This window comes from Streptomyces sp. NPDC048584 (assembly GCF_043199595.1).
Lineage (GTDB): Bacteria > Actinomycetota > Actinomycetes > Streptomycetales > Streptomycetaceae > Streptomyces > Streptomyces edwardsiae.
Map to the genome: position 1 here is coordinate 863,233 of NZ_JBICWF010000001.1, position 57,671 is coordinate 920,903.

The 57,671-nt window shown below is 72.0% G+C and carries 45 protein-coding genes and 1 pseudogene (2 of these 46 only partly in view); 16 read left to right on the forward strand and 30 right to left on the reverse strand.

All coding sequences use genetic code 11. The annotated features are described in order from the left end of the window. Positions 1-993, reverse strand: the 5' end (the start) of a protein-coding gene (locus tag ACGFR9_RS03635; RefSeq protein ID WP_393202551.1) for a flotillin family protein. It extends 1,053 nt beyond the left edge of the window; the window shows 993 of its 2,046 coding nt (coding positions 1-993); its start codon is at positions 991-993; its stop codon lies off the left edge, out of view. Between the two features lie 390 nt (positions 994-1,383). Between ACGFR9_RS03635 and ACGFR9_RS03640 the strand changes: the two genes are divergently transcribed. Next, on the forward strand, positions 1,384-2,445 hold the full coding sequence (locus ACGFR9_RS03640) for a PucR family transcriptional regulator (protein ID WP_393202553.1): 1,062 nt from the start codon (positions 1,384-1,386) through the stop codon (positions 2,443-2,445). Positions 2,446-2,460: 15 nt separating this feature from the next. Here ACGFR9_RS03640 and ACGFR9_RS03645 read toward each other — a convergent pair whose 3' ends face one another. Further along, positions 2,461-2,895, reverse strand: a complete 435-nt coding sequence (locus tag ACGFR9_RS03645) for a DUF6299 family protein (RefSeq protein WP_393202555.1) — start codon at positions 2,893-2,895, stop codon at positions 2,461-2,463. Positions 2,896-3,129: 234 nt separating this feature from the next. On the opposite strand from ACGFR9_RS03645, the gene ACGFR9_RS03650 reads away from it, so the two are divergent. Further along, positions 3,130-3,324: a DUF5999 family protein gene (locus tag ACGFR9_RS03650; RefSeq protein ID WP_393202557.1), complete on the forward strand. Its 195-nt coding sequence runs from the start codon at positions 3,130-3,132 to the stop codon at positions 3,322-3,324. 52 nt (positions 3,325-3,376) lie between these two features. On the opposite strand, the gene ACGFR9_RS03655 is transcribed toward ACGFR9_RS03650, so the two are convergent. Both ACGFR9_RS03655 and ACGFR9_RS03660 read right to left on the reverse strand, forming a co-directional pair. Beyond that, entirely contained in the window at positions 3,377-3,775 is a 399-nt protein-coding gene (locus tag ACGFR9_RS03655) for a RidA family protein (RefSeq protein WP_393202559.1), read from the reverse strand. Then, positions 3,772-4,899 carry an acyl-CoA dehydrogenase family protein gene (locus ACGFR9_RS03660; RefSeq protein ID WP_393202561.1) on the reverse strand — a complete coding sequence of 376 codons (1,128 nt, stop codon included), beginning with the start codon at positions 4,897-4,899 and terminating at the stop codon, positions 3,772-3,774. Before ACGFR9_RS03660 ends, ACGFR9_RS03655 begins: the two co-directional genes overlap by 4 nt. 118 nt (positions 4,900-5,017) lie before the next feature. Here ACGFR9_RS03660 and ACGFR9_RS03665 point away from each other — a divergent pair, with 118 nt between their 5' ends. Further along, positions 5,018-6,628: an AMP-binding protein gene (locus tag ACGFR9_RS03665; protein ID WP_393202563.1), complete on the forward strand. Its 1,611-nt coding sequence runs from the start codon at positions 5,018-5,020 to the stop codon at positions 6,626-6,628. 37 nt (positions 6,629-6,665) lie between these two features. Beyond that, positions 6,666-7,487 carry a PaaX family transcriptional regulator C-terminal domain-containing protein gene (locus ACGFR9_RS03670; RefSeq protein ID WP_393202565.1) on the forward strand — a complete coding sequence of 274 codons (822 nt, stop codon included), beginning with the start codon at positions 6,666-6,668 and terminating at the stop codon, positions 7,485-7,487. 6 nt (positions 7,488-7,493) lie between these two features. On the opposite strand, the gene ACGFR9_RS03675 is transcribed toward ACGFR9_RS03670, so the two are convergent. Both ACGFR9_RS03675 and ACGFR9_RS03680 read right to left on the reverse strand, forming a co-directional pair. Next, positions 7,494-9,893, reverse strand: coding sequence for a bifunctional salicylyl-CoA 5-hydroxylase/oxidoreductase (locus tag ACGFR9_RS03675; protein WP_393202567.1), 2,400 nt, complete (start codon positions 9,891-9,893; stop codon positions 7,494-7,496). Between the two features lie 3 nt (positions 9,894-9,896). Continuing rightward, positions 9,897-10,724, reverse strand: a complete 828-nt coding sequence (locus ACGFR9_RS03680; protein ID WP_393202569.1) for an enoyl-CoA hydratase family protein — start codon at positions 10,722-10,724, stop codon at positions 9,897-9,899. Positions 10,725-11,013: 289 nt separating this feature from the next. Between ACGFR9_RS03680 and ACGFR9_RS03685 the strand changes: the two genes are divergently transcribed. After that, positions 11,014-11,460 carry an ATP-binding protein gene (locus ACGFR9_RS03685; RefSeq protein ID WP_393202571.1) on the forward strand — a complete coding sequence of 149 codons (447 nt, stop codon included), beginning with the start codon at positions 11,014-11,016 and terminating at the stop codon, positions 11,458-11,460. Between the two features lie 3 nt (positions 11,461-11,463). On the opposite strand, the gene argF is transcribed toward ACGFR9_RS03685, so the two are convergent. The 14 genes from argF to ACGFR9_RS03755 all read right to left on the reverse strand — a co-directional run bounded on the left by argF (position 11,464) and on the right by ACGFR9_RS03755 (position 31,117). Next, the gene (gene argF / locus ACGFR9_RS03690) at positions 11,464-12,471 is read right to left on the reverse strand and encodes an ornithine carbamoyltransferase (RefSeq protein ID WP_393202573.1); all 1,008 of its coding nucleotides are present in this window, start codon (positions 12,469-12,471) and stop codon (positions 11,464-11,466) included. 71 nt (positions 12,472-12,542) lie between these two features. Beyond that, positions 12,543-13,766, reverse strand: a complete 1,224-nt coding sequence (locus tag ACGFR9_RS03695) for an arginine deiminase (protein ID WP_393202575.1) — start codon at positions 13,764-13,766, stop codon at positions 12,543-12,545. Between the two features lie 74 nt (positions 13,767-13,840). After that, on the reverse strand, positions 13,841-15,490 hold the full coding sequence (locus ACGFR9_RS03700; RefSeq protein ID WP_393202577.1) for an HEXXH motif domain-containing protein: 1,650 nt from the start codon (positions 15,488-15,490) through the stop codon (positions 13,841-13,843). Between the two features lie 63 nt (positions 15,491-15,553). Next, positions 15,554-15,778, reverse strand: coding sequence for a hypothetical protein (locus ACGFR9_RS03705; RefSeq protein WP_030212924.1), 225 nt, complete (start codon positions 15,776-15,778; stop codon positions 15,554-15,556). Positions 15,779-15,952: 174 nt separating this feature from the next. Continuing rightward, positions 15,953-20,224, reverse strand: a complete 4,272-nt coding sequence (gene fxsT, locus ACGFR9_RS03710; protein ID WP_393202579.1) for an FxSxx-COOH system tetratricopeptide repeat protein — start codon at positions 20,222-20,224, stop codon at positions 15,953-15,955. Then, positions 20,224-21,258 (reverse strand): AAA family ATPase, encoded by a 1,035-nt coding sequence (locus ACGFR9_RS03715; protein ID WP_311643223.1) that lies wholly within the window; start codon positions 21,256-21,258, stop codon positions 20,224-20,226. Before ACGFR9_RS03715 ends, fxsT begins: the two co-directional genes overlap by 1 nt. Then, positions 21,255-22,796 (reverse strand): hypothetical protein, encoded by a 1,542-nt coding sequence (locus tag ACGFR9_RS03720; RefSeq protein WP_393202581.1) that lies wholly within the window; start codon positions 22,794-22,796, stop codon positions 21,255-21,257. Before ACGFR9_RS03720 ends, ACGFR9_RS03715 begins: the two co-directional genes overlap by 4 nt. 150 nt (positions 22,797-22,946) lie before the next feature. Beyond that, positions 22,947-25,514, reverse strand: coding sequence for a polynucleotide kinase-phosphatase (locus ACGFR9_RS03725; protein WP_393202583.1), 2,568 nt, complete (start codon positions 25,512-25,514; stop codon positions 22,947-22,949). Beyond that, positions 25,511-26,974, reverse strand: a complete 1,464-nt coding sequence (locus tag ACGFR9_RS03730; protein ID WP_393202585.1) for a 3' terminal RNA ribose 2'-O-methyltransferase Hen1 — start codon at positions 26,972-26,974, stop codon at positions 25,511-25,513. Before ACGFR9_RS03730 ends, ACGFR9_RS03725 begins: the two co-directional genes overlap by 4 nt. A gap of 183 nt (positions 26,975-27,157) precedes the next feature. Next, on the reverse strand, positions 27,158-28,081 hold the full coding sequence (locus tag ACGFR9_RS03735) for an LLM class F420-dependent oxidoreductase (protein ID WP_393202587.1): 924 nt from the start codon (positions 28,079-28,081) through the stop codon (positions 27,158-27,160). Between the two features lie 468 nt (positions 28,082-28,549). Next, positions 28,550-29,005, reverse strand: coding sequence for a DUF6099 family protein (locus ACGFR9_RS03740; protein ID WP_393202589.1), 456 nt, complete (start codon positions 29,003-29,005; stop codon positions 28,550-28,552). A 149-nt stretch (positions 29,006-29,154) separates the two neighbouring features. Then, positions 29,155-29,502, reverse strand: coding sequence for a nucleotide pyrophosphohydrolase (locus tag ACGFR9_RS03745; RefSeq protein WP_393202591.1), 348 nt, complete (start codon positions 29,500-29,502; stop codon positions 29,155-29,157). Next, entirely contained in the window at positions 29,495-30,646 is a 1,152-nt protein-coding gene (locus tag ACGFR9_RS03750) for an ATP-binding protein (protein ID WP_393202592.1), read from the reverse strand. Before ACGFR9_RS03750 ends, ACGFR9_RS03745 begins: the two co-directional genes overlap by 8 nt. 75 nt (positions 30,647-30,721) lie before the next feature. Then, positions 30,722-31,117, reverse strand: coding sequence for a cell division protein SepF (locus tag ACGFR9_RS03755; protein ID WP_393202594.1), 396 nt, complete (start codon positions 31,115-31,117; stop codon positions 30,722-30,724). A gap of 254 nt (positions 31,118-31,371) precedes the next feature. Here ACGFR9_RS03755 and ACGFR9_RS03760 point away from each other — a divergent pair, with 254 nt between their 5' ends. Then, positions 31,372-31,962: a YdeI family protein gene (locus tag ACGFR9_RS03760; protein ID WP_393202596.1), complete on the forward strand. Its 591-nt coding sequence runs from the start codon at positions 31,372-31,374 to the stop codon at positions 31,960-31,962. A 94-nt stretch (positions 31,963-32,056) separates the two neighbouring features. Here ACGFR9_RS03760 and ACGFR9_RS03765 read toward each other — a convergent pair whose 3' ends face one another. The 4 genes from ACGFR9_RS03765 to ACGFR9_RS03780 all read right to left on the reverse strand — a co-directional run bounded on the left by ACGFR9_RS03765 (position 32,057) and on the right by ACGFR9_RS03780 (position 36,738). Further along, entirely contained in the window at positions 32,057-33,547 is a 1,491-nt protein-coding gene (locus tag ACGFR9_RS03765; RefSeq protein ID WP_393202598.1) for a glycoside hydrolase family 3 N-terminal domain-containing protein, read from the reverse strand. A 9-nt stretch (positions 33,548-33,556) separates the two neighbouring features. Further along, on the reverse strand, positions 33,557-34,390 hold the full coding sequence (locus tag ACGFR9_RS03770; RefSeq protein ID WP_393202600.1) for a carbohydrate ABC transporter permease: 834 nt from the start codon (positions 34,388-34,390) through the stop codon (positions 33,557-33,559). Further along, on the reverse strand, positions 34,387-35,373 hold the full coding sequence (locus tag ACGFR9_RS03775; RefSeq protein ID WP_393202602.1) for a carbohydrate ABC transporter permease: 987 nt from the start codon (positions 35,371-35,373) through the stop codon (positions 34,387-34,389). Before ACGFR9_RS03775 ends, ACGFR9_RS03770 begins: the two co-directional genes overlap by 4 nt. 87 nt (positions 35,374-35,460) lie before the next feature. Continuing rightward, a complete protein-coding gene (locus tag ACGFR9_RS03780; RefSeq protein WP_393202604.1) occupies positions 35,461-36,738 on the reverse strand; it encodes an extracellular solute-binding protein in 1,278 nt (425 codons plus the stop codon). A 371-nt stretch (positions 36,739-37,109) separates the two neighbouring features. Here ACGFR9_RS03780 and ACGFR9_RS03785 point away from each other — a divergent pair, with 371 nt between their 5' ends. The 7 genes and pseudogenes from ACGFR9_RS03785 (at position 37,110) to ACGFR9_RS03815 (ending at position 44,896) form a co-directional block, all read left to right on the forward strand. Continuing rightward, the gene (locus ACGFR9_RS03785) at positions 37,110-37,874 is read left to right on the forward strand and encodes a GntR family transcriptional regulator (RefSeq protein ID WP_393202606.1); all 765 of its coding nucleotides are present in this window, start codon (positions 37,110-37,112) and stop codon (positions 37,872-37,874) included. Between the two features lie 173 nt (positions 37,875-38,047). Next, positions 38,048-39,589, forward strand: coding sequence for a glycoside hydrolase family 3 protein (locus tag ACGFR9_RS03790; protein ID WP_393202608.1), 1,542 nt, complete (start codon positions 38,048-38,050; stop codon positions 39,587-39,589). A gap of 74 nt (positions 39,590-39,663) precedes the next feature. Further along, entirely contained in the window at positions 39,664-40,689 is a 1,026-nt protein-coding gene (locus ACGFR9_RS03795; RefSeq protein WP_393202609.1) for a phytanoyl-CoA dioxygenase family protein, read from the forward strand. A gap of 14 nt (positions 40,690-40,703) precedes the next feature. Continuing rightward, complete coding sequence (locus ACGFR9_RS03800) at positions 40,704-42,002, forward strand: DUF6271 family protein (protein WP_393202610.1); 1,299 nt, start codon at positions 40,704-40,706, stop codon at positions 42,000-42,002. After that, positions 41,960-43,162, forward strand: a pseudogene (locus ACGFR9_RS03805) (type III PLP-dependent enzyme); the annotation flags it as partial. The gene ACGFR9_RS03800 and the pseudogene ACGFR9_RS03805, both read left to right, overlap by 43 nt. Before the next feature lie 75 nt (positions 43,163-43,237). After that, a complete protein-coding gene (locus tag ACGFR9_RS03810) occupies positions 43,238-43,696 on the forward strand; it encodes a GNAT family N-acetyltransferase (RefSeq protein ID WP_393202776.1) in 459 nt (152 codons plus the stop codon). Between the two features lie 6 nt (positions 43,697-43,702). Beyond that, positions 43,703-44,896, forward strand: coding sequence for an MFS transporter (locus tag ACGFR9_RS03815; RefSeq protein ID WP_393202611.1), 1,194 nt, complete (start codon positions 43,703-43,705; stop codon positions 44,894-44,896). A 329-nt stretch (positions 44,897-45,225) separates the two neighbouring features. Here the strand turns inward: ACGFR9_RS03815 and ACGFR9_RS03820 are convergent, their stop codons facing one another. After that, positions 45,226-45,969: a FadR/GntR family transcriptional regulator gene (locus tag ACGFR9_RS03820; RefSeq protein ID WP_393202612.1), complete on the reverse strand. Its 744-nt coding sequence runs from the start codon at positions 45,967-45,969 to the stop codon at positions 45,226-45,228. 103 nt (positions 45,970-46,072) lie between these two features. Here ACGFR9_RS03820 and ACGFR9_RS03825 point away from each other — a divergent pair, with 103 nt between their 5' ends. Both ACGFR9_RS03825 and ACGFR9_RS03830 read left to right on the forward strand, forming a co-directional pair. Further along, positions 46,073-47,809: an IlvD/Edd family dehydratase gene (locus ACGFR9_RS03825; protein WP_393202613.1), complete on the forward strand. Its 1,737-nt coding sequence runs from the start codon at positions 46,073-46,075 to the stop codon at positions 47,807-47,809. A gap of 36 nt (positions 47,810-47,845) precedes the next feature. Beyond that, positions 47,846-49,033 carry a fumarylacetoacetate hydrolase family protein gene (locus ACGFR9_RS03830; protein WP_393202614.1) on the forward strand — a complete coding sequence of 396 codons (1,188 nt, stop codon included), beginning with the start codon at positions 47,846-47,848 and terminating at the stop codon, positions 49,031-49,033. Between the two features lie 51 nt (positions 49,034-49,084). On the opposite strand, the gene ACGFR9_RS03835 is transcribed toward ACGFR9_RS03830, so the two are convergent. The 4 genes from ACGFR9_RS03835 to ACGFR9_RS03850 are packed head-to-tail and all read right to left on the reverse strand — an operon-like array spanning position 49,085 to position 54,606. Further along, entirely contained in the window at positions 49,085-51,502 is a 2,418-nt protein-coding gene (locus ACGFR9_RS03835; protein ID WP_393202616.1) for a beta-glucosidase, read from the reverse strand. After that, positions 51,499-52,395, reverse strand: coding sequence for a carbohydrate ABC transporter permease (locus tag ACGFR9_RS03840; protein WP_393202618.1), 897 nt, complete (start codon positions 52,393-52,395; stop codon positions 51,499-51,501). The genes ACGFR9_RS03835 and ACGFR9_RS03840 overlap by 4 nt, the downstream gene beginning before the upstream one ends. A 1-nt stretch (position 52,396) precedes the next feature. Further along, complete coding sequence (locus ACGFR9_RS03845; protein WP_393202620.1) at positions 52,397-53,299, reverse strand: carbohydrate ABC transporter permease; 903 nt, start codon at positions 53,297-53,299, stop codon at positions 52,397-52,399. Beyond that, complete coding sequence (locus ACGFR9_RS03850; RefSeq protein WP_393202622.1) at positions 53,296-54,606, reverse strand: extracellular solute-binding protein; 1,311 nt, start codon at positions 54,604-54,606, stop codon at positions 53,296-53,298. Before ACGFR9_RS03850 ends, ACGFR9_RS03845 begins: the two co-directional genes overlap by 4 nt. Positions 54,607-54,910: 304 nt before the next feature. On the opposite strand from ACGFR9_RS03850, the gene ACGFR9_RS03855 reads away from it, so the two are divergent. After that, positions 54,911-55,939 (forward strand): LacI family DNA-binding transcriptional regulator, encoded by a 1,029-nt coding sequence (locus ACGFR9_RS03855; RefSeq protein ID WP_393202624.1) that lies wholly within the window; start codon positions 54,911-54,913, stop codon positions 55,937-55,939. 62 nt (positions 55,940-56,001) lie between these two features. Here the strand turns inward: ACGFR9_RS03855 and ACGFR9_RS03860 are convergent, their stop codons facing one another. After that, positions 56,002-57,671, reverse strand: partial view of a hypothetical protein gene (locus ACGFR9_RS03860; RefSeq protein WP_393202626.1) — the 3' end only. The gene runs 7,525 nt beyond the window's last position; the window shows 1,670 of its 9,195 coding nt (coding positions 7,526-9,195); its start codon lies off the right edge, out of view — the gene reads right to left on this strand; the stop codon is at positions 56,002-56,004.

The following is a 57,671-nucleotide window of genomic DNA, read 5'->3' on the forward strand; positions in this document are numbered from 1 at the left end:
CTCCCGCTCGCGGGCGATGACCTCCAGCAGGCGGTCCTTCTCGATGCGCTCGCTCTCGACGGCGATGACCCGCTCACGGTTCTTGGCGGCGACGGCGACCTCACGGGCCTGGTTCTCGCGCTGCACGCCGAGCTGCTCCTCGGTACGCAGGAAGGCGCTCTGCGCCCGCAGCCGCTCCTCCTCCATCACCCGCGCGGTCTCGGCCTCCTCGCGGGCCCGTACGGTCTCGATCTCCCGCTTCTGCTTGATCTCGGCGTCGGCCTGCCGGCGCTCCAGCTCCAGGATCGCCTCGCGCGCGTCGACGTCCTGCCGGGTGATCTCCTTCTGCTCGTTGCGCTGGGCCTCGTTGGTGCGGACGTGTTCCACGGCCGTCAGCTCGGTGATCTTGCGGATGCCCTGGGCGTCGAGGACGTTGCCCGGGTCGAGCTGGGTCAGCGGCGTCTGCTCCAGGTAGTCGATCGCCGCGTCCTCGAGGTGGTACCCGTTGAGGTCGACGCCGATGACCTCGATGATCCGGTACCGCAGTTCCTCGCGCTTGGTGTAGAGGTCGGTGAAGTCCAGCTGCTTGCCTACGGTCTTCAGCGCCTCGGAGAACTTCGCGTGGAACAGTTCCTGCAGCGTGTTCCGGTCGCTGGCCCGCGCGGTGCCGACGGCCTGGGCGACCTTGATGACGTCGTCGACGGTCTTGTTGACCTTGACGAAGAACGTGATGCGGATGTCCGCGCGGATGTTGTCCCGGCAGATCAGGCCCTCCTTGCCGGCCCGGGTGATCTCGATGGTCTTCACCGAGATGTCCATCACCTCGGCCTTGTGCAGCACCGGCAGCACGACCGACCCGGTGAACGTCACATCGACCTTGCGGGTCTTGGAGACGATCAGCGCCTTGCCCTGCTCCACCTTGCGGAACAGTTTGGTGACAAGGAGCAGACCGACGAGCACGAACAACAGGGCGACGCCGACGAGTACGGCGATGCCCACGGTGGCGGCATCCATGGGGCACGTCCTTCTTGGGCTGGGACTTCCGGTCCGGAAGTGGGTCGAGCGGTGCCTCGTCGCCGAGGCGGATGAGTATCCGGTGGAGGAGGAGACGGCTCGATCGGCGCCGCGGTTCTGCGCGCCGGGCGCGGACGGATGCCATCCGTTTCCGGCGCACCCTCCTGCTCACCGCTCACGTCGTGGGGGCAGCACCGCTCCCCTCCGGGTTCCGGCGCGGACACCTGCCGGTGCCCGGCACCGGAACCGTCCGCGGTGCTCCCCGCGGACCATGCTGCCTGCCCGGCGGACGACCGCGCATTGCCGGTATCCGGCAATGTTCATTAGGGTCTTGGTGCCGATGTGACACAGCCGACGCGTTAGGGAAGCGTCAAGAGTGGGGGGAAACGCGTGACGGAACGGGAGATCCCGGAGCAGTATCTGGACGGCTATGCCCATATTCTGGCCGAGGTCGCGGCCACCGGCCGGCGTCTCACCAGGGACGAGATAGCGTCCCGGCGGGCTTTGGGGGAACGGGCGGCGGAAGCGGGTTTCGGTCTGCGGTCCCTCGTCAGCGCGCATCTGTCCGGCGCGCGCGGCGCGTGGCCGCGCGGCGCCGCGGACTCCGCCGACGGCGCGCTCGCCGCCGTACAGCAGGTCGTGGACGCGTTCGCCGAGGGGTACGAGCGGGCGCAGCGGCTGGCGGTGCGTCAGGAGGAGGCGGCACGGCGGGAGTTCATCGACGACCTGCTCTACGGCCGCAGCGATCTGGGGCGGCTGGCGGAGCGCGCGGAGCGGTTCGGGCTGCGGCTGTCCCACGAGCACGCGGTCGCCGTCGCGCGGGGGGTGGCCGCCTACGACGAGGGCGATCCGGTGCCGCGGCAGGTGGAGCGCGCGCTGATCTCCCGGTTCGGTGACCGCAGCATCCTGCTCACCACCAAGGACGGGCGGCTGCTGTGCATCGCGCCCGGCCGTCAGACGGAGGTGCTCACGTACTTCGCCAAGCAGGCGCACGCCGCCACCGACGGCGGCCAGGTCGCCATCGGACGCCCTCAGTCGGGTCCCGGCGGGGTCGTCCAGTCGTACGAGGAGGCCCTGAGCTCGCTGGAGATAGCGGAGCGGCTGGGGCTGGACGATCCGGTGCTGCGCGCCGCCGATCTGCTGGTGTACCCGGTACTGGCCCGCGACCGGCAGGCGATGGCCGATCTGGTGCACAACACGCTGGGGCCGCTGACCACGGCCCGCGGCGGCGCCCAGCCGCTGCTGGACACGCTCACCGCGTACTTCGACTCCGGCTGTGTCGCCGCGGAGGCGGCCCGGCGGCTGTCGCTGAGCGTGCGCGCGCTGACGTACCGCCTGGAGCGCATCCACAAGCTCACCGGCGCCAATCCGTCGGACGCGGCCCACCGCTACATGCTGCAGACGGCGGTGATCGGCGCGCGGCTGCTGGACTGGCCGGCCGGCGAGCTGTGAGGGGGACGGTCCGGATCAGTCCTCGACGAGCGTGATGTTCCGGTGCTCGACCGCGTGGACCACGGGCAGCAGGACGATGCCGCTGGGGCGCATCTCCATGAGCGTGGCCTCGACGTGGGCCTTGCCCGCCTTGAGGGTGCCGGCGGGTACGGATCCGGTGTTCTGCCAGCGGTGCACCTCGCCGTCGCAGACGGCGCGGGTGCCGCCGACGGAGTGGTGCAGGATCTCCGAGGGGCGGCCGACCGCGGAGCTGACGAAGACCGGGCCCTCGCCCTCGTTGCAGCGGTAGGTACCGGAGAGGGTGATGGAGCCGTCGGCCATCCGGCCCTCCTCGTCGACCGTCACGGACTCCGAGGGGGCGGCGGCTGCCGGGGCGGGTGCGGCCGCGGCGAAGCCGAGCAGCAGCAGCGCGGAACCGGCGGCAGCGCCGAGGACGGGGCGTACAGGCATGGGAAACCTCCCGAATTGAGCGGAATGAGGGACTCCACCTGTACCGGCGCGCGGGACCGCCGCCCGTCTTCGTCACCCCTTCGGTGGCGAGTCGGCCCCGGCCGTCGGGGAACCGTCCCGGGATTGTCCGGGGGCTGTCACGTTTCCCGGCGGGCGGTTCCGATGGGTCCGCGGCGAGGGCATGGTCTCTGCATACGACCCATACGGATCGTTCCACCTATGTGGAGGTGCGCCATGTGTGCCCACCAGCCTTCCTGCCCCCGGGCCGAATCCGCCGTCCCCCATGTGGTGGCCGCCCACCCCGAGCAGGGGTGGAGCCTGCGGTGTGACGGTGTGATCGTCTTCGACGACACCGGTGAGCTGCTGCCCGACGGCAGGGTGATCGCCCCGCACCGCGTCTCGGTCGACGGACTCACGGTCGCGGCCTGAGCCGGACCGCGGAGCGGGGTGGAACGGCTCACGGCAGCGGCTCGCAGCCCGCTCAGGGCAGCACGGCGAAGCCGTCGAGTTCCACCATCGCCTGTGCGTCCCACAGGCGGGCCGCCCCGATCACCGCCATCGCCGGGTAGTCGTGTCCGGCCAGTTCGCGCCAGATCCGGCCCAGTTCGCGGGCGTGGCTGCGGTAGGCGGCCACGTCGGTGGCGTAGACGGTGACGCGAGCCAGGTCGGCGGGGGTGCCGCCGGCCGCGCGCAGGGCCGTCAGGAGGTTCGTGAGGGCCCGCGTGAACTGTGCGGGCAGGGTGTCGCCGACGACCTTCCCGTCGGCGTCGAGCGCGGTCTGCCCGGCGAGGAACACCAGCCGGGAGCCGGTGGCGACGACGGCGTGGGAGAAGCCGGCCGGCGGGGAGAGTTCGGGCGGGTTGACGCGCTCGGCGGTCACCGGTCCTCCAGATTCCTGTACAGCTCCTTGGCGATGATGCCCCGTTGGACCTCGCTCGCCCCCTCGTAGATGCGGGGGGCGCGGACCTCGCGGTAGAGGTGTTCGAGCAGGTGCCCGCGGCGCAGGGCGCGCGCGCCGTGCAGCTGGACGGCGCGGTCGACGACGTACTGCGCCGTCTCGGTGGCCAGCAGTTTCGCCATCGCGGCGCGCCGGGGCACATCGGCGGCGCCCGCGTCGTACGCCGTCGCCGCCGCGTACACCATCAGCCGGGCCGACTCGGTGCGCAGTTCCATCTCGGCCACGTCGTGGGCGACGGCCTGGAGGTCCTTCAGCTTGCCGCCGAAGGCGTCCCTGTGGGCGGTGTGGGCGAGGGTCGCGTCCAGGGCGGCCTGGGCCATGCCGACCGCGAACGCCCCGACGCTGGGCCGGAACAGGTTGAGGGTGTCCATGGCGACCCGGAAGCCCCGGTCGACCTCGCCGAGCACGTCGTCGGCGGTGACCGGTACGCCGTCGAAGGCGAGGGTGCCGATGGGGTGCGGGGAGAGCATGTCGAGGGCGGTCCCGGTGAGTCCGGGCCGGTCGGCGGGGACCAGGAAGGCGGTCACCCCGCGCGCGCCGGCGCCGGCGGTGGTCCGGGCGAACACGGTGCAGAAGTCGGCCTCGGGGGCGTTGGAGATCCAGCACTTCTCGCCGGTGAGCCGCCAGCCGCGGGCTCCGTCGGGGTGCGCGGTGAGGGACAGTGCCGCCGCGTCCGAACCGGCGCCCGGCTCGCTGAGCGCGAAGGCGGCGACCGCGGTGCCGTCGCGGACCCCGGGGAGCCAGCGGTCGCGCTGGGCCGGGGTGCCGTGGGCGTGTACCGGATGGGCGCCCAGACCCTGGAGGGCGAGGGCGGTCTCCGCCTCGGTGCAGGACCGGGCCAGGGACTCGCGCATCAGGCACAGGTCGAGGGCGCCCGAGGTGAACAGGCGGGACAGCAGGCCGAGTGCGCCCAGTTCGGCCAGGAGGGTGCGGTCGACCCGCCCGGGTTCGGCCTTCTCGGCGAGTGGCTTCAGGCGTCGGGCCGCCAGTGCCCGCAGCTCCGCGCACCAGGCGAGTTGTGCCGGTTCGAGCGAGAATGCGGTCATCGCCGGTCCCTTTCCCTCGCCGCTGGGCCGCTCCCGAGGTTATCGCGGACAGTTGACTGCCGTCACCAACACGATACGCTCCTGATGCGAGCCCACCACGCCAAGGGGGCGAACCGCCATGAACCCACGGGCCACCGCGCACGTCGACACCTTCGCCCGCGACCATCTCCCGCCACCCGACGAGTGGCCCGAGCTCCGCTTCGACCTGCCGGAGCTGTGCTACCCCGAGCGCCTGAACTGCGCCGCCGACCTCCTGCACGGCCCGCCCGAGGGCCGCCCGGCCTTCCACACCCCCGACGGCGCGACCTGGACGTACGGCGAACTGCGCGCCCATGTGGACCGGCTCGCGCACCTCCTCACCGGCGACCTCGGGGTCGTCCCCGGCAACCGGGTGCTGCTGCGCGGCCCCACCACGCCCTGGCTGGCCGCCTGCTGGCTGGCGGTGCTGAAGGCCGGCGCGGTCGCGGTCACCGTGCTGGCGCAGCAGCGCCCGCACGAGCTGAGCACCATCTGCGAGATCGCCGAGGTGCGCCACGCCCTGTGCGACGTCCGGTCCGTCGACGACCTCGTCAAGGCCGAGATCCCCGACCTCTGCCTCGCCACCTACGGCGGTGACTCCCCCGGTGACCTGCTGAACCGTCCGGCGCCGGCGACGCCGTACGAGGCCGTGCCGACCGCGGCCGACGACGTGGCGCTGATCGCCTTCACCTCCGGCACCACCGGACGGCCGAAGGGCTGTATGCATCTGCACCGGGACGTGCTGGCGATCGCGGACACGTTCTCCCGGCATGTGCTGAAGCCGGTCGCCGACGACGTGTTCACCGGCAGTCCCCCGCTGGGCTTCACCTTCGGCCTCGGCGGTCTGGTGGTGTTCCCGCTGCGGGCCGGGGCGAGCGCGCTGCTCCTCGAACAGGCGCACCCGCGCCAGTTGCTGGCGGCGATCGCCACGCACCGGGTGTCGGTGCTGTTCACCGCGCCGACCGCCTACCGCGCGATGCTCGCCGAACCGGACGGGCACGACATCACCTCGCTGCGGCGCTGCGTCTCGGCGGGCGAGAACCTGCCGGCCGCCACCTGGCGGGCCTGGTACGAGCGCACCGGGCTGCGGATCATCAACGGGATCGGTGCCACCGAACTGCTGCACATCTTCGTCTCCGCCGCCGACGAGGCGATCCGCCCCGGCACGACGGGAGTCCCGGTTCCCGGCTGGCAGGCCCGCGTACAGGACGCCGACGGCGCCCCCGTGCCGGACGGGGAGCCGGGACTGCTCGCGGTGCGCGGTCCCGTCGGCTGCCGCTATCTCACCGACCCGCGCCAGCGGGAGTACGTACGCGGCGGCTGGAACATCACCGGCGACACCTATGTCCGCGACCCCGACGGCTACTTCCGGTACCTGGCCCGCGCCGACGACATGATCATCTCGGCCGGGTACAACATCGCGGGGCCCGAGGTCGAGGACGCCCTGCTGCGCCACCCGGACGTGGTGGAGGCCGCGGTGGTCGGCCGGCCGGACGAGGCACGCGGCCAGGTCGTGCGGGCGTACACGGTCCTGAAGGAGGACGCGGAACGCGACGCCGAGGCACTGCGTGCCTTCGTGAAGTCCGAGCTGGCGCCCTACAAGTGCCCGAAGGAGATCGTGTTCCTGGACGCCCTGCCCCGCACGGCCACCGGCAAGCTCCAGCGGTTCCGGCTGCGTACGCCCACCGAAGCGGAAGAGGGGCGGGCGTGATCCCCGGCGAACCGCGCCCTTCCGCCCACGACTTAAGATGATCAACGTGTCCGACCAGCAAGCGCTTCACGCTCCGAGATCTCTCATCGTCACGCTCTACGGCGCGTACGGCCGCTCCGTGCCGGGCCCGGTGCCCGTCGCCGAGCTGATCCGGCTGCTGGCCGCGGTGGGGGTGGACGCCCCGTCCGTCCGCTCCTCGGTGTCCCGGCTCAAACGGCGCGGTCTGCTCGTCCCGGCGCGCACCGCGCAGGGCGCCGCCGGTTATGAACTCTCCGCCGACGCACGCCAGTTGCTCGACGACGGTGACCGGCGGATCTACGCCACCGATCCACCGGAGGACGAGGGCTGGGTGCTCGCCGTGTTCTCCGTCCCGGAGTCGGAACGGCAGAAGCGGCACGTCCTGCGCTCCCGGCTGTCCGGCCTGGGCTTCGGCACGGCCTCCCCCGGCGTGTGGATCGCCCCCGCACGACTGTACGAGGAGACCAGGCACACCCTGGAGCGGCTGCGCCTGGACGTCTACGTGGACTTCTTCCGCGGCGAGCACCTCGGTTTCGCGCCCACCGCCGAGGCGGTCGCCCGCTGGTGGGACCTGGCCGGGATCGCCGAGCAGCACGAGGCGTTCCTGGACCTGCACGCACCGGTGCTGCGCGCCTGGGAGCAGCGCGCGGACACGCCGGCCGAGGACGCCTACCGCGACTATCTCCTCGCCCTGGACTCCTGGCGCCATCTCCCGTACGCCGACCCGGGGCTGCCCGCCGCCCTGCTCCCCGGTCACTGGCCGGGCATCCGCTCGGCGGCCGTGTTCCGGGGGCTGCACGAGCGGCTGCGGGACGCGGGGGCGGCGTTCGTGGGGCTGTGAGGGAGCTCAACTTCCGAAACCGAGGCGGGGTTTGGGGGCGTCCGTGCGGCCGGTACGGGGCTGCCGACTGCCGGCGAGATAGGGTGCGGGCCACGCCACGCCGGGTCCGTCGTAGCCCTGTTCGGCCGCGGCGTGGAGCGTCCAGTGGGGGTCGTAGAGGTGCGGGCGGGCCAGCGCGCACAGGTCCGTACGCCCGGCGAGGATCAGGGAGTTGACGTCGTCCCAGGAGGAGATCGCGCCGACCGCGATCACCGGGACGCCCGCCTCGTGCCGTACCCGGTCGGCGAACGGCGTCTGGTAGGAGCGCCCGAACTCCGGCTTCTCGTCGGCCACCACCTGCCCCGTCGACACGTCGATCGCGTCGGCGCCGTGCGCGGCGAAGGCACGGGCGACGGCGACCGCGTCCTCGGCCGTGACGCCGCCCTCCGCCCAGTCGGTGGCGGAGATCCGGACGGTCATCGGCCGGTCCCCGGGCCACACCGCGCGTACGGCGTCGAAGACCTCCAGCGGGAAACGCAGCCGCTTCTCCGGTGAACCGCCGTAGGCGTCGGTGCGGTGGTTGGTCAGCGGGGAGAGGAAACCGGAGAGCAGATAGCCGTGGGCGCAGTGCAGTTCGAGCAGATCGAAACCGGCCCGCGCCGCGCGTACCGCGGCGGCGGTGAACTGCTCCCTCATGTCGGTGAGCTGGGCGCGCGAGAGTTCGCGGGGTACCTGGCTGCCGGGCTTGTACGGCAGGGGTGACGCGGCGACGAGGGGCCAGTTGCCGTCGTCGAGCGGCTCGTCCATGCCCTCCCACATCAGCTTGGTCGAGCCCTTGCGCCCACTGTGGCCGAGCTGCACGCCGATCGCGGTACCGGGTGCCTGCGCGTGCGCGAAGTCGGTGATCCGCCGCCATGCCTCGGCCTGCCTGCCGGTGTAGAGGCCGGCGCAGCCGGGCGTGATACGGCCCTCGGGGCCGACGCACACCATCTCCGTCATCACCAGCCCGGCCCCGCCCAGCGCTCGCGCGCCGAGGTGGACGAGGTGGAAGTCGCCGGGGACGCCGTCGACCGCCGAGTACATGTCCATGGGGGAGACGACGACCCGGTTGCGCAGGGTCAGGCCGCGCATCCGGAACGGGGTGAACATCGGGGGTGTCCCGGGCGGGCAGCCGAACTCGCGCTCCACCGACCCGGTGAAACGGGCGTCGCGCAGCCGCAGGTTGTCGTGGGTGACGCGGCGGCTGCGGGTGAGCAGGTTGAAGGCGAACTGGCGCGGCGGCTGGGCGAGATACAGGGGCAGGTTCTCGAACCACTCCAGGCTGGCCCGCGCGGCACGCTGGGTGGAGGCGACGACCGGTTTGCGCTCGGCCTCGTAGGCCGCCAACGCGTGTTCCAGTGACGGCTGTTCGTCCAGACAGGCGGCGAGGGCGAGCGCGTCCTCGACGGCGAGCTTGGTGCCGGAGCCGATGGAGAAGTGGGCGGTGTGGGCGGCGTCGCCGAGAAGTACGACGTTGTGGTGCGACCAGCGCTCGTTGACGACCGTACGGAACGTGGTCCACGCCGAGTTGTTGGACCGCAGCGGGCGGCCGCCGAGCGCGTCGGCGAAGATCTTGGCGCAGCGTTCGACGGAGTCGGTCCCGGCGGTGTCGTCCGGTTCGTCGAATCCGGCGGCCCGCCACACCTCCTCACGCATCTCGACGATCACGGTGGAGGCGTCGGCGGAGAACGGGTAGCCGTGCAGCTGCATCACGCCGTACTCGGTCTCCGCGATCTCGAAACGGAACGCGTCGAAGGGGAAGTCGGCGGCGAGCCAGATATAGCGGCAGCGGTGCTCGGTGATGTGCGGGCGAAAGACGTGGGCGAAGGCCTCGCGGGTGGCGCTGTGGACTCCGTCGGCGGCCACGACCAGGTCGTATGTCTCCGCCAGACGGGCGGGGTCGGGGGCCTCGGTGCGGAAGCGGAGGTCCACTCCGAGGAAGCGGCAGCGGGCGTGCAGGATCTCCAGGAGACGGTGGCGTTCCAGGGCGGCGAATCCGTGTCCTCGGGAGGTGTGGCGGGTGCCGCGGTGGACGATGCCGATGTCGTCCCAGCGGGTGAAGTCCCGTTGCAGGGCCGCGTAGACGTCGGGGTCGGCGTGCTCGATGCCGCCGAGGGTCTCGTCGGAGAGGACCACTCCGAAACCGAAGGTCTCGTCCGGAGGGTTGCGTTCCCAGACGGTGACCTCGCGGTCGGGGGTGAGGCGTTTGAGCAACGCTGCGGTGTAGAGGCCACCGGGGCCTCCGCCGATGATCGCGATGCGACGGGGGTTCGTGCCGACGGACGGGTGCGGCGCCGTGGGGGCCGGTCGCGCCCGCGCGGCGGTAGCCTCGGATGCGACACGGCCCCGCGCCCCCGAGGGAGTCGCGGTCCCCTTCGTGGGAAGCATCTGTCACCTCCCCTGCCACTTGGGAGCGCGCTTCTCCGTGAACGCCGCGTGGAACTCCGCGTAGTCCTCTCCTGTCATCAGGAGGGCCTGGGTCGCTGCGTCCAGTTCGATCGCTGTCGCGAGCGGCATGTCGAGTTCGGCCGTCAGCAGGGCCTTGGTCTGGGCGTGGGCCAGGGCGGGGCCGTCGGCCAGGCGGCGGGCGAGGGTGTGGGCGGCCTCGTCGGCGCCGCCCTCGTCGGCGAGGGCGCTGATCAGGCCGATGCGCTCGGCCTCCGGTGCGCGCACCGTGTCGCCCAGCATCAGCAGCCGGGTGGCGTGTCCGAGACCGACCACACGGGGCAGCAGATAGGCCGCGCCCATGTCGCCGCCGGAGAGGCCGACCCGGGTGAAGAGGAAGGCGAAGCGGGCGCTGGGGTCGGCGACCCGGAAGTCGGCGGCCAGGGCGAGGACCGCGCCGGCGCCCGCCGCCACGCCGTGGATCGCGGCGATCACGGGGAACGGGCACTCCCGTACCGCTCGCACCACCTGGCCGGTCATCCGGTTGAAGTCGAGGAGCTGGGCCGTGTCCATGGAGAGGGTCGCGCCGATGATCTCGTCGACGTCGCCGCCGGAGCAGAAGCCCCGCCCCTCGCCGGCCAGCACCAGGGCCCGCACGGCCCGCTCACGGGACAGCTCGGCGAGCAGATCGCGCAGGTCGGCGTAGGCGCCGAAGGTGAGCGCGTTGAGCTTGTCGGGGCGGGTGAGGGTGACGGTGGCGACGCCGTCGGCCAGGTCGACGCGCAGATGCTCCCAGCGGGCGGTGCGGGCGGCGGAGCCGGTGAATGGACTCATGAGGGCGGCCTCCTACGGCGGGCACGGCGCTGCTCAGTGAGGTCTGTCCGATGAATTTATCATCGATCGGTGACTGTCGTCACGCGCGCGCGATAAGCCGTTCGGGGGCCGTCACGTCCGTCACGGATCGTCGACATACGGGTAACGGCGGGACCGGGTGTGCGCGGCGGGGCGTGGACGTGGGTAAGCCGCACGTTGCCGGGGCGGGACGTCCCGGACGGTGCCCGGCCGATGGGCCGCACCGGGTGCGCCGTACCATTGACGGCTGAACTGCAGGAGCACCCGCTCCATGAACGGACTCGCTGTGCACGAACCTCCCGCCGCTTCCACCTCCTGGCGCGTCGCACTGCCGCACACCACCGCGGCCGTGCCCGTGGCGCGTGCGCTGGTGCGTACGGCGCTGGCCGAGCGGGATCACTCCGCCGACTGCGACACGGCGGAGCTGCTGACGGCGGAGCTGGTGGCGAACGCGGTGGAGCACACGGCGGGGACCGGCCCGATAGAGCTGGTGGTGCGGCTGCTGCCGACGGGCTGCCAGGTCGAGGTGCACGACGCCGACCCGGAGCCGCCCGGCGACCTCACCCGACCGACACCCCTCGGCATGCCCGACCCCTGGCAGGAGCACGGGCGCGGACTGCTGCTGATCCGCACCCTCAGCTCGTCCTGCGGCCACCGCCCCACCGAGTCCGGCAAGGCGGTGTGGTTCCGCCTGCCGGGCCCGCGCCGCCCCGTCTGAGCCCTAGGCCAGGGTCGCGACCAGAACCGCCTTGATCGTGTGCATCCGGTTCTCCGCCTCGTCGAAGACGACCGAGTGCGCGGACTCGAAGACCTCGTCGGTCACCTCCAGGGAGGTGAGACCGTGGGCCGCGAAGATGTCCTGGCCGACCTGGGTGCCGAGGTCGTGGAACGCGGGCAGGCAGTGCATGAACCTGACGTCCGGATTGCCGGTGGCACGCAGGACGTCCATGGTCACCGCGTACGGGGCGAGGGCCTTGATGCGCTCGGCCCAGACGTCCTTGGGCTCGCCCATGGAGACCCATACGTCCGTGGCGACGAAGTCGACGCCCGCGACGCCCTCGGCGACGTCCTCGGTGAGCGTGATCCGGGCGCCGCTCGACGCGGCCAGCTCCCGGGCCCGGTGCACGATCTCCTGGGCCGGCCAGTAGGACTTCGGGGCGACGATCCGTACGTCCATGCCCAGCAGGGCTGCGGTCACGAGGTAGGAGTTGCCCATGTTGAAGCGGGCGTCGCCGAGGTAGGCGAAGGCGATGTCCGTGAGCGGGCCGGTGCTGTGCTCGGTCATCGTGAGGACGTCGGCGAGCATCTGGGTGGGGTGCCAGTCGTCGGTCAGCCCGTTGTAGACGGGCACCCCCGCGTACGCCGCGAGTTCCTCCACCTTGGCCTGGCTGTCCCCCCGGTACTCGATGCCGTCGTACATCCGGCCCAGCACCCGGGCGGTGTCCTTCACGGACTCCTTGTGCCCCATCTGCGAGCCGGACGGGTCGAGGTACGTCGTCGAGGCGCCCTGGTCGGCGGCCGCCACCTCGAACGCGCAGCGGGTACGCGTCGACGTCTTCTCGAAGATCAGCGCGATGTTCCTGCCCCGCAGACGACGCTGCTCGGTCCCGGCCCGCTTGGCGGCCTTGAGCTCGGCGGCCAGCTCCAGCAGGCCGAGGAACTCCGGCGCGGTGAAGTCCAGCTCCTTGAGGAAGTGGCGGCCGGCGAGGGCGGTCGGGACAGTCGCCATGGGGTGCTCCAGGGATGGGGGACACGAACGGGTGGAAGTGTATACGAAGTTTAGTATTTCTATACGGCGCTTTACAGGGCGTCTCGCTGGACGGGACAGCTCATGCAGCGCGGCCCGCCCCTCCCCCGGCCCAGCTCGCTGCCGGGGATCTCTATCACCTCGATGCCCTGCTTGCGCAGATGTGTGTTGGTGGTGGCGTTGCGCTCGTAGGCGACGACGACGCCCGGTTCCACGGCCAGCACGTTGCAGCCGTCGTCCCACTGCTCCCGTTCGGCCGCGTGCACGTCCTGCGTGGCGGTCAGCACCCGGATCTCGCTGAGCCCGAGGGCGGCGGCGATCGCGCGGTGCATGTGCTCCGGCGGATGGTCGGTGACCTTCAGTTCCTTGTCCCCCACGCCCGGCTCGATGGTGTACGAGCGGAGCATGCCGAGGCCGGCGTACTGGGTGAAGGTGTCGCCGTCGACCATCGTCATCACGGTGTCGAGATGCATGAAGGCGCGCCTCTTCGGCATGTCGAGCGCGACGATGGTCTGCGCCGAGCCGGCCGCGAACAGCTTGTGCGCGAGCATCTCCACGGCCTGCGGGGTGGTCCGCTCGCTCATCCCGATCAGTACCGCGCCGTCGCCGATGACCAGGACGTCCCCGCCCTCGATGGTGGACGGGTAGTCGGCCTGCCCCTCGGACCAGACATGGAAGGGCTCCGTACGGAACAGCGGGTGGTGCCGGTAGATCGCCTCGAAGTGCACGGTCTCCCGCTGCCGGGCCGGCAGGCGCATCGCGTTGATGGCGACGCCGTCGTAGATCCAGGCGGAGGTGTCGCGGGTGAAGAGGTGGTTGGGCAGCGGGCCGAGCAGGAAGTCGTCGAGTTGCATGACGTGGAAGCGCACGGAGGTGGGCTCCGGGTGGGCGTCGAGGAACTCCCGTTTGGTCATGCCGCCGATCAGCACCTCGGCGAGCTCGGGTGCCGGGAGGGTTTCGAAGGCGGCCCGCAGATGGTCGGTGGCGAGCGGGCCGTACTCCTTCTCGTCGAAGACGCGGTCCAGGACGAGCGTGCGGGCCTCGGGGAGGGCCAGGGTCTCGGCCAGCAGGTCACCGAAGAGGTGGACGGTGACGCCCCGGTCGCGCAGGACGTCCGCGAAGCCGTCGTGCTCGGCGCGCGCCCGGCGCACCCAGAGCAGGTCGTCGAAGAGCAGGGCGTCCTTGTTGCTGGGGGTGAGCCTTTTGAGCTCGAGATCGGGCCGGTGCAGGATGACCCGGCGGAGCCGGCCGGCCTCGGAGTCGACGTGGTAGGTCATGACTCCATCCTGACCATCCGGGCGCGTGTTCACCCCTGTCCCCCTTCTTCCCGGGCCCCGGAATCCCGCTTCCGTCAGGGCAGCGTCTCGGGCCGGGCCAGCTGTCTGCGGGCCCTCTCCCCCGCCGCCGTCTGGGCGACGAGCCGGCCGGCGAGGAGATGCGGGTCGCCGGGATCGCGGGCCAGGCCGTCGTCGTACCCGGCGAGCGCGGCGGCGGCGTTCCCGGCGGCGAGGTGCTCGTCGGGGGTACGGGGGTCGGCGGGCGGGACGGCGAAGACATGGGTGCGGACGTCGGGCCAGGGGGCGCGGTCGGGCCGGAACCGGAGCCCGGCCGTGGCGGCCGGGTCCACGTTGCGCAGCCGCCATTCGGTGCGGTGCAGGGCGGCGGCGGTGCGGGCGCGGGTCAGCGCGGCCGGGGGCACGGGCTCGCGCAGCCAGCTGTCCAGGGTCCGGGCGAGACCGGTGACCAGGGCGTGCCCGGTCTCGGTGAGGCGTCCGTCGGTGAGGAGGGTGCGTACGACGAGCCGGCTCTGCGTCCGGCGCAGCGCGAAGTGGTAGGCGGCCGCCTCGGCGTGCTCCGGGTCCGTCATACGGTCCCGCCAGAATCCGGCGACGCCGGTGAAGGCGTACGCGCCGTGCAGCAGGCCGGTGAGGTGGCGCGGGTCCGGGCGCCAGGGGGCGTAGTAGCGCTCCGCGCGGTCGTCGTCCACCAGCGGGAAGAGGTGGATCAGCGCGGCGAGCTTGCTGTGCTGGAACTCGTGGACCAGCGCCTCGGCCAGGGCGAGCGGCGAGGAGGGACGGGCGATGACCATCGCGCCGTAGGAGTCACCACTGGACGCGGAGACCCGTACGTCGGGCGGCGGCGGGGGCAGCAGACTCGTGCGCGCCCACGGTACGACGGCCCGGATCACGGAGGGATCGAGCCGGCCGGGCCCCGTGCCCCTCCCGTTCACGAGGATCGCCACGGCCTCGTCGAACAGCCCCTGCCAGGCCAGCGCCTCGTCGGCGTCCAGCCGGGCGGGCGGCACGGGGTCGTCGAGGTCGCGGTAGGGGTCCAGGTCCTCCAGCGGTACGGCGACGGGGCCGACGGCGAGGGTACGCAGGGGAAGCCAGTGGGGGTCGTCGGCGGGCGGCGCCCCGGTCACCGGGACGGGGGCGGGGCGGCGGGTCAGGCTCCGCCGGCTGCCGTCGGGACCCGGCCCGCCGAGGGTGAGCACGCCGGCGCGGGTACTCGCCCGGCCCGCCGACGGACCGGGCGCCGCGTCCGCGAGCCGGACCAGTCCCAGTCCCGGCAGATGCAGCGCGCCGTCCTCCAGCGGGACCCGCAGGGACGCCTCCGTCCCGGCGTGCAGCGCGGCGACGACCGCGAGGGTGTTCATCCTGGCGGCCTCCGTCCACAGCCGGGGCCCGGTCGCGGTGCCGTGCGCCCGGCGCAGCGTGTGCGCGATCCAGGTGCCGGTCGTCGGCGCGAGCAGCAGCCGCTCGACCGGCCCGGGCGCCCGCTCGGCCGCCTCCTTGAACACCCGCCAGGCGTCGGCGATCGGGCCCAGCGGCGTGGGCAGGTCCCGGAGCCGCTTGAGCAGGGTGTTCAGCAGCAACAACCGGCGGGCGCGTTCGCCCTGCTCGAGGAAGGCGACCCCGTCGGCGGAGTGCCCGCCGGCGGCGAACTCGTCGAAGAGGGGGGCGGGCATGCGGAAGGGGGTGGGGCGCTCGCTGGTCGTCACCGGGACCTCCGGGTCGGTGGGCGGGCATCCGGGAACGCGTGGGCGCCCGGCACGGCGGGGCCGCTACTCGGCCCGGGCGGGCTCGCCCCCGCCCCGCATGCTGTCACGGGAGCGGAGTACCTCGGTCAGCAGGCGGGTGTCGGAGTGGAGCGGCGCCAGGCCCTCCACCGCGGTCAGGGGCAGGGCCGCGAGATCCGCCAGGTCCGACTCGCGGACCGGCACACCCCCCGTGGCAGCCGGCTCCTGGACGGCCGCTGCGGCGTCGCGCTGAGCGGGCGGCTGATGCAAGATGCGTCCCCCTTCTCGCACGGCGGCACCCGATGCCACCGTGGGCCCATTCCATCACGAACGCACCCACCGGCGTCGAATCGCCCGAACACGCTACCCCATCACGACCAATGGTTCGGTCATCGTACGAGGCGATGAATTCGGTCCGGTGTCCGCGGAGTTCCGGCAGCGGGCCTACAGCGGCATGGGCGCCAGATCACACTCGATGCGGCGGTGCGTGCGTGCCGCGAAGAGCCAGGGGTGGTCCGCGCGGACCACCCGGGAGAATCCCGCCACCGCCCTCCTCTGCTGTTCGCCGGCCTCCGGTCCGCGGCCCAGGCCGCGCAGGTCGAGGGCGAGGTTCGCGGCGCAGGACAGGGTCAGCGGATGGTCCGCACCGGCGACGGCCGTGAGCCCCGCCAGACCGGCCTCGTCGATCTCGTGAGCCCGCTCGAAGTCCAGCCGCGCGTAGGCGGTGCTGGCCTGCCCGATCCCCGCCGCCAGCGTCATCAGGTGCCGGGGCCCGAGTACGGCGGTCATCCTGCGCGCCACGTCGTCCTCCCGTTCCCGCGCCGCGTCGAGATCCCCCAGGGCACGCAGGGTGGCGACCAGGTTCGCCCCGGTCAGCAGGGTGTACGCGTGGTCCTCCCCGAGGAGCGCCGCATAGCGCCGTACGGTCTCCTCGCCCACTTCCCGGGAGAGTTCGAGGTCTCCGGCGAGACGCTGGTCGACCGAGAGGTTGACCGCCGTGGACAACGAGTCGGAATGCCTGCGGCCGTACCGGGCCACGAAGCGGCGCAAGGTGTCCTCGGTGAGCTCCCGCGCCTCGTCGAGGGCTCCGTCCCGTCGTCGGCAGACCGCCAGATTGCGGGCGGCGCGCAGGGTGAGCGTGTTGTCCTCGCCGAGGGCGGCACGGGCCCGGAGATGCACGTCCTCCTGGAAGTCACGGGCGCCCGGGTAGTCGCCGCTCTCCCGCATGTCGATGGAGAGGGCGTTCAGGGTGTTGAGGGTGAGGAAGCTGGTGGGGCCGAACAGGGACTCGCGCTGCCGGGCGTTCTCCTGGTCCAGGACCAGCGCCTCGTCGAACTGTCCGCACAGCCGCAGGTCGACGCCCCAGCTGTGGGTGGCCCGCAGGGTGATCTCGTCGTCGGCCCCGAACTGGGTGCGCGCCAGCGCCGTGGCCTCCTCGCTGAGGTCCCGGGCCTCCGTGAACCGCCCCTGGTGACGTCGGGCGTCGGCCAGCGCGCAGAGCGAGTCGACCAGTTCCTCGGGATCGACCTCGATGTGCCGGGAGACCTCCAGGGCCCTCTCGGCGAGCGGAATGGCCTCGTCGATCTGGCCGCGCTGAAGCAAGGTGAACGAGAGGCTCTTCGCGATGCGGATGACATGGCCGTCCTCCTCGCCGGAGTCGGCGAGCCAGGCACTCCATGCCTGCCGGGCGAGGTCCGCGGCCCCCTCGTGGTTGCCCCAGTAGTAGAGGAAGAAGACGGTGTCGGTGACGAGTTCCCGCACATAGGTGTCGGAGCTGCCGGCCGCCTGGGAGGCGAGGATGTGCGGCAGCAGGGCCTGGTAGGCGGGCCATTCCTGCGCCGAGGCGTGATGGCCCAGCTTGGCGGCGGACAGCAGCTGGTGGGCGGCCTCCCTCATGGCCTGGCGCTGTCCGGGGCTGAGTTTGGCCAGGAGCACCGTCTGCAGCAGACGGTGCATCTGCAGGGTGTCCGTCCGGGGGTCCGTCTTGACCAGGGAGAACTGGCTGAGGTCACGCACGGCCCGGCTGAGCTTGACGGACTCCCGCAGCAGGGGGTCGACTTCGGGCGTGATGTTGACGCCCCGGCCACCGCGCAGGATGGAGCGCGGAATGGGTTCGGGGGCCATGCTGGCGCAGATGTCGAGGAGTTGGCGGGCGCCGGGGTTGTTCTCCCTGATCCGCTCCAGCGAGATGTCCCAGGCCGCGGCCACGGAGACCGGATAGTCGGGGGCCGGGTCGAGTTCGAGGATGTCGGGGCTCCGCCGGGCGAGAAGGTCGAGGTACTCGTCGACGAGCATGCCGGTGACCGCGTGCCAGGCGCCCGCCTGTTCCACCGCGAGCGGCAGGTCGCCGAGGGCGTGCGCCAGCCGGTCGGCGTCCTCCGGGGACAGATCCGGGGAGCGCTTCTGCAACAGCTCCACGGACTCCTCGCGCTCGAAGACGTTCACCGGCAGCGGGGTGGCGACCCGCTCCCAGCCGCGGTTGCGGGAGGTGACGATCACCTTCCCCGGCCCGTTCGTGGGGAAGTACTGGCGCACCACGTCGATGTCCTCGGCGTTGTCGAACACCAGGAGCCAGTCGTCGTACGGCACTCCGGTGCGCAGCGCCTCCAGGACGGCCCGCACCGCCGAACTGGCGGGGCCCTCCTGCCCCGGCTGGACGACCCCGAGCCGGGCGGCGAGACCGGCGAGCGCGGCCAGGATGAGACTCTCCCGCTCCGCGGGGATCCAGCAGATCACCTTGTAGCGGTGCTGGTTGCGGTAGAGGTACTCGAGGACGAGCTGGCTCTTGCCGACGCCGCCCAGTCCGTGGAGCGCGTGCGGGAGCACGGCCGCCGTGTCCTGCGCGTCGAGTTGTTCCTCGACCGCCTGCAACAACGTCCTGCGGCCTACGAACGACGTGTTGCGCAGCGGAACGTTCACCAGGAGGGCGGGGGTCGAGGTCGTCTGCATGCCAGGCCTTGTCTCCGTGGGGTCACCGGACGGTCGTGAGGTCGCCGCGTCCGTATACGCGGATGATGCCCGGTCCGGCGCCGGATCACGTGACACCTCGACCGGTTGCCGGGAATCGCCGGGGACGCCGGGCGTGGGTCCGAGGTCCGCCTCGATTCTCCGGGCGCGTTCGGCGTAGGGCCCCGACAGCGCCCGCATCACCGCGAGTTCGGACTGCTGCCAGGCCCTGGCGGACGCGTCGGGCAGACCCGCTCCGGCCGGGTCCCGCAGTGCCGCGCGCAGTGCCACACCGTGCGCTCCCGCGGCCGGCAGCTCGCCGAGGATCGAGACGGTTCTGGCCAGCTGGCTGCGGGTGGTGGTCGCGAGGAGGGCCTCGCGGACTCCCTCGGCGAACTCGGGCCGTCCCCTGCCGTCGGCGCCCCAGTGGATCAGGCCGCCCATCAGGATCTCGGCCAGGTGTTCCGGACCGGCTTCCGGCACGGTCCGCCGGCGCACCTGCTCGACGAGGTCGAACTCGAACGGGACGGCGGCCAGCCGGGTGGCGAGACGCCGGGCGACCGGTGTGGCGATGGTGAAGAAGCGGCTGACCGCCGTCGCGGCGGCGCGCGGGGACCGCGGGGCGCGCAGTCCCGGCGCCGGGGCACTCCGCCCGAGCGTTCCCGCCAGGACGGCCGGCAGGGTGCGGCACTCCCCCTTCTCGCCCGTGACCAGGTCGGCCCACGCGGCGAGCGACCCGGGCTTCAGGGACAGCACCGGGACGGGCAGGACGCCCTCGCCCGTGGACGGCAGGGGCCGGAGGGGGTCGGGGCCCTGGGGCGGCGGGCGCAGGACGACGCGGTCGTTGGCCGCGCCGAGGCCGCCCGCCTCCAGGACCGCCGGGTAGGGGTGGAGCGAGGATCGGTGCCGCATATGGGGCGGCAGCAGATGGGTCAGGGCCGTGGGTCCGGCCCGCCCCAGCCGGTCGAGCAGTGTGTCCGCCGCGGAGCCGGCCCAGCCGTGGGCGAGACCGTCCGTGACGACCATGAAGAGGCGGTCCCCCCTACCGGCGAGGAGTTCGCCGAGGCGGGCCGGGGTCCGCGCCCCGCTCCAGCGCAGCGACACGGGACCGGTGCGGGCGAGCGTCACGGCCACGGTCCGTACGCTCCGGAAGGCGCCGCTGTGTTCGGCGGCCGCGGCGAGGCTCGCCGTCTCCTCGTGCCAGACGGCCATGGTGGGGGCGTCGTCGACGAGGAGGACCAGGTCGAACGCGCGGGTGCTCGCGGGCCGGAACCAGGGCAGCCACAGCCCGTCGGTGATCCCGCGCTCCGCCGTGGCCTCTTCGTCCAGTTCCACGGCGGTGTGCGAGGGCACGCGGCGCGCCAGCCGGTGCAGGGCGACCGCCAGTTGGGCCGAGCGGCGGCCGGAGCCCGGTGAGCGTCGGGTGGACCCGGGCAGCACGGGCGGGCCGAGCCGGATCCGGCCGGTCCCCTCGGGGTCGGGTACGGGCAATGGCGCCGGGGCGGCGCCCTGCTCGTCGTCCGGTGGGGCGGACCGCTCGGCGGCGGTCTCGGAGGGTCCGGACGGCGGCGTGTCCCGCGCCGGCTCCCGCTCCCCGTCGGGCTCGGCGCCGGCCGCGGTCGGACCCTCACCCGCCCGCGCCCGGTACGCGGCCAGCCACACGGCGTCGGCCAGCTCCTGCCAGTGCGGGACGACCGTGGTGTCCGTGCCGGCGGACGCTCCTTCCTCCGCCTCCGCACCGGGTGCCCGTTGTCTGGGGGAGCCGTTCATCAGCGGCCCTTGGCCAGGTCACGCAGGAGTGTCTCGATGAGCTTGCGGCCCTCGCCCTCGGCGCGGAAGCCGTCGACGGTGGTCAGCCGTGCCGCGTTCAGCAGCTGGTCGAGCGAGTGCGTGCCGCCGGCCCGGACGCGCCGCACGAACAGGTCGACCATGGCCTCCGCGTCCGGCGGCAGGCTGCCCAGATGCCCCGACACGATGGCCAGAAGCTGTTCCCGGGTGAGGGCCCGCATCTCCAGGGGAAGACAGCGCCTGCGGAAGGCGGCCGGGAACTCGCGCTCGCCGTTGCTGGTGATCAGTACGACGGGGAACTCACGGCACTCCACCCGCCCTCCGGACACCGGGGCGAACTGTTCGGGGTCGTCGGTGTGCACCCGGGCCGAGCGGGCGGCGTCACGGACCAGTTCGGGGATGTCGTAGCTGCCGTTCTCCAGCACGTGCAGAAGATCGTTGGGCAGGTCGATGTCGCTCTTGTCCAGCTCGTCGACCAGCAGCACCCGCGGGCGGTCGTAGGGCAGCAGCGCGGTGCCCAGCGGTCCCAGGGTGATGAAGTCGCCGAGGGCCGGGGGCGGGCCGCCGTCGGCGGGCGTGCGCTGTTCGGCGCCCTGCCAGGCGGCGATGGCCTGGGCGCGTCCGATGGCGTCGTAGGCGTACAGGCCGTCGCGCAGGGTCGTACGGCTGACGATGTTCCACTGCAGGACCCTGCCCAGGCGGAGTTCCCGGGAGAGGAGGTACGCGAGGGTGGACTTGCCGATGCCGGGCGGTCCGGTGATGAGCAGCGGGCGGCGTAACAGCAGGGCGGCGTTGACCGTGTCGATCTGTTCCGGGCCGAGCTGCGGGACATGGTCGCCGGGGCCCAGCCGGCGCAGCGCGGCCTCGGGGTCGTCGGGCGGCGGGAGCAGGGGCGGGCCGCCACCGAAGCGGCGCCACGGCGGGGGTCCGGGCAGCCGGGACGGCTCGCCCGGGGCGCGGCCCGTCGCTCGGAACACACGCCAGTCGGTGCTGTCAGGGGCGTCCGGCCCGCTCATAACCCGTCCTCCTCGCTGTCGTGGTCGTCGAAGCCGTAGTCGTCGGCGGTCTGGATGTCGACCAGCCGGTGGGGGTCGTCCCAGAGGAAGGCGATGTGCCGCCCCAGGAGCAGGGGCCCCGCCACATCGAGTCCGGCCGTGCGCCGCAGCCGGTGGATGGCGATCGGGATCTGGGTCGGGGTGGGGACGGAGGAGAACACGGCGGTCACCACTTCGCGGCGTTCCTCGCTGAACTCGCCGCGGCGGTCCCAGACGGCGAGGCCGAGCCCTTCGGCGATGGCCGCCTTCACCGCCTCGGTCGACGCGCCCCCGTCGGGGGCGTCGAGCACCGCGGCCGTACGGCTGGGTTCGGAGGCCAGCGCGGCCTGCCAGACGTCCGGTCCGGTACGGTCCGACGTCCGCCAGCCGTGGACGGTGATCCCCCGGCTGCGCAGGGTCTCCCAGCGCTCCAGCCACTGCGCCCGGACCAGCAGGTCGTCGGCGCGCATGCGTTCCAGGCTGCGCAGATGGACGCCGTACTTCAGGCCGAGGGGCTCGGGCCTGCCGTCCACGGATCTGACGGTCAGCCCGGCCATGTCGTGGTTGAGCAGGTCGTAGGGGAGGACGAACTCGACGTAGGGCGGTGTCCGTCCCGACAGGGCGGGGGGCTGGGCGTTCGGCGCGGGCGTGAGACGTACGACCTGGCGCAGCACGCGTTCGACGGCCTGGCCGAGACGGTCCAGGCTCGTCGTCTCGGGTTCCGCGGCACGGGGCTGCCAGCGGCCCGGGACGGTGTTCAGCCAGGGGCGCACCACGACGTCGTCGGAGCCGTCGCGGGCCGGTTCCACGGCCACGACCAGGCAGCGCGGGATCGTCGGGTCCGCGGTGGTCTCGGCCCGCTCGGCCCGCCGGCGTTCCAGGGCGGCGAGCAGGCCCGCCCTGCGGGCCCAGCCGCTCGCCCATTCATGCAGGGCGAGGCGCCGGTCCGGCGACGGCGTCAGCTCCGCGGCGTGCTCGATCAGGAGGACCGCCGGCGGCAGTCCGTCCGGCTGTACGTTCAACTCCGTGGCGTACGTGAAGAGCTGGACCGGTGAGAGGCCGGGCGGCAGGTCGAGGTGCAGGTCGCTCGCCAGCACGTTGCGCAGCGCGCCGGCGGGGAGAGCGCCCTGCACGGTACGCAGCAGCGCGCAGGCGGTGTCCAGGTCCTGGTGATCGACGGGGCCGGGCAGGGGGTCGGTGTGTGTCTCGCCGGGGCCCAGCAGTTCCTCGAACGCGGTGGCGGCCGGGGCGCCTTCGAAGACGCGGACGACGTCGACGAGGATGTGCTCCCCCTCACGGACGCTCAACGCCGCGCGCACCAGCGCGACGACGTCCTCGCGCAGTTTGGCGCCGCGCAGGTCGACGTGCTGGTTGAGCTCCTCGGACAGCATGCCGGCGAAGTACGAGCGTCCCGCCTGGTCCTCGAGGCAGCTCAGCCCGCACAGCGCCTCGGTCAGACGGAACAACAGATCCCTGCCCGGCGCGCGCCCCACCCCGTCCCATCCCGACGCTGTCTCCACCGACCTTCCCCCGCGAGCCGGTTCACCTGACGGACCAGCGAAGCTAGCACGCGAACTGCCGCGAACCAAGGGACGCCGACATACACCGGCCCGGTCCGGACAGGTTCTGGCAGAACCTGTCCGGACCGGTCGACAACACGCGTCCGCCCGCTACAGCCGCGGGTCCACCGGCTCCGATTCCAGGGCCAGTACGGCGAAGACCGGCTCGTGGACGCGCCACAGGGGTTCGCCTTCGGCGAGGCGGTCCAGCGCTTCCAGACCGAGGGCGTACTCGCGCAGGGCCAGGGAGCGCTTGTGGTTGAGGAAGCGGTTGCGCAGGCGGGCCAGGTTCTCCGGGCGGGTGTATTCGGGGCCGTAGATGATGCGCAGGTACTCGCGGCCACGGCACTTGATGCCGGGCTGCACGGGGCGGCCCTTGGCGTCGTGGACCAGGGCGCCGGCCGGTTTGACGACCATGCCCTCGCCGCCCCGGCCGGTCATCTCCAGCCACCAGTCGATTCCGGCACGCACCGACTCGGGGTCGGCGGTGTCGACGTGGAGACGGCGGGTGGTCCCCAGCAGGCTGGTGGCGTCGTGCTCGACCAGGCGGTCGACGAGGGCGAGCTGTTCGTCGTGGGGCAGGGCGGTGAGGCTTCGGCCCTGGACGGCGAGGATCTGGAACGGGGCCAGGCGGACACCGTCCAGGCCGTCGGTGGTCCAGCAGTAGCGGCGGTACGCCTCGGTGAACGCCGAGGCCGAGTCGGCGCGTTCGCGGTGGCGGGCGAGGAGTTCCTGGACGTCCACCCCGCGGGCCGACGCGCCTTCCAGGGCCGCCAGGGCGTCCGGGAAGACGGCGCCGGAGGCGGCGCCGACCGCCGCGTACTGGGTGCGCAGCAGGCCGGACGCCTTCAGCGACCACGGCATGAGTTCGGCGTCCAGCAGCAGCCAGTCGGTGGCGAGTTCGTCCCAGAGGCCGGCCTCGGTGACGGCCGTGCGCAGCCTGCCGAGGATCTCCTCGGTGACGGAGGCGTCGTCGAAGAAGGGCCGGCCGGTACGGGTGTAGAGCGAGCCGGTCTCACCGCCGGTGGTGCCGAAGCGCGCCGCGGCCGTGCCGGCGTCGCGGCAGACCAGGGCGACGGCGCGGGAGCCCATGTGCTTCTCCTCGCAGACGACCCGGGCGACGCCGTCCTGGGCGTACTGGGCGAACGCCTCGGCCGGGTGCTCGAGATAGCCGTCGAGGTGCGAGGTGGGGGTGGGTGCCATGGTCGGCGGCAGATACGGCAGCAGACGCGGGTCGATCGCGAAGCGGCTCATGACCTCCAGGGCAGCGGCGGCGTTCTCCTCCCGGACCGCTATCCGGCCGTGGTGCCGGGTCTCGACGAACCGCCGGCCGTGCACGTCCGCCAGGTCCAGCGGACGGCCCTCGTGGCCGCCGGGGGCCTCGGTGCGCAGCGGGCGGGCCGGCTCGTACCAGACCTGCTCGGCCGGTACGTCGACGAGTTCCCGCTCCGGCCAGCGCAGGGCGGTGAGCTTGCCGCCGAAGACGGCGCCGGTGTCCAGGCAGATGGTGTTGTTGAGCCAGGTCGCCTCCGGGACGGGTGTGTGGCCGTAGACGACGGCGGCCCGGCCCCGGTAGTCCTCGGCCCACGGGTAGCGCACGGGGAGGCCGAACTCGTCGGTCTCGCCGGTGGTGTCGCCGTACAGGGCGTGGCTGCGGACCCGGCCGGAGGTGCGGCCGTGGTACTTCTCCGGCAGTCCGGCGTGGCAGACCACCAGCCGGCCGCCGTCGAGGACGTAGTGGCTGACGAGCCCGTCGATGAACTCCCGTACCTCGGCGCGGAACTCCTCGCTCTGCTGGTCCATCTGGTCGATGGTCTCGGCGAGTCCGTGGGTGTGCTGGACCTTGCGGCCCTTGAGGTGACGGCGGAACTTGTTTTCGTGGTTGCCGGGCACGCACAGCGCGCCGCCGGACTTCACCATGGTCATCACCCGGCGCAGTACGGCGGGGCTGTCCGGGCCGCGGTCGACGAGGTCGCCGACGAACACGGCGGTTCGGCCGTCCGGGTGGACGCCGTCGGCATAGCCCAACTTGGTGAGCAGTGACTCGAGTTCGGACGAGCAACCGTGGATGTCGCCGATGATGTCGAAGGGGCCGGTGAGGTGGGTGAGGTCGTTGAAGCGCTTCTCGGTGACGACGGTGGCGTGCTCGACCTCCTCGACTCCGCGCAGGACGTGCACCTTGCGAAAGCCCTCGCGTTCCAAGTGGCGCAGGGAGCGGCGGAGTTCGCGGGCGTGGCGCTGGATGACCCGGCGGGGCATGTCGGCCCGGTCGGTGCGGGCCGCGTTGCGTTCGGCGCACACCTGCTCCGGTACGTCGAGAACGATGGCGATGGGCAGTACATCGTGTGCCCTGGCCAGTTCGATGAGCTGCCGCCGGCCGTCCTGCTGGACGTTGGTCGCGTCGACGACGGTGCGGCGGCCGGCGGCCAGCCGCTTGCCGGCGATGTAGTGCAGCACGTCGAAGGCGTCGCGGGACGCGCTCTGGTCGTTCTCGTCGTCGGCGACCAGGCCCCGGCAGAAGTCGGAGGAGATGACCTCGGTCGGCTTGAAGTGGCGGCGGGCGAAGGTCGACTTGCCCGAGCCGGAGGCGCCGACGAGCACCACGAGAGAGAGGTCGGTGACGGGCAGGGTACGGGCTCGCGGCCGCGGGGGCTGCGGGGTCTCGGTGACGGTGGTCATGCGGCCTTCGCCTCCTTCACGGTGCCGGCCGTGAACACGGCCATCTGGGTGGGCGGTCCGACCTCGGGGTCGTCCGGTCCCACGGGTACGAAGCCGACGTCGTAGCCGTGCCGTTCCGCCACCTCGGCGGCCCAGGCGCGGAATTCGTCGCGGGTCCACTCGAAGCGGTGGTCGCCGTGCCGGACATGGCCGGCCGGGAGGGTCTCCCAGCGCACGTTGTACTCGACGTTGGGGGTGGTCACCAGGACCGTACGGGGGCGGGCGGCGCCGAAGACGGCGTACTCCAGGGCGGGCAGCCTGGGCGGGTCGAGGTGCTCGATCACCTCGCTGAGCACGGCGGCGTCGTAGCCCTTGAGGCGCTTGTCGGTGTAGGCCAGCGATCCCTGGAAGAGCTGGACGCGTGCGGCCTGCCGCTCCCCCATCCGGTCCAGTTTGAGCCGGCGGGAGGCGATGGTGAGCGCGCGCATCGACACGTCGACGCCCACGATCTCGGTGAAGGACGGGTCCTTGAGCAGCGCCTGGACGAGCTGGCCCTGGCCGCAGCCGAGGTCGAGCACTCGGGCGGCGCCGGTGGCGCGGAGCGCGGTGAGGATCGCCTCCCGGCGCCGCACGGCGAGCGGGGCCGGCTTCTCCTCGGTGCCGGTCTCCTCGGCGACGGCGTTGTCGATCTCCTCGACGTCGCTGTCGTCGGCCTCGGCCAGCCGGACCAGCTCGAGGCGCTCCATGGCCTGCCGGGTCAGGGACCAGCGGCGGGAGAGGTAACGGCTGGTGATCAGCTGCTGCTCCGGGTGCGCGGGCAGCCAGCCCTCGCCGGCGCGCAGCAGCTTGTCGACCTCGTCCGGGGAGACCCAGTAGTGCTTGGCGTCGTCGAGGACGGGGAGCAGGACGTAGAGGTGGCGCAGGGCCTCGGCGAGGGTGAGGGTGTCCGCTTCGAGGGTGAGGCGTACGTACCGGGAGTCGCCCCAGTCGGGGAACTCCGTGTCCAGCGGGACGGGTTCGGCGGTGACGCTCCAGCCGAGCGGCTCGAAGAGCCGGCGGACGAGTCCGGGGCCGCCTCGCGCGGGGAGCGTGGGCACCTCCACGCGCAGGGGGCGCGGCTGCGCGGGCAGCTCCGGACGGGCGGCGCAGACGCCGCGCATCGCGCTGGAGAAGACCGCGCTGAGCGCCACGGCGAGCAGGGAGGACGCCGCGTACGGGCGGTCGTTGACGTACTGCGCGAGTGCCGCGTCGGGGGCGCCGCCACGGCCCTTGCCCTTGCCGCGCCGGACCAGTGCCACCGCGTCCACCTCCAGCAGCAGCGCCACCGTGCAGCGCTCGGCGTCCGCCTCGGGATAGAGGACGTGGGCCGTGCCGTAGGACGTGGAGAACGCCTGCGCCTTCTCGGGATGCTTGTGCAGCAGGAAACCGAGGTCGGTCGCGGGGCGCTCCGCGGAGCCGGTGGTACTGATCGTCAGGAACACGGTGGTTACACCTCGACATACCTTCTGAGCTGGGGATACGCGCCGGATTCGGGCGTGTGGTGCCAACGTACCGGGAACGGTCGGGGGTGTTCCGGGAATTTCGGTGGGGGGTGGGCATGGGGCGGGGCCGTCCGTCGCGTGGGGACGGACGGCCCCGGTTCCCGTGGGTGGGGGTACGGCGCGCTACGACAGCTGGGACTGGACCTCGGCGGAAATCAGTTCCAGGTGGTCGAGGTCGTGCAGGTCGAGGATCTGGAGGTAGAAGCGGGTGGAGCCGGTCTCGGCGTAGCGGCCGATCTTGTCGACGACCTCGGCCGGGGAGCCCGCCAGGCCGTTGGTCCTGAGTTCGTCGGCCTCGCGGCCGATCGCGGCGGCGCGGCGGGCGACCTCCTGGTCGTCCTTGCCGACGCAGGCGACGAGCGCGTTGGAGTAGACGAGGTCGCCCGGGTCACGGCCGGCCTCCTTCGCGGCGTCGCGGACCCGGCCGAACTGGCGTGCGGTGTCCTCGACGGAGGCGAAGGGCATGTTGAACTCGTCCGCGTAGCGGGCCGCGAGGCGCGGGGTGCGGGTGGCGCCGTGGCCGCCGATGAGGACCGGGACCCTGGGCTGGGTGGGCTTGGGGAGCGCCGGGGACTTGGTGAGGTCGTAGTGGGTGCCGTGGTGGTCGAAGGTCTGGCCCCTCTCGGTCGCCCACAGGCCGGTGACGATCTCCAGCTGCTCTTCGAGGCGGGCGAACTTCTCCTTGGGGAAGGGGATGCCGTACGCCTTGTGCTCCTCCTCGAACCAGCCTGCTCCGAGGCCGAGTTCGACACGGCCGCCGGACATCTGGTCGACCTGGGCGACCTGGATGGCGAGGACGCCGGGAAGACGGAAGGTGGCTGCGGTCATGAGGGTGCCGAGGCGGATGCGGGTGGTTTCGCGGGCGAGGCCGGCGAGGGTGATCCAGGCGTCCGTGGGGCCGGGGAGGCCGGTGCTGTCGCCCATGGCGAGGTAGTGGTCCGAGCGGAAGAAGGCGTCGAAGCCGAGGGATTCTGTGGCCTTGGCCACGGTGAGGAGGGTGTCGTAGGTGGCGCCTTGCTGGGGCTCGGTGAAGATGCGGAGGTCCATGGGTCCATCCTGCACGTTTGTGCGCGGGGCGGGGTTTGCGGGCGGGGGGTGTGGCGCCGCCCGGCGCCGTTGGGGTGCTCCCTGGTGGTGCGGGCCGGGGGAGGTTGCGCAGCCCGGCGCCGACGGGGTGCCGTCGCGCCCACCCGTGCCGCCCTGCGGCACGACTGCCCGCGGGAGCGGAGGGGGTGGGGGTGGGATCGCCGCCGTGCGGCACGACCCCCGCGGGAGCGCAAGGGACGGGTGTGGGGGCGGCGCCCTGCGGCACGACTGCCCGCGGGAGCGGAGGGAGAGGTGGGTTCGCCGTCCTGCGGCGACCCCCGCGGGAGCGAAAGGCGGGAGGGTTCGCCTTCCTACGGCACGACTGCCCGCGGGAGCGCAGGGGGTGGTGGTGGGATCGCCGCCGTGCGGCACGACCCCCGCGGGAGCGGAGGGGGGTGGGGGTGGCGGCCTGCGGCACCGTGCGGGAGGTCAGCTGGGTTCTCGTTCTCGGGTTGTCAGGGTTTGCAGCATCTGTTGGGTTCTGTCCCGGGATTCGTCTGCCGCGTCTATGGCTTCCATGCACTGCCAGTAGGTCGACTCGTCCTCCGCCGAGCAGGCCAGGCCCACCAGGACGATGCCCACCTCGCCCAGCAGGCCGCCCAGGTGCAGCAGGACCGGGCGGGGGTCGCCCAGTTCGGTGAGGTGTGCCGCGCGCAGTTCCCCCGGGGCCAGTTCCGGCCTGCCCAGCACTCCGCAGCCGCGGCCCGCCAGTTCGGTCAGCCCCAGTGCCTCACCTCTCAGTTCGGGCGGCCCGGCGACGGCGAGGCGGCTCCCTATCGCCTGCGCCAGTGCCTGCGCCTGCCACACCTCCGTCAGCAGTTCCCGTACGTCGCCGCTCACGGCCAGGGCGTGTCTGCTTGTCACGATGAGCCGCACAGCGTCCATGCGCTGCCCCCGTCTGTCCGACGCGCTGCCCACGCGTCCGCATCCGTTGCACTCCCTTGTTCACTACCCAGAGTTAAGGCATCTGATACTAAAAGCCAGTGGAAGACCGAAATCTTCGGACAATGGCATGGGTGAATGTCGATTGATGGTTACCCAGAGTCGCCATTCGGAGTCTCCGCCGGGAACCTTCGCTCGTTGCGGTCGATCTTCGCGGACAGTGCTTCCAGTGGGTCGACGCCCAGCACCTCGCAGAACTGGAGGAGATACGCGAGGACATCGGCGACCTCGTCATGGACGCGGTGCGCGGTGTCCGGGTCGTCCAGGACACGGACCGACTCCTCCGGCGTCAACCACTGGAAGATCTCCAGGAGTTCGGACGCCTCCACGCTGAGCGCGGCGGCGAGGTTCTTGGGGGTGTGGTACGGCTGCCAGTTCCGGGTGGCGGCGAACTCGGCGAGCCGGTGCCGGAGTGCGGCGAGGTCGTGGGGATCAGTCACGGTTCAGGTGTACCACCGTCACTCCGCTCACCCCCGCCGCCCAGGAGGCATCGCTCGACGCTCCCATCAGCCGGATGTGCCCGCGCTCGCACATCCGCGCCGCCAGCCGCAGCAGTTCGCCCCGCTGTCCCGGATCGAGCGCCCGGTCGAGCTCGTCGGCGAGGACCGTGAGGGTCTGGAGCGCGGCGGGGACCTCACCGGGCGCGTCGACCTCCAGCACACCGGGGCCGGTGAGCAGCACCAGGGCGAGGGCGGTGTAGCGGAGTTCGCCGTCGCCGAGGCGGCGCAGTTCCGTACGGCTGCCGTCGCCCCGGTCGAGGAGGGCGCGGACCAGGCGCCCGGTGTCGTACGGCTCGGCGAGCAGGTCGGTGACGGGGCCGGCGCATCCGGCGCGCACCGCGTCCACGAGCAGGGCGTGCCGGCGTCCGCACTCGGCGCGGGTGCGCCACAGGACGTCGGCGAGGTTGTCGCAGCCGCCGAGCAGCCGGCCGGTGCCGGCCGGGACGGGGCCGCGCATCCGCTCGGGGCGGGGGTCGCAGGGGAAGACGGAGCGCAGGGCGACGACCATCTGCTCGGCGGCGGCGAGCACCCTGCGCTGTCCGGGGGTCTTGCCGGCGACGCGCAGCGGCAGCAGCGCGGTGCCGAGCCGGTCGTCGGGCAGCGGGGCGCGGGTCACCGGCGCGGCCCCCGCCGTGTGCCAGGCCGCCTGCACGGTGCGCCGACCGGGGTCGCGCAGGGCGGTCTCCAGCAGGGTCGTCCCGTCCGCGGTGAGCCGCTCCCCCGCGATCCGCAGCGCGGGTTCGGCCTGTACGGCGACCTCCAGCCGGACGGGTCCCTCGGGGCCGTCGGCCGTACAGCCGATGCGGAAGCCGCGGCGGCGCTGGGCATCGGCGCGGGCCCGCTCCGGAACGCAGGCGCCGGGTTCCGGGAAGGCCTCGCCCAGTTCGGCGCCGCCGCCGAGGCGGGCGAGGGCCTCGTACGCCCGTAAGGCGCTGGTCTTGCCGCTTCCGCTGGGGCCGGTGAGCAGGGTGAGCGGGCCGAGGGGGAGGCGGGCGGCGCGGTGGGTGGCGAAGGCGGACAGCCGCAGTTCGGTGATGCGTGGGAGCGGGGGGCGGCTGCTGCGGGGCGGTGGGGCCGTGGTCATGGGCGGGACGCTACGGGGCCGGGGGTGAGGCGAACCGTTCCGCTTGGCGTCCCGTCCCACGATCGGAGGACGTGCTCAGGCTCCCGGGGTTCCCAGACCCTCCATCAGGCCCGTGACCTCGGTGCCGGCGGGGGTGAGCAGGAAGACGTTGCGGTCGACCCGGTGCATGCCGCTGGCGAGGCCGAAGACGACGCCTGTGCTGAAGTCGAGGACGCGTTTGGCGGTTTCGGATTCCGCGCCGGTGAGGTCGAGGAGGACCGGTATGCCGGACATCAGGGTCTCGGCCACGTCCCGGGCGTCGGCGAAGACGTTGACGCGGAGGACCACGAAGCGGCGGCGGGCCTCCGTCTCCGCTTCGGGGCGGGTGCGGTGGGTCACGGCGGACGGCCAGGCGTCTCGGCCTCTCAGGGGGACGACCTGGGCTAGGCCCTGCCACTGTTCGTCGGTGACATCGTGGCTGTTCACCGGCATGCTCCGTCCCCTGTGGTGCTGGCTGTCTGCATCGGGCAATTCTTACGCATGGTCACCCGATCGGCCCAATATGACACGCTCCGCCATCGTGGGGGTGGGCGGGGGTGCGGGCGGGTGGTGTTTTCGCCCCCGCCGCCCCTTCCCGTCCCGGTCCTGGGGCTCCGCCCCGGACCCCGCTCCTCAAGCGCCGGAGGGGCTGAATCCAGCGGAAGAACCTCGTTGACCCGCGCCGCCCGGGCCGGTTGCATAGGCGTATGGCTGGTGACGTGAGTGGGGTTGCGGGACAGGTGCTCGCTTTCGGGACGCAGGCCGAGTGGGAGGCCTGGCTCGAGGAGCATCAGGGGGACTTCGACGGCGTGTGGTTGCGGATTCCCAGGAAGGGGTCCGGGATCACCGGGGTCGACTACCCGACGGCACTCGAGTCCGCGCTCTGCTACGGGTGGATCGACGGGCACAAGAAGGGGCTCGACGACACCCACTGGATCCAGCGCTTCACCCCCCGCCGCCCGCGCAGCCGCTGGTCGGCCGTCAACCGCGACAAGGCCCTCGACCTCATCGAGCGGGGCCGTATGCGCCCCGCCGGTCTCCGCGAGGTCGAGCGCGCCCGGGCGGACGGCCGCTGGGAGGCCGCCTACGCGAGCCAGAGCACGGCGACCGTCCCCGACGACCTCCGGGCCGCGCTGGACGCGACACCCGGAGCCGCCGACTTCTTCGGCACCCTCGACAGCCGCAACCGTTACGCGATCCTGCACCGGATCCAGGAGGCCAAGCGCCCCGGGACCCGCGCGGCCCGGATCGAGAAGTTCGTCGCGATGCTCGCCGAGGGAGGGAAGATCCATCCGTAGGGGGGATCGTCCCGCGCCACTCGGCCGGGCTCCAGGCGTCGCCCACCCGAGCCGGCCGGCCCCGGTTCGAGCGACGCCCCCTGGCCCCGGCGGATCAGCCCCCCACGACCGCCTCCGCCCCCGCCACCCCGCACACCCGCGCCGCCCCGTACGTCGCGATGTGCACGGCGCCCCGCGGCGGTGACTGCGGTACGCCCATCTCCACCACCACCGTGGAAGGGTCGGCGGCGAGCAGGGTGTCCACGGCCGTACGCATCCACGGGTGCCGGTGTTCATCACGGACCACGGCGACGACGCGCCGCCCCGCCGCGGCCTCCAGCGCCTGCCTGCCGGCGTCGGGACCCGTGAAGGAACCGGTGACCGTGCCCGGCAGCAGCCGCTCCAGCTCCGTTCCGACTCCCCACGGCGTCTCGTCGCCCACGGCGATGTTCGGGGCCGGGTTGAAGGTGGCCACGTACACCGGTCCCGTCACCGGCGCGGAGGCGGCGGCGCGGGTGACGGTCACCGCGCGGCGGGCCGCGGTGAGGCCGATCTCGGGTTCGGGTGCGACGGCCGCGGCCGGGGAGCGCCGTACGCCCGCGGTCCAGTCGGCCAGCGCACGCACCCGCGCGGCCGCGTCCGCGAGCCGTTCCTCGGGGAGTTCACCGGAACGTACGGCGCCGACCAGGGCGTCCCGAAGACTCTGGACGGTGCCCTCGTCGCACAGTCCGCCGCCCACGCAGATCGCGTCGGCGCCGGCCGCGATGGCGAGGACCACCCCGTGTTCGAGACCGTATGTGCCGGAGATGGCGCGCATCTCCATGCCGTCGGTGACGATGAGGCCCTCGTAGCCGAGTTCGCCGCGCAGCAGATCGGTGAGGATGCGGCGGGAGAGCGTGGCCGGGCGGTCCGGGTCGAGGACCGGGACGCGGATGTGCGCGCTCATCACGGCGCGGGTGCCGGCCGCGATCGCCGCCCGGAACGGCTGGAGTTCACGCTCGTGCAGCGTGGTGGCGTCGAGGTCGATGTGCGGGATCGCGTGGTGCGAGTCGACGCTGGTGTCGCCGTGGCCGGGGAAGTGCTTGGTGCAGGCGGCGACGCCGGTCGACTGCAGGCCCTCGACGTAGGCGGCGGTGTGCCGGGCGACCAGGGCGGTGTCGCCGCCGAAGGACCGTACGCCGATCACCGGGTTGTCCGGGTTGGCGTTGACGTCGGCGGACGGGGCCCAGTTGAAGTTGACACCGCATTCGGCGAGCCGGCGGCCCAGTTCACGGGCGACGCCACGGGTCAGGCCGGTGTCGTCGACCGCGCCGAGGGCGTGGTTGCCGGGGAAGGAGGAGCCTGTACGGACCTCCAGGCGGGTGACGTCGCCGGACTCCTCGTCGATGGCGACCAGCAGGTCGTCCCGCTCGGCGCGCAGTTGGGCGGTGAGGGCGGTGACCTGCTCGGCGGTGGCGACGTTGCGGCCGAAGAGGGCGACGGAGGCGAGGCCCTCGGAGAGCCGGCGGCGGATCCAGTCGGGCGCGGTGGTGCCGGCGAAGCCCGGCTGCAGTACGGCGAGCGCGTCCCGGGTGAGGGTGTCGGTGCCGGTGGTGAATGTCGTCATCGGGTGGCGTTATCCCTTCACGGCGCCCGCGGTGAGGCCGCTGACGGCCTTGCGCTGCAGGAAGACGAAGAGGATCAGGATCGGGATGGCGAACAGGGAGGAGGCGGCCATGGTCGCGCCCCAGTCGTCGCCGAACTGGGTCTGGAAGCTGGACAGCCACAGCGGCAGGGTCTGCGCGCCCCCGGACTCCTTGCTGAGGACCAGGACGAGGGGGAACTCGTTCCACGCGGTGATGAAGCCGAACATGGAGGTCGACATCAGTCCCGGCGCGAGCAGCGGCAGGATGACCCGGCGGAACGCCTGGCCGCGGGTGCAGCCGTCGACCATCGCCGACTCCTCCAGCTCCTTCGGCACGGCGGCGACGAAGCCGCGCAGCGTCAGGATGGTGAAGGGGAGGATCATCATCATGTAGAACGCCGTGAGCGGCACCAGGCTGTTCAGCATCGAGCTGTCGCGCACGATCATGTAGATCGCGATGACCATGACCTCCCAGGGCGCCATCTGGGCGAGCATGAATCCGATGATGAAGCCGCGCCGCCCCTTGAACCGCATACGGGCCAGGGCGAAGGAGCCGGCCAGCGCGATGATCAGGGAGAAGAGGACGGCCAGGCAGGTGACGGTCAGCGAGTTGCGGACGAACGTCCAGAAGTGCTCGGCCCCCGTCGCCGTCCTGAAGTGCTCGAACGTGATGTTCGTCGGGAACCAGACGGGGGTCTCCGAGATGATGTCTCCGGTCGGCTTGAACGCCGTGGAGAACATCCAGTACACGGGGAAGAGGCAGACGGCGAACATGACGACGGCAGTGACGTTGGGCCACACGCGGCCGAAGAGCGAGCGCTTCACAGCTCGTCCTCCTCTTGCTTGAGCACGATCCTGAGGTAGTAGGCGGTCAGGCCGAGCATGATCAGGATGGTCAGTACGGCGATGGCGGCACCCATGCCGTAGTGCTGGTTGCCGACACCCTCGACATAGGCGTAGACGGGCAGGATCTCGGTGAGCCGGTCGGGGCCGCCGCCGTTGAAGGTGAAGACCTGGACGAACGCCTTGAAGATCCAGATGATCTCCAGGAACGTGGTGGCGTAGAGGAACGGCCGCAGGAACGGCAGGGTGACCGTGGTGAAGCTGCGCCAGGCGCCGGCGCCGTCGAGGGAGGCCGCCTCGTAGAGTTCGGCGGGGATGGTGGTCGTCGCGGCGTAGAGGTTGATCGCGACGAACGGGACGGACATCCAGACGATCAGCAGGGTGACGACGAAGAACGTCGACATCTGGCTGCTGGTCCAGCTGTAGTCGGCCATGGAGTGCCAGCCGAGCTTGTCCAGGACCCAGTTGACGACGCCGAAGCGCTGCGCGAACAGCCACTGGTAGACCGTGGTGGCGGCGACCACCGGCATGGCCCAGGCGAGCACCAGGCCCAGCATCAGGGTGAACCGCATGCGCTTGCCGAGGCGGGCGAGCAGCAGACCGGCCAGCGCTCCGAAGAGCATGGTCAGGGCGACGTTGACCGCCGTGAACAGGATGGAGCGTACGGTGACCCGCCAGAAGTCCTCGCCGGTGAGGACCTGCTTGTAGTTCTCGATGCCGTTCCACTCGGTGACGTGCTGGATCAGCTGCGCCATGTTGAGGTTCTGGAACGACAGCAGTACGTCCTTCAGCAGCGGCCAGCCGAGCAGCAGCACGGTGGCCGCGACGGCGGGCAGCAGCAGGAGGTACGGGACGAGGGCGCCGGCACGCGACGCGGCTCTCGGTTTCGGCCCGCCGGATCCTGTGTCGTCCGACTTGCGGACGTCCGCCGGGCCGGAGGGCGGCCGTTCGGTCTGCACGGTCATGCTCGCGATCTCTCTTCTCGGCGTGCTCAACGCGGGGCGGGGGCCGTCGCGTGGCCGGCCCCCGCCCCGGTCGGAGCGCGTGCGCTGTTACTGCTGCTGCGCCAGGCGCTTGTTGAACTCGCCCTCGACCTGCTTGGCTGCCTCGGCCGGGGACTTGCCGTTCAGGACGGCGGTGAGGTACGTCTTGATCGGGTTGGGCGCGTTCTCGACGGCGGCCCACTCGGGGATCAGCGGCGTGGTGCCGCCGACCGCGGCGGCCGGCGCCGCTGCCTCGGCGGGGGCGTTGCCCTTGAGGTTGCTCTGCAGCGACTCCTTGTTGGGGATGACGCCGTTGAGCTTGGCCAGCTCGCCCTCGTACTTGTCGGAGAGGGCGAGCTTCAGGAACTCCTTGGCGAGGTCCTGCTTCTTGCTGCCCGCGGCGACGGCGAGGTTGGAGCCGCCGAGGAAGACACCCTCGGGCTTGTCGGCCGTGACACCGGGGATGGTGAAGTAGCCGATCTCCTTCTCGATGGCCGGGTTGGCCTTGATCGCGATGCCGGCTTCCCAGCCCATGCCGATGAAGGAGCCGGTCTTGCCCTTGGCGAAGACCTCACCCTGCTGGGGGGTGGCCTCGTCCTTGTCCTTGGGGGCCTTGGACAGCGCCTGGAACTTCTTGTACGTCTCGGCGGCCGCGGCGACCTTCGGGTCGTCGAGGTTGGAGACGTACTTGTCGCCGTCCTTCTTGACCAGTTCGCCGCCCTCGCCGATCACCAGGCCGACGAAGTGGTACCAGTTCTGGCCCGGCAGGTAGATGGGCTCGGCGTCGGTCTTCTCACCGATCGTCTTGAGCGCGTCGTAGAACTCGTCGCGGGTCTTGGGGGTGTCCTTGATCCCCGCGTCCGCCCACACCTTCTTGTTGTAGAGGACGACACGGTTGGCGAAGTACCACGGCGCCGCGTACTGCTTGCCCTCGAAGACGGACGAGTTGTTGAGGGACTCGGTCCACTCGCCGCCGATCTCGGACTTGAGGTCGGCGAGGTCGGCGAGGCCGCCGGTCTTGGCGTAGGCCGGGGTCTGCGTGTTGCCGATCTCGAAGACGTCGGGCGGGTTCTCCTCGGACAGCGCGGTGGTCAGCTTCTGCTGGATGCCGTTCCACTGCTGGACCTCGAACTTGACCTTCGCCTTGGTCTTCTTCTCGAATTCGGCGCCCAGGTCCTTCTGCCACTGGTCCGGCGACGAGCCGTCCATCACCCATACGGTGAGCGTCTCGCCGGCGTACCCGTCCGCACCGGCCTTCTTGCCGTCGTCACCGTCGTCGCCGCCGCACGCCGCGACGGAGAACAGCATGCCCGCGACCCCGATCGCGGCTATCAGCTTGCGCTTCACGCGCCACCCCTCCTCAGGAATGCCTTCCACACCCACGCCCTCGGCGGTGACCCCCACAGCGGCGCAACAGCTCGGCGGGCTGGGACCCGGCTTCCTCTAAATGGTTTAGACCAGCAAGGGGAGCTTGGCCTAGACCTATGGCTCTGTCAAGGGTCGTGAACTCACGCCTGGATAACGGCTTCGTCACCCCTGGCGAGGGCCAGAACTCCGCACAAACAGGGACGGGTTGACGCTTGGACTAGACCAAAGCGAGAACGCACCGTTATAACGGGATCGCCGAGCGTGCGGCGCCGAACCCGGCCGTCCGCCGACGTGCACCGCGGCCGGCACCTGCCGTCCGCGCGCCGCACACCGCAGCCGGAAGGCAGGTCATGAGCACGGACGTCAGCAGCGCCCAGGCCGACACGGGGGCGCCGGGCCGTATCGGGCGCGTTCCGAAGTACTACCGCATCAAGCAGCGGTTACTGCAGATGACCGACGAGCGCGCGCCGGGCGCACCGATGCCGGCCGAGCGCCTGCTCGCCGTCGAGTTCCGCACCTCCCGCACCACCATCCGCAAGGCACTCCAGGAACTGGTCGGCGAGGGCCGCCTCGACCGGATCCAGGGCAAGGGCACGTTCGTCGCCCGCCCGAAGGTCTACCGCACGCTCCAGCTGACCTCGTACACGGAGGACATGCGGGCACAGGGGCTGCGCCCGACCTCCCAGGTGCTGGACATCGGGTACATCGCGGCCGGCGCGGAGCTCGCGGCGCTGCTGGAGGTGGAGCCGCGGGACAAGGTGCTGCGCATCGAACGGCTGCGGCTGGCCGGCGGGGAGCCGATGGCGATCGAGGCGACCCATCTGTCCGACCGGCGCTTCCCCGAGCTGCGCCGCAACCTCGGCCGGTACACCTCGCTCTACACCACGCTCGCCGAGGTGTACGGGGTACGGCCGGCGGAGGCCGACGAGACCATCGAGACCTCGCCGGCGACACCCCGGGAGGCGGGACTGCTCGCCACGGACGTGGGGCTGCCGATGCTGCTGCTGTCCCGTCACTCGCGGGACGAGACCGGAACGCCGGTGGAGTGGGTCCGCTCGGTGTACCGGGGGTCGCGCTACAAATTCACGGCGACGCTGACGCGGCCGGGTCCCTGACCGGGCGGTTCCCTCGCACCATGCCTCCATCTCGGGGTGGTTCGGGCGCCGCACCGAAAGGGCATTCCTTGACACGGCCCATTGGTCCAGTCCAACATCCCAATGGTCTGAACCAGTCGTGGCGGGTTCCTCCCGACAACCGCCGCTTGCGCAACCCTGCACGGAGGCACCGCATGGCCGAGAGCAGCCACCCGCGACTGCTGCGGTGGGCGCACTCCGTGCTCCAGCCGGGCTTCGAGGGAACGACGGTGCCCGACTGGGTGCGCCGCCGGATCTCCGAAGGGCTCGCCTCGGTCGTTCTGTTCGGGCGCAACATCCACGGCCCCGAGCAGGTGGCGGCACTCACCGCCGCCCTGTACGCCGAGAACCCGGAACTCGTCGTCGCCGTCGACGAGGAGGCGGGCGACGTCACCCGGCTCGAGGCCCGTACCGGGGCGTCCCGGCCGGGCAATCTGGCGCTCGGCACACTGGACGACATCGATGTCACCGAGCAGGTGGCGCGGGACGTCGGCCGGGAACTGCACGCTCTCGGCGTCACCTTGAACTACGCGCCGAGCGCCGACGTCAACACCAATCCGCTCAATCCGGTGATCGGCGTGCGTTCCTTCGGAGCGCGCCCCGATGTCGTCTCCCGGCATGCCGCCGCGTGGGTGCGGGGGCTGCAGTCGGCGGGGGTCGCCGCGTGCGCCAAGCACTTCCCGGGCCACGGCGACACCGTGGTCGACTCCCATCTGGGGCTGCCGCGGGTCTCGGCCGACGCGGGGACCCTGGCGCTGACGGCGCTGCCGCCGTTCATCGCCGCGATGGACGCCGGGGTGCGGGCCGTGATGACGGCGCATCTCCTCGTACCCGCCTACGACGACCGGTGGCCGGCGACCCTGAGCCGCCCCGTCGTGGGCGATCTGCTGCGCGGTGAACTCGGTTTCACCGGGCTGATCGTGACCGACGCCGTCGAGATGGGTGCCGTGGCCGACCGCTACGGCGTACCGGGCGCCGCCGTCCGGGCCGTCGCCGCCGGTGCGGACGCGGTCTGCGTCGGCGGCGGGAGCGCCGCCGAGGAGACCACGGCCCTGCTGGCCGACGCGCTGGTGGACGCCGTACGGGACGGGCGGCTGCCGGAGCGGCGGCTCGCGGAAGCGGCCGGCCGGGTGCGGGAGTTCGCGAGGTGGGCGGGCACGCTGCGCCGCGACGCACCCGGGCCCTCGTCCTCCGGCGCCCTGGGCACGCCCGGTCTCGGTCTCGCGGCGGCCCGGCGGGCCGTCCGGGTGCACCAACAGCCCGGCCGTGACACCGGGTTCCCGCTCGTGGGCACGCCCCATGTGGTGGAGCTCTCCCCCGCCACCACCCCCGCCATCGATCCCGCGACCCCGTGGGGTGTGGCGGAACCGCTGCGGACGATGTGCCCGGGCACCACGTCCGTACGGCTGGGTGAACAGCAACTCCAGAGCGGCGAGGTCGAGTTGCTGGACCGGCTCGTACTGCGGCCGGCGGACGGCCGTCCGCTGGTCGTGGTGGTCCGGGACGCCGCCCGCTACGGCTGGATGTCCCGCGCGCTCACCGGTCTGGTCCGCAGCCGGCCCGACGCCTTCGTCGTGGAGATGGGCGTTCCCGCCGGCCGGCGCCCCGGCGCGGTGTATCTGGCGACGCACGGCGCGACGCGGGTGTCGGGCATCGCCGCCGCCGAGGTGCTGACGGGGCGCACGGGTCTGTCGTAGCACCGGCCGGCCACCGACTCCATCCCTTCCCACTTTCCGCATGCCGTGAGAGATCCCGATCTTCGGAGTACCGCATGACGACGCACCACCGCTTTTTACATCGCGCCGCTTCCGGGCGCCCCTACTTCAGCGCCGACGGTGAGGCCTATCTCGCCGGGACGCAGCTGCGGCATCTGAGCAAGGACCTGCCGCTGCGGGTGCTCTCCGAGGAGCAGTTCGCGTCCTGGCAGAACCACGGCTATGTCGTGGTGCCGGAGGCCATCACCCCCGACGCGGCCAAGCTGCTGCTGGAGTTCGCCTGGGACTTCCAGGGCCTCGACCCGCAGCGCCCCGAGACCTGGTACGAGGAGCGCACGTTCCGCTCGGACCTCGACCGTGACCTGTTCGTCTACGGCTTCGTCGAGGCCTACCATCACCAGCTGATCTGGGACAGCAGGCAGGCCCGCCGGGTCTACGACGCGTTCGTGGACGTCTGGGACTGCGAGGAGCTGTGGGTCACCCTGGACCGGCTCAACCTCAACCCGCCCAATGTGAGGAACCGTTCCCGTTCCCTGATCGATCCCACGGACGAGGGGTTCGACATCGAACTCCACTGGGACGTGGACACCACGGCGAGCGTGCCGCCGCAGCGGGTGCAGGGCATCATCGCGCTCACCGACACCCAGCCGGACGAGGGCGGCTTCCAGTGCTCTCCGGAGCTCTTCCACCGGTTCGAGGAGTGGAAGGTGGGCCAGCCCGCCGACCGGGACCCCATCCGTCCCGGCGCCGACCGCACCGAATTCCCGGTTGTACGACCTCAGTTGAAGGCCGGCGATCTGCTGATCTTCAACGGGATGCTGGCGCACGGCGTAGCCCCCAACAGCTCGGCCGACGGGGTGCGCGCGGTGCAGTACCTGTCGATGATGCCGGCCATCGAGGAGCACGAGGAGCTGCGCCGCTCCCGGGTGGAGTCCTGGCGCACGCTGAGCACCCCGGAGTGGAACGGGACCCTGCTCGGCGACGCGGTGAAGCATGAGTCCCTGCGCTACGGGCCCGCCGAACTCGACGAGCTGGGACGCAAGTTGCTGGGCCTGGACGCCTGGCACGAGCGGACACGATGAGGCGGGGAACCGACATGGACCGGATATGCCTGAGCCTCCCGACCAACCGGGAGTGCTCCGCGACCATCACCGCCATGGGGGCGGAAGCCGCCTACGCCGCACAGAACTTCGGCGTCGAGGTGCGGCTGCTGATCCTGGACTCCTCCGACGAGCGGACCCGCGAGGCCCACGCCCGTACGGTCACCGCCCTCCCCGAGGTGCCGGGCGTCGTCGTGCACCACCTCGACGAGGCGGCCCAGCGGGACTTCCTGCGCCGCGCCGTCGACGGGGCCGCGCTTCCGGAGCCGGATCGGGTCCTCGACCTGATGCTCCCGGAGAAGCTGTCGTACGGTGCCTGCACCAACCGGGCGTTCCTCCTCGCGGCGGCACTCGGCTGCCGTTCGGTGCACCGGCGCGACTCCGACTGCGACTACCAGGTCTTCGACGGCGAGCCCGTCTACCCGATCCACCACGAGCTGGCCTCCCTGAGCAGGCCCGCCGCCGAGGCGAGTGGCCAGGTGACGGAGGTGTCGCTCGACCCGGCGATCGCGCACCGGCCCGTGTCGATGGTGGGCGCCTCGTTCATCGGCGAGCTCTCCGTCGACATCGGCGGCATCCAGGAGCTGGACAAGGAGGTGTACGACGAGGTCGTGGGCCTGTGGGCACCCGGCCACTGGTCGGCCGAACAGAGGCGTGAGCTGGTCGAGGACTCCTTCAAGGGCGCCGGGATGCTGCCCTTCACGGGCGACCGCTCGACGCTGACGCTGGTCGACCCGATGCGGGTCGACATGTCCAACATCGCGTTCGACCGGGGCGTGTACGAGCGGCTGCCGCTGCCGCCCGCCACCGACACGATCGGCAGCGACTACTTCCTCATCCACGCCGTGTACGACGCCGCCCTGCCCGGTGTCCTGCACAACCGGCACATCGAGAACTACTACACCGGCGAACGCCGCACCCATGCCGGATTCCTGGCGTACCAGACACGGTTCGTGAAGTTCCTGCTGTCCATGCTCTATCTGCACCACGTCTACGAGCGGATGGCCGGCGCGGGCGACACGCTGCTGGACGAGAGCGGACGCCTCGACCCGGTGCCGTTCGCCGCGTTCCTCGCCGAGAGCGTGCGCCTGGACCGTACGGAGAACGAGCGGCGCCTGGACACGGTCGCGGCGGCCTACGGCCGACTCGGCGGAAAGTACGCCGAGTTCGCGCGGGTGATGACGGCGGACCGGGAGCGGCTGCTGGACGAGGCCGCGCTGGACACCGAGGACTTCGTGGTGCTGATCGGCGCCTGGGAGGCCCTCGTGCACGCGAGCCGGGGCGCGCTCCGGTGAACGCGGCCCTGCGCGCCGCCCTCGCGGCCGGCACCGAGGACGCGCTCGTCTACGACCTCGACGGGATCGCCGGCCAGTACGACGCGCTGACGGCCGAACTGCCGGGTGTGGACGTGCGGTTCGCAATGAAGGCGTGCCCCGTGGAGGAGGTGCTGGAGCGGCTGGCGCGCTGTGGCGCCGGTTTCGACGCGGCGAGTCCCCGGGAGATCTCCGGGGCGCTGGCGACGGGTGTGCCCGTGCACCGGATCCACTACGGCAACACCGTGAAGTCGGACCGGGACATCGCGCGGGCGTACCGGCTCGGTGTCCGGGACTTCGCCACGGACAGTGTGGAGGACGTGGCGGCGCTGGCCGAGCACGCGCCGGGTGGCCGGGTGTTCTGCCGGCTGGCGACCAGCGGCGAGGGCGCGCTGTGGGGGCTGAGCCGTAAGTTCGGATGCTCGGCGGACGACGCCGTACGGGTGCTGACGGCCGCGCGGGACGCGGGGCTGGTCCCGTCGGGGCTGTCGGTGCACGTCGGGTCGCAGCAGATGACCGCCGAGGCGTGGCAGCAGGCGTTCGTGACGCTCGCCGACGTCCTCACGGCGCTGCACGGCCACGGGATCGTGCCGGACCATGTGAACCTCGGCGGCGGTCTGCCGGCGCTCGGCTACTTCGACCGGCGGGGTGAACGGCTCGACCCTCCGCTGGACAAGATCTTCGCCGTGCTCCGGGAGGGCATGGAGCGGCTGACCGAACTGTCGCCCCGGCCCCTGGAGTTCGTCATCGAGCCGGGGCGCCATCTGGTGGCCGACCACGGCGCGATCCGGGCGCACGTCGCCCGGCTGACGTCCCGGTTCGGGCCGGACGGGGAGCGGGAGCACTGGCTGTATCTGAGCTGCGGCAAGTTCAACGGCCTGTACGAGATGGACGAGGTGCGCTACCCGCTCGTCTTCCCGAGCCATCCGGACCCGGCCGCCGCCGGTCTGGTGCCGGTCGTGGTGGCGGGTCCCACCTGCGACAGCGACGACGCCTACGCCCATGAGCACCGGCGGGTGAGGGTGCCGAGTGCGGTCGCGTCGGGCGACCCGGTGTGGGTGATGTCCGCCGGCGCGTACGCCGCCAGCTATACGACCGAGGGCTTCAACGGCTTCGGCCCGCTCCCCCGCGTCTGCGTGGGCGGTGACGGCCCCGACGTGCGGATACGCCGGATCGCCGAGGACGACTGGCCGCGCATCGCCGCCCTGGAGGCCGAGGTGTACGCCTCGGCCTCGCTGTCCGAGGGCGTCGAGGCGCTGCGGTCCCGGGGGCGGGTCTCCCCGGGGACGTGTTTCGTCCTGGAGGCCGGTGACCGGGTCGCCGGCTATGTGCTCGCCCTGCCCTACCCCCGCTTTCGGTACCCGGATCTGTCCCGGCCGGAGGAGCGGGCGTACGACTCCCGCAATCTGCATCTGCACGACCTCGTGATCGCGGACGATCTGCGCGGCAGGGGGCTGGGCAGCAGACTGCTGCGGCAGCTCACGGTGACGGCGGCGCGGTCGTCCTTCGAGTGGATCTCCCTGGTCGCCGTCGGCGGCACGGGCGGCTTCTGGTCCGGGCACGGCTTTGGGCCCGAACCGGCGGTCGAGCTCCACGGAGAGTACGGCGACGGCGCCGTCTACATGTCCTGCCCGGTCCAGTACGACCGCTCCGGCGGCCCGGAAGAGGGGTCCTGAACGCCCATGCTGCCCACCCTCGGCGATTTCCGCCGTGACCAACTGGCGATCGCCACCCTGTTCTTCTTCCTCGGCTTCCAGTACGCCACCTGGGCGTCCCGGCTGCCCGCTCTCAAGGACCGCTTCGATCTGAGCGGCACGGAAGTGGGGCTGCTGCTGATGGCCGCCGGGGTCGGGGCGGCGGTGTCGTTCCCGCTGGTCGCACCGCTGATGGCGCGGCTGGGGGCGCGGCGGCTGGCTCTCTTCTCCGCGCTGGGCCTCGCGGCGGTGCTGCCCGTGCTGGCCGTGACGGACAGCTATCCGCTCGCTCTGCTGGTGATCCTGGTCGACGGAATCGCCGTCGGCTGTCTGAATGTCGCCATGAACGCGCAGGGTGCGGCGCTGGAGGCCCATTACGGGCGGGCCGCGATGGCCCAGTTGCACGCGACGTTCAGCGGAGGGTCGCTCGGGGGCGCGCTGCTGGCCTCCGGGGTGAACACCGTCACGCACTCGGTGACCGCGCACTTCGCGGTGGCGGCGGGGGTGGGGGTGCTGCTGCTGGCGGGGTCGAAGCCGCGGGTGCTGGCGGACGCGCCGTCCTCCCCGGACACCGCCGTGAAGGAGGAGAAGAAGGGGCTCAGTAGTGTGTCCGGTGCCTCGCGCGCGGCGCTCGTCCTGGGCTGTGCCATGGTGTTCGGCACGGTCGTCGAGGGGGCCATGAACGACTGGTCGGCGCTCTATCTGACGGAGGAGACCGGCGCGTCGGGCCGGCTGGCGCCGCTGGGGATCGCCGTCGTCTCCGTGATGATGGTGCTGGCCCGCCTCCTGGGCGACGGCTGGCGGAACCGCTGGGGCGACCCGGTCATGGTGCGGGTGGGCAGCACGATGGCCGGCACCGGTCTCGCCCTCGCCCTGCTGGCCGGCGGTACCTGGCCGGCGCTCATCGGCTTCGCCTGCGTCGGCCTGGGCATGGCGACGGTGACGCCCTGTCTCTATGTCGCCGCGGCCGCGGAGGGTCCGGGCGCGCTGGCTCTGGTCGCCGCGATGGGCACCACGGGCCTGCTGGCGGGCCCCGCTCTGATCGGTTTCATCGCCGGCCGCACCGATCTGACCACCGGCATGGCGGTGGTCGCGGTCTGCGCGGTCCTGGTGGCGGTGTGCTCCCGCTGGGTCGGCTGGAAGACGGAACCCGCGAAGACCGTGCCGGTCGCCGCGGAGTAGCGCACTCGCTCCGGAAACACGGGAGAGGGCCCGGGTCACGACGACCCGGGCCCTGTCTTCGTCGTCGTCTCGGCCCGCCGCGCGGCAGGCCGCTCGACGCGGGTGGCCTGTGCCCCGTCGTACAGGCCCGATCGGTCACCACGGCTCGTGGAGAGCGTGGTCGCGACGCCGACGAACCGCACCGCTTCTGCCGGGTCACCGGCGGTACGCTCCGGCTGGACTCCGACCCGCTGTTCCCCGACGCCCGCGAGGGCGAGGACGACGGCACGCGTGGGGGGGGGCGTACTCCACCGTCGCCGGGGACGACACGGCGTCGCGGCCCTGACGGGTCAGCCGGCGTCGTCCGGTGTTCCGGGTGACCGGGCGATCTCCTCTTCGGCGGATTCGATGATCGCCAGTACGGCGGCCGCGGCCGCCTCGGGATCGCGGGCCTCGACGGCCCGCACGACGGCGCGGTGCCCCGGCAGCGAGGCCTCCACCGCGCCCGGGGTCCGGGTGCTGACGACGAAGCTGTGCTCCAGCGCGATCTCGACGGCGCGGCCCAGTGAGCCGAGGAGGCGGTTGCCGCCGGCGTCGAGCAGTGCCCGGTGGAAGGCGATGTCGGCCTCGACATAGCCGCCGCGGCCCGGCGCCGCCGCCGCGGCCTCCATGGCGGCCAGGGCCTCGTACAGGGCGCGCACGTCGTCGGGGCCGGCCCGCCCGGCGGCGAGCCGGGCCGCCTCGGGCTCGATGATCCGCCGCAGTTCGCCCGTGTCGCGCAGCAGGGCCGTGGCGTCCCCGGCCTGTTTCCAGCGCAGTACGTCGCGGTCCAGGTGGTTCCAGTGCTCCGGCGCCAGCACGCGCGTACCGGTGCGCGGCCGCACACGCAGCATCCCCTTGGCCACCAGGGACTTGACAGCCTCCCGCAACACCCCGCGGCTGACGCCGATCTCGGCCGCGAGGACGTCCTCGACCGGCAGCGGGTCCCCCGGCCCCCACGCGCCGCCCACGATGCGCCGGCCGAGCTCGTCGGCCACGCGCTGGTGCAGGGTCCGGAAGTCCACCACGATCTCCGTTCGCCCTCTGGACGCCATTCATCGAATCATTTAATGATTGAGTCACAGGGTAGGGCCAACGGGCACGCGCCCGCCGGCGCCCTACCCCGCAACGGCCGGCACCGACGCCACGGGAGTCCCTATGACCGACGGTACGAGGACGGACCGCCGCAGTCAGGCATGGTTCGGCGCGAAGGGCCGCAGCGGGATGGTGTACCGCTCCTGGATGCGCAACCAGGGGTTCGGACACGAGGTGTTCGACGGGCGTCCCGTCATCGGCATCGCGACCAGTGCCTCGGAACTCGCCCCGTGCAACGCCCATCTGACGCGCGTCGCCGAAGCCGTCAAGCGGGGGGTGTGGCAGGCGGGCGGTCTGCCGTTGCAGTTCCCCACCATGGCCACCGGCGAGACGCTGATGCGCCCCACCGCCATGCTGTACCGCAACCTCATGGCCATGGAGGTCGAGGAGCTGATCCGGGCCAACCCGCTCGACGGTGTGGTGCTGCTGTCCGGCTGCGACAAGACGACCCCGGCCATGCTGATGGGCGCCGCCAGCGTCGACCTGCCCGCCGTCATGGTCACCGGCGGGCCCATGCTCAACGGCAAGTACCGCGGGCAGGACGTGGGATCCGGCACGCATGTGTGGAAGTTCGAGGAGGACCTGAAGACCGGCCGGATGACCGAGGAGGAGTGCTTCTTCGCCGAGGGATGCATGGCCCGTTCGAACGGGCACTGCATGACGATGGGGACCGCCTCGACGATGGCCTGCCTGGCCGAGGCGCTCGGCATGCAGCTGCCGGGCTCGGCCGCCTGGCCCGCCGTCGACTCCCGGCGGATGGAGACGGCGCAGGAGGCGGGGCGGCGCATCGTGGGGATGGTGGAGGAGGAGCTGCGCCCCTCGCGGATCCTGACCCGGGAGGCGTTCGAGAACGCCGTACGGGTCAACGCGGCCATCGGCGGCTCCACCAACGCCGTCATCCACCTCATCGCCATCGCCGGACGCGTCGGCGTGGAACTGGGCCTCGACGACTTCGACGAGCTGGTCCGCGCGGTGCCGACGCTGGTCAACCTGATGCCCAGCGGCACCTACCTCATGGAGGACTTCTGCTACGCGGGCGGGCTGCCCGCCGTCCTGGCCGAACTGCTGGCCGGCGGGCTGCTGCACGGGAGTCCGGTCACGGTCACCGGGCGCACCGTCGCCGAGGACACCGAGCACGCCGAACGCTTCGGCTCCGACGTCATCACCCCCCTCGGCGCCCCCTTCCAGCCCGCCGGTACCGGAATCGCCGTCCTCCGCGGCAACCTGTGTCCCGACGGCGCCGTGATCAAGCAGTCCGCCGCGTCACCGCATCTGCTGACCCATCGCGGCCCCGCGCGCGTCTTCGACTCCCCGGAGGCGTACCACGAGGTGGCCGACGACCCGGACCTCGACATCGACGAGAACACCGTCGTCGTGATCCGCAACGCCGGCCCCAAGGGCTACCCCGGTATGCCCGAGGTCTCCAACGTGCCGCTGCCCGCCAAGCTGTTGAAGGCCGGTGTCACGGACATGGTGCGTGTGTGCGACGGCCGGATGAGCGGCACCGGCTACGGGACGGTGGTCCTGCACGTGGCGCCCGAGGCCGCCGTCGGCGGACCGCTCGCCCTGGTGCGCGACGGGGATCCCGTCGTCCTCGACGTCCCGAACCGCAGCCTGCGCCTGGACGTGGACGACGCCGAACTCGCCCGGCGCCGGGCGGCGTTGACGCCGCCCACCGAGCGGCACACCGGCGGCTACACCTGGCTCTACACCCAGCACGTCGAACAGGCCGACCGGGGCGCCGACTTCGGCTTCCTGCGCGGAGGCCGCGGACACGAGGTCCCCCGTGACTCCCACTGAACCCGTCCCCCCCTCGCCTCCAGGAGAGCATCGATCGTGGAACCAGCGGCGGCACGCCCCCGTCCGGTCCTCACCGCCGGCTCCGTCCTTCCCGAGGACGCCGGCCGGGCCGCCCTCGTCGCGCGCGTCCACGACCCGGAGGGGGACGGGCCGTGTGTGGCCGCGGTCCGCGGCGAGCACGTCGTCGACCTGACGGCTCACGCACCCACCGTCTCCGACCTGATGGAACGCGACGACGCGGCGGCCGTCGTCCGCGATGCCGACGGCGGACGCGCCTGGCTCCTGGACGATCTGCTGCGGGCCGTGCCGGGCCGCCGTGACATGCCGCGGCTGCTCGCCCCGGTCGACCTCCAGGTGATCAAGGCGGCGGGCGTCACCTTCGCCCGGAGCCTGCTGGAACGCGTCATCGAGGAGCGCACGGGCGGCGATCCGGCGCAGGCCGCGCGAGTGCGGGCCCGCGTCGGGCAGGTGGTGGGCGGCAGGCTCGACGGGGTCCGCCCCGGATCACCGGAAGCGGCCAGGGCCAAGGAACTGCTCGTCGCCGAAGGGCTGTGGTCGCAGTACCTGGAGGTCGGGATCGGGCCGGACCCGGAGGTGTTCACCAAGGCCCCGGTGCTGTCCGCGGTCGGCACCGGCGCCGACATCGGCGTACTCGGTTCGTCCGTGTGGAACAACCCCGAGCCCGAGGCCGTCCTCGTCGTGGACTCGCGCGGGCGGGTACGCGGCGCGACGCTCGGCAACGACGTCAACCTCCGGGACGTCGAGGGACGCAGCGCCCTGCTGCTGTCCCGGGCGAAGGACAACAACGCCTCCTGCGCCATCGGCCCGTTCGTCCGCCTGCTCGACGACGGCTTCGGCCTCGACGCCGTACGCGGGCTCCACATCGGCCTGCGGATCGACGGCCCGGACGGCTATGTACTGCGGGGAAGCAGTTCCCTGCGCGAGATCAGCCGCGACGTGCTCGACCTGGTGGCCGCCACACAGGGCGCGCACCATCAGTACCCGGACGGCTTCGTCCTGTTCACGGGCACGCTGTTCGCCCCGACCGAGGACCGGCGGACGCCCGGCGGGGGCTTCACCCACGAGTACGGCGACGTCGTACGGATCTCCAGCCCGCCGCTCGGCGCCCTGGTCAACACCGTCGTGGCCAGCGAGGAGGCCGCGCCGTGGACGTTCGGAGTGGGAGCGCTGATGCGCAGCCTCGCCCGGCGCGGCCTGCTGTGATGCCGGCCGGGGGTGCGCGCCGCCCCTGACGTGCGCCGCGCAGCCCCCGGTTCAGGTGATCTGCGGCTCCTTCACGATCGTGGCGTACAGGCGCCGCGTGTGGTCCACGTGGCGTTCGGCTCCGGTCAGCGCGACCCTGGCCGTCAGGCGCGGATCCGTGCTGGAGGCGGACAGCCGCAGCTCCAGCTCGCCCGGTTCGACGATCCGCCGGCCGTCGCGGCCGGTGAAGGAGGCGAGGTCCGCCGGGACCGTGACACCGAGGCGCCGGGCCTCGCCCGGCTCCAGCGCGACCCGGGCGTAGCCGACGAGACGCTGCACCGGCTGGACGACGGAGGCGACCGGGTCGTGCAGATAGAGCTGGACGACCTCGGTGCCGGGCCGCCCGCCGGTGTTGCGGACGGTGAAGGAGAGGGCGAACTCGCCGTCCGTCGGCGCCTCCTGGACCAGCACCAGCAGATCGGTCCAGTCGAACCGCGTGTAGGACAGGCCGTGGCCGAAGGCGAACGCGGGGGTCGGGTCGATGCTGGACACCTGGGTGGCGTGCGCGAGCCGCGCCCCGAGGTAGGTGCCCGGCTGGGAGCCCGGACCGCGCGGCACGCCGACCGGAAGACGTCCGGAGGGGCCGACCCGGCCGCTGAGCACCCCGGCGATCGCGTGCGTGCCCTCCTCACCCGGGAAGAAGGACTGCACGATCGCCGCGGACTCCGCCACGGCGCGGCCGAGGGCGTACGGCCGTCCGGCGAGCAGCACGGTGACCACGGGGGTCCCGCAGTCGAGCACGGTGTCGAGCAGTTGCTGCTGCGCGCCGGGCAGGGCCAGCGTCGCGACGTCGCAGCCCTCGCCGCTGGTGCCCCGGCCGAAGAGTCCGGCGCGGTCACCGAGCACCACCAGGGCGACGTCCGCCTCGCGCGCCGCCCGTGCGGCCTCGTCGAGGCCGGAGAGATCCCCGTCGTCGACGCCGGTGCCACGGGCGAACGTGACCTCCGCGTCGGGGAACTCCGCGGCGAGGGTCTGGCGCAGGGTGGGCAGCTCGATGCCGAGGGGTGTCCCCGGGTGGCGGACTCCGATGTGCTGGGGGAAGGAGTAGCAGCCGAGGACGGCGACGGGTTCGTCGGCGTTGGGGCCGATCAGGGCGATACGGCGTGGACCGGCGAGCGGCAGGGTGCCGTCGTTGCTCAGCAGCACGACGGCCTCCTCCGCGAGCGTACGGGCCAGTGCGCGGTTCTGTGGCCCGTCCAGGTCGATCCGGCCGCGCAGGGTCTGCGGATCGTCCGGGTCCGCCCCGTCGAGCGCCTCCGGCACGAGGCCGCGGTCCGGGTCGAGCAGGCCGAGCATCACCTTCTGGGTGAGCACCCGGCGCACGGCGCGGTCGACCAGCTCCTCCGGGACGCGGCCGTCGGTGACGGCCTCGGTCAGGGGTGCGCCGTAGGTCCTGACGTTGGGCAGTTCGACGTCGATGCCGGCGCGCAGTGCCGTACCGGCGGCGTCCGCCCAGTCGGCGGCGACGCCGTGCAGGGTCTTCAGGAAGGCGATGGCGAAGTAGTCGGCGACGACGGTGCCGTCGAAGCCCCAGGTGTCGCGGAGGAGTTCGGTGAGCAGGGTCTCGTCGGCCGCGGAGGGCATGCCGTCGGTGTCGGTGTAGGCGTTCATCACGGACCGGGCTCCGCCGTCCCGGACCGCCATCTCGAAGGGTGGCAGCAGGACGTCGGCGCGCTCGCGCGGACCGACGGAGGAGGGGGCGAGGTTGCGTCCTGCCCGGGAGGCGGAGTAGCCGGCGAAGTGCTTGAGGGTGGCGACGATCCCGGCGGACTCCAGGCCCTGGACGTAGGCGGTGCCGATGGTGCCGACGAGGTACGGGTCCTCGCCGATGGTCTCCTCGACCCGGCCCCAGCGGGCGTCGCGGACCACGTCGAGGACGGGTGCGAGGCCTTGGTGGACGCCGACGGAGCGCATGTCGCGACCGATGGCGGCGGCCATGCGCCGTACCGTGTCGGGATCGAAGGTGGCACCCCAGGACAGCGGGACGGGGTAGGCGGTGGCGCCCCAGGCGGCGAAGCCGGCCAGGCACTCGTCGTGCGCGAGAGCGGGGATGCCGAACCGGTTCGACGCGACGATGCGGCTCTGGGTACGGGCCAGGGAGAGCGCGCCCAGGGCGGGATCGACCGGGACCGTGCCGAAGGGCCGGGTGAGCTGGCCGAGTCCGGTGGGCAGGAGCGCCTCGAGATCGACGGGCTCCTCCATGTCGTGCTGGTGCGGGGCGACTTCACCGCCCTCGTCGGAGGCGCCCACCCACACTCCGTACAGCTGGGCGGTCTTCTCCTCGAGGGTCATCGCGTCGATCAACGCGTCGACCCTCGCGGTGACGGGGGCCGTGGGGTCGTTCCAGAGGGGGTTCGCGGGGGTGTTCTCTACGGCCACGTCGGCGTTCGCTTTCCGGTGGGCGAGTGGGTCCGTGCCTGCGCCGGTCATCGGCCGAACCCCGCGGTCAGACCGCTCAGCAGCTGGCGGCGTCCGAAGGCGTACAGCACCAGGACGGGCAGGGTGGTGAGGACGACGGCGGCGAGCACGGCGGGGACATTGACCCCGTACTGGCCCTGGAAGGTCCACAGGGCGAGCGGCAGGGTCCGGCGTTCCGGGCTCTGGGTGAGGACCAGCGGCAGCAGGAACCCGTTCCAGATGGTCAGTGAGTTGAAGATGGTCACGGTGAGGATGGCCGGCCGGGTGAGCGGCGCCGCCAGCCGCCACAGCGTCGTCCATTCGGTGGCGCCGTCGACCCGCATCGAGTCGAACAGTTCCTTGGGCACGTCGCGGATGAAGTTCGCGAGCACCAGCACGGACAGCGGGATGGCGAAGGCGATCGACGGGAGGATCAGCGCCGGCAGACTGTCGTACAGACGCAGTTTGATGATGATCAGGTAGACCGGGATCACCGTCGCCTGCAGCGGGATGGCCAGCCCCATGAGGAACAGCCCGTTCACGGCACGCAGGACCCGCATGCGCCAGCCGCGGACGATCGCGTAGGCCGCCATGAAGGAGAACACGACAGCCGGCACCACGGCGCCGGCTGTCACCACGACGCTGTTCAGGAAGTAGCGCAGGAAGTCGGACTCGACGACCAGCCGGTAGTTCTCCAGTGTCGGGTCGCCCGTCGGCACCAGCGGGTTGCTCGCGTAGTAGCGGGTGCGGTCCTTGAAGCTGGTGATGAGGGTCCAGTACAGGGGTACGGCGACGATTGCGAGCCAGAGCCATCCGGCCAGCCCCCCGCCCCAGTTGGGCCGGCGGACCGACGGGCGGGAGCTGGGCCGCTCCTCCCGGTGGGCGGCCTTGTGCGGTCCGCGCGTCAGGGTCGGCGTGGTGGTCATGTCAGGCCCCCTCGAGTTGGCTCGCGCCCGCGTCCCGGCCTCCGAGACGGCGCAGCAGCAGGGCGAGGGCGAGGCCCACGAGGACCAGGATGACCGCGATGACGCTGGCCGGTCCCATCAGGCTGGCCTGGAATCCCCGCTTGTACATGTCCAGTGCGAGAACCCGGGTGGCATCGCCGGGGCCGCCCTCGGTCAGGACGAAGATGAGGTCGAAGAAGGTCAGCGACCCGACGACCATCAGCGTGGACGAGGTGATGACGGTGTACTTCAGCTGCGGCAGGGTGATGCTGAAGAACTGCCGGACCCGTCCGGCGCCGTCCAACTGGGCCGCCTCGTAGAGGGACTTGGGGATCTGCTGAACACCGCCCTGGTAGATCAGGGAGTGGAACGGGACGAACTGCCAGGAGACGACGAAGACGACGACCCCGAACGCGAGCCACGGCCGGCCCAGCCAGTCCTGGCTGAGCGCCTGGATCTTCAGCCCGGCACCGAGACCGAAGTTGGGGTCCAGCAGTGCCTCGTAGGCGATCGCGATCGCCGCGGAGCTGAGCATCAGCGGGACGAAGTACACCACGCCCAGCACCGCGCGGTAGCGCTGGCGGCCGGCCAGGAACGTGCCGAGCAGGATGCTCAGCGGCGTCTGCACGATCCAGGACACCGCCATCACCAGGAACGTGACCCACAGGGCGTGCGGCAGTCCGGGGTCGGTGAGCACCGCACGCCAACTGGTCAGTCCCGAGGGGCGGATGGCGCCGATACCGTCCCAGGTGGTGAAGCTCAGGGCGAAGACGCCGATGAGCGGGACCACGGCGAAGCCGACGAAGACCACCAGCGCGGGCACCGCCAGCCACGGCAGGACGCTGCGCGGCTCACGACCGCGCGGCCGGCCGGTGAGTGCGCTCATGCGCCGGTGACCGCGTTGAGGTTGCCGGCGAACTGCTGGGGTGAGATGGACAGCTGGAACAGCTTGACGATGTTGTCCAGCAGGGTCTCGGCGGCCGTCGGACTGAGCGCCTGGTCCCAGGACTGCACGAACACCTTGGCCTTACTGGCGATGTCGTACGTGAACTGGAGGAAGTCGGCGTTCTCGGAGGCCGCCAGCAGTTTCTCCGTGCCCAGCCGGATCGGGACCGACCCGTTGCCGATCCACTTCTTCACCTCCTCCTCCTGGAGGATGCCCGTGGCGAAGAAGTCCTTCGCGGTCTTCTTCTGCGCGGCACTCGCCTTCGAGGAGATGGACAGGTACTGGGCGGGATTGCCGACCGTGTCGCTCTGATCGCCCTTGCCGCCCTCGACGGGCGGGAAGGTCATGTAGCCCAGCGAGCCGCTGGAGACGAAGTCCCCGCCGTCGGTCTGCTGGATGCCGTACGACCAGGCGCCGTGCAGCATCATGGCGGCCCGGCCGGTGTAGAGCAGTGCCTGATCGGCGTTGGAGTCCGCGGTGATCGAGGAGAAGCCCTTGACGAACCCGTCGGCCTTGACCAGGTCCTGGAGCTTGGTCAGCGCCTTGATGGCGTCCGGGTGGGACCAGGCGTTCTTCTCGCCCTCGATGGCGGCCTGGAAGACCTCGGAACCGCCGATGCGGTCGAAGAGGAACTCGAGCCACATCATGTTCGTCCACCGGGACTGGCCGCCCAGGGCGAACGGCGCTATGCCCTTCGCGTTGAACCTGGGCACCAGCGCCATGATGTCGTCCCAGGACTGGGGTGGTTCCACCCCGACCTGGTCGAACACCCTGTTGTTGTAGTAGAGGATGATCGGCTGGACGGTCTCGCACGGCATCGCGTAGATCCTGCCGTCGACGGTCGCCGCGCCGAACGAGGACGGGAACAGTCCCTTCTTGAGCTCGGAGTGCTCGTCGAACCACGAGGTGAGGTCCTCGACCTGGTCCGCCTCCGCGTAGGCGCGCAGTGTCCCGCCGCCCCAGCCCCAGATGACGGTGGGCGCCTGTCCGGCACCGATCGCGGTCTTGATTTTCGTCTTGTACGCGTCGTTCTGGTAGGTCGTGTCGTCGATCTCCCTGTCGGGATGGGCCTTGTTGAACGCGTCGACGGCGCCGGCCCTGACTCCTTCCTGCGGCTGCCCGTTCAGGTACCAGTACGTGGCACCGCCGCTCTTGCCGGGTCCTGACGAGCCGCCGCAGCCGGCCAGGGCCGCGGAGACCGGCACACCGGCCGCCAGACCGAGGAGGGTACGTCGAGAGAGCGCCATGATGTTCTCCGCACTCGAGAGCCGTCGGCTTCTCGTGAGTCATGGTGAAAGGTTTTCGAAAATTCCTTCTTCTTGCTCTGGTGGAGCAAGCTAGGTTTCGACCTGATGCGGTGTCAATACGTGTGCAGTCACATAGCGGTGCGGGCGGAAAATCGGTACAGCCTGGGTGATCAAGCCGAACCGGAGGAGCCCGCCAGGCTTCGAAACTGTTTCGAAAGGGTCCGGATCAAGGCGGTGATGACGTGATGGCGACGGGCTGACAGACTGTCGGTGCAGGTCATACCGGCCCAGCCGAGAGGAAGCGATGCGACCGAACGCCAGACGCACCACGTTGGCGGACATCGCCCAAGCGGCCGGGGTCTCCGTCGCGACGGTGTCCAAGGTGGTCAACGGCCGCGGTGACGTGGCGCCGCACACCCGTGTCCGTGTGCAGGAACTGCTGCATCGGCACGACTACCTCGCGCCCGTGTTCCGGCACACGGAGGCCGTCGAGAACCCGACCATCGAGGTGCAGTTCCAGGGCGGCCTCAAGTCGTACGTCGCGGAGACCCTGGAGGGCATCGTCGACTCGGCCGCCGCGTCAGGGGCCTCGGTGGTGGTCAGCAAGGCGTCCAGCGCCCCGCACTGGGCCCGGGACCTGGTCTCGGCCGGGCGCCGCGCCGTCATCGCGGTCACCAGCGTGTACACCGCGGCCCATCTCGGCGAGCTGGCCCGGTCCGGGCTGCCGCTGGTCGTGCTGGACCCGCTGCATCTGCCGGACAGCCGGGTCAACAGCGTCGGGGCGACCAACTTCGCCGGCGGTCTGTCCGCGACCCGGCACCTGCTCTCCCTGGGCCACCGCCGCGTCGCCTATCTCGGCGGACCGGCCATGGCCGTCTGCAACCAGGCACGTATGCACGGCTACCGCGCCGCCATGGAGGCGGAAGGAGCGCGGGTACCGGACGGCTACGTCCGGCCGGGAGAGTTCACGTACGAGACCGGACTGCTCGGCGCCACGGCGCTGCTGGACCTGGAAGAACCTCCGACGGCGGTCTTCGCGGGGAACGACGAGATCGCGCTCGGCGTCATCGAGACCGCTCGCGCCCGGGGCCTGCGCGTTCCCGAGGACCTGAGCGTGGTCGGCTTCGACGACACGAGCCTCGCCCAGATGTCCTCACCGCCCCTGACCACCGTGCGCCAGCCGCTCCGGGAGATGGGCGCCGCGGCCCTGCGCACCGCCCTGCGACTCGCCAACGGCGAGAAGGTCGAGTCCCACCACATCGAGCTCGCCACCGAACTCGTGGTACGCGCCTCGACGGCACCGCCCCGCGAGGAGACGCCCGCGCACGGGTGAGCACGGACGACGGCGTGCCGGTCCCGGGGCCCGCGGTGCGCCGCGGGCCCCGGGACCGCCGGTCAGGTGTCCCGCCCCAAGGCCGTCGGCAGGAACAGCAGACCCGGCATCACCACCCGGCGCGCGTCCAGCAGGACGGCCCGGAACACCGTGGCGAGGAAGGCGGTCTGGGCCGGGTCGAGCCTGTCCTGCGCCCTCGCCCTGCCTCTCGGCACGGCCAGGGCACGGCCCAGGCGTGACAGTTCCGTCAGGATTCCGGCCGGCTCCAGCAGCGGGGCGGGATCGACCGGCTCCCCCACCGACAGCAGGAGTCCCCGGGCGACCCGCTCCAGCTCGGGATCCTGTTCCGCCGCCGCCCGGTACAGCCTGGACCGCCCGAAGATCACCAGGCGCTCCAGCTCGTCCGGCTCCATCAGCGCCGTCACCGTCGGGATCCTCCCCCACAGACCGGCCCGGCCCCGCTCGCCGCCGAGCCAGGGGATGATCATGGGGTCGACGTGGACGGCCCGCAGGGCCCGTTCCCCCACGTTGTACGCCAGGTCGACGGCGAACCCCGCCTCCTCCGGGTCGTTGGCGCTCCTCGCCGCGCTGAGCAGCGTCGCCCCGAGGAGCGGCAGGAGGTCCACCTCCCTCTCCTCCCAGTCCTCCTTCATACAGACGTCGATCCAGTCGTCCAGGGCCCGCGCCGCCTCGTCGGACAGGCCCCCGGTGCCACCGGTGTCCAGATGGTGCGACGCCGCCCGCACGACCCGCTGCCCGGCGGGCGTCTCCCCGGCGCCGACGATCTCGAGGTCCGGGTCGAGACACAGCTCCCGATAGCGCTCGAAGGACGTGTCACCGGTTCCCGCGGCGACGGACAGCACGGAACGGGGCAGGTCGGGCACCGTACCGCGCTGGTTCCGCGGGACGGTGCGCACCTGCGTCATGCCGTCGTCGGGGCGGTCGGTCAGCGCCTCCACCTCTCCGACGAGCCGCTCGTTCTCATGGTGCTTGGACGACCGGCTGAGGAAGGACACGATGATGTCGTTGCTCTCCAGCCGGGCCAGATACTCGTGCCGGCCGTGGCGCGGTCCGCGATGAGTGATGCCGAGCACGAGCAGACGGACCGGCTGGCCGATGCCCAGGTGCCGGAAATGGCTGAGCGCCGACGCCGAGGTGGTGCACGAGACATGTCCGCCGGAACCCACCTGGGCCCAGACCGGCCGCCGCGGCCGGACCAGGCACTCGTGCAGCTGCTTGCCCGTCAGCTCCGCCCAGGCCGCGTGCGCCGTGGGCAGCCACCGCAGGGCGCCGGAGCCGCTCTCCTGGCACAGCACGCCCGCCGGACGCCGTTCCCCGCCGTCCCCGTGGATCACGGCGACCGGCAGCACCCGCCGCTCGGCCGCCTCCCGCAGGCGCAGTCCGCTCACCGTCGTCCCGTCCGCCGTACGGTGCAGCCACAGCGCGTGGTCGCCGACGACGGGCCGCTCCCGGTCGGTCAGCGCCTCGGCCACCGGGACGGCGGCATCGGCCGGCAGACCGGGAACCAGTTCGGCGGGGTGCAGGGCGAGCAGGGCCCCGCCGCTGCGCAGCACGAGCCGGCCGTCCGCCAGCCGCCCCGCGGGCCACGCCCGCGTCTGCCACACCTCGCCGGGGCCGGACGGCAGTCGCGGCTGGGCCGAACGGGACACCGTCAGGGCGCCGTCGGGCCCGGCCTCCTCGACGGTCACGGGCAGCGCGCCGTCGGTCATGG

Coding starts and splice junctions, on each gene's coding strand:
- ACGFR9_RS03645 (WP_393202555.1), bottom strand. CDS start 2,895: ATGCCTGTACGCCCCGTCCTCGGCGCTGCCGCCGGTTCCGCGCTGCTG.
- ACGFR9_RS03650 (WP_393202557.1), top strand. CDS start 3,130: ATGTGTGCCCACCAGCCTTCCTGCCCCCGGGCCGAATCCGCCGTCCCC.
- ACGFR9_RS03660 (WP_393202561.1), bottom strand. CDS start 4,899: ATGACCGCATTCTCGCTCGAACCGGCACAACTCGCCTGGTGCGCGGAG.
- ACGFR9_RS03665 (WP_393202563.1), top strand. CDS start 5,018: ATGAACCCACGGGCCACCGCGCACGTCGACACCTTCGCCCGCGACCAT.
- ACGFR9_RS03670 (WP_393202565.1), top strand. CDS start 6,666: ATGATCAACGTGTCCGACCAGCAAGCGCTTCACGCTCCGAGATCTCTC.
- ACGFR9_RS03675 (WP_393202567.1), bottom strand. CDS start 9,893: ATGCTTCCCACGAAGGGGACCGCGACTCCCTCGGGGGCGCGGGGCCGT.
- ACGFR9_RS03680 (WP_393202569.1), bottom strand. CDS start 10,724: ATGAGTCCATTCACCGGCTCCGCCGCCCGCACCGCCCGCTGGGAGCAT.
- ACGFR9_RS03685 (WP_393202571.1), top strand. CDS start 11,014: ATGAACGGACTCGCTGTGCACGAACCTCCCGCCGCTTCCACCTCCTGG.
- argF (WP_393202573.1), bottom strand. CDS start 12,471: ATGGCGACTGTCCCGACCGCCCTCGCCGGCCGCCACTTCCTCAAGGAG.
- ACGFR9_RS03695 (WP_393202575.1), bottom strand. CDS start 13,766: ATGACCTACCACGTCGACTCCGAGGCCGGCCGGCTCCGCCGGGTCATC.
- fxsT (WP_393202579.1), bottom strand. CDS start 20,224: ATGAACGGCTCCCCCAGACAACGGGCACCCGGTGCGGAGGCGGAGGAA.
- ACGFR9_RS03715 (WP_311643223.1), bottom strand. CDS start 21,258: ATGAGCGGGCCGGACGCCCCTGACAGCACCGACTGGCGTGTGTTCCGA.
- ACGFR9_RS03725 (WP_393202583.1), bottom strand. CDS start 25,514: ATGACCACCGTCACCGAGACCCCGCAGCCCCCGCGGCCGCGAGCCCGT.
- ACGFR9_RS03735 (WP_393202587.1), bottom strand. CDS start 28,081: ATGGACCTCCGCATCTTCACCGAGCCCCAGCAAGGCGCCACCTACGAC.
- ACGFR9_RS03740 (WP_393202589.1), bottom strand. CDS start 29,005: ATGGACGCTGTGCGGCTCATCGTGACAAGCAGACACGCCCTGGCCGTG.
- ACGFR9_RS03750 (WP_393202592.1), bottom strand. CDS start 30,646: ATGACCACGGCCCCACCGCCCCGCAGCAGCCGCCCCCCGCTCCCACGC.
- ACGFR9_RS03755 (WP_393202594.1), bottom strand. CDS start 31,117: ATGCCGGTGAACAGCCACGATGTCACCGACGAACAGTGGCAGGGCCTA.
- ACGFR9_RS03760 (WP_393202596.1), top strand. CDS start 31,372: ATGGCTGGTGACGTGAGTGGGGTTGCGGGACAGGTGCTCGCTTTCGGG.
- ACGFR9_RS03765 (WP_393202598.1), bottom strand. CDS start 33,547: ATGACGACATTCACCACCGGCACCGACACCCTCACCCGGGACGCGCTC.
- ACGFR9_RS03775 (WP_393202602.1), bottom strand. CDS start 35,373: ATGACCGTGCAGACCGAACGGCCGCCCTCCGGCCCGGCGGACGTCCGC.
- ACGFR9_RS03785 (WP_393202606.1), top strand. CDS start 37,110: ATGAGCACGGACGTCAGCAGCGCCCAGGCCGACACGGGGGCGCCGGGC.
- ACGFR9_RS03790 (WP_393202608.1), top strand. CDS start 38,048: ATGGCCGAGAGCAGCCACCCGCGACTGCTGCGGTGGGCGCACTCCGTG.
- ACGFR9_RS03795 (WP_393202609.1), top strand. CDS start 39,664: ATGACGACGCACCACCGCTTTTTACATCGCGCCGCTTCCGGGCGCCCC.
- ACGFR9_RS03800 (WP_393202610.1), top strand. CDS start 40,704: ATGGACCGGATATGCCTGAGCCTCCCGACCAACCGGGAGTGCTCCGCG.
- ACGFR9_RS03815 (WP_393202611.1), top strand. CDS start 43,703: ATGCTGCCCACCCTCGGCGATTTCCGCCGTGACCAACTGGCGATCGCC.
- ACGFR9_RS03820 (WP_393202612.1), bottom strand. CDS start 45,969: ATGGCGTCCAGAGGGCGAACGGAGATCGTGGTGGACTTCCGGACCCTG.
- ACGFR9_RS03825 (WP_393202613.1), top strand. CDS start 46,073: ATGACCGACGGTACGAGGACGGACCGCCGCAGTCAGGCATGGTTCGGC.
- ACGFR9_RS03835 (WP_393202616.1), bottom strand. CDS start 51,502: ATGACCGGCGCAGGCACGGACCCACTCGCCCACCGGAAAGCGAACGCC.
- ACGFR9_RS03840 (WP_393202618.1), bottom strand. CDS start 52,395: ATGACCACCACGCCGACCCTGACGCGCGGACCGCACAAGGCCGCCCAC.
- ACGFR9_RS03845 (WP_393202620.1), bottom strand. CDS start 53,299: ATGAGCGCACTCACCGGCCGGCCGCGCGGTCGTGAGCCGCGCAGCGTC.
- ACGFR9_RS03850 (WP_393202622.1), bottom strand. CDS start 54,606: ATGGCGCTCTCTCGACGTACCCTCCTCGGTCTGGCGGCCGGTGTGCCG.
- ACGFR9_RS03855 (WP_393202624.1), top strand. CDS start 54,911: ATGCGACCGAACGCCAGACGCACCACGTTGGCGGACATCGCCCAAGCG.